The 57671-nt window shown below is 36.6% G+C and carries 48 protein-coding genes (1 of these 48 running past the window's edge); 12 read left to right on the forward strand and 36 right to left on the reverse strand.

Translation table 11 applies throughout. The annotated features are described in order from the left end of the window. Positions 1–146: 146 nt before the first annotated feature. From DNJ75_RS08725 to DNJ75_RS08875, 31 genes are all read right to left on the reverse strand, one after another. Entirely contained in the window at positions 147–893 is a 747-nt protein-coding gene (locus DNJ75_RS08725; protein ID WP_117003070.1) for a hypothetical protein, read from the reverse strand. A gap of 241 nt (positions 894–1134) precedes the next feature. Further along, complete coding sequence (locus tag DNJ75_RS08730; RefSeq protein WP_117003071.1) at positions 1135–1368, reverse strand: hypothetical protein; 234 nt, start codon at positions 1366–1368, stop codon at positions 1135–1137. A gap of 130 nt (positions 1369–1498) precedes the next feature. After that, positions 1499–2434 (reverse strand): hypothetical protein, encoded by a 936-nt coding sequence (locus tag DNJ75_RS08735; RefSeq protein ID WP_150468953.1) that lies wholly within the window; start codon positions 2432–2434, stop codon positions 1499–1501. An 88-nt stretch (positions 2435–2522) separates the two neighbouring features. Further along, a complete protein-coding gene (locus tag DNJ75_RS08740; protein ID WP_117003073.1) occupies positions 2523–5540 on the reverse strand; it encodes a DotA/TraY family protein in 3018 nt (1005 codons plus the stop codon). Continuing rightward, positions 5540–5980: a hypothetical protein gene (locus tag DNJ75_RS08745; RefSeq protein WP_117003074.1), complete on the reverse strand. Its 441-nt coding sequence runs from the start codon at positions 5978–5980 to the stop codon at positions 5540–5542. The genes DNJ75_RS08740 and DNJ75_RS08745 overlap by 1 nt, the downstream gene beginning before the upstream one ends. A gap of 79 nt (positions 5981–6059) precedes the next feature. Further along, on the reverse strand, positions 6060–6686 hold the full coding sequence (locus DNJ75_RS08750; RefSeq protein WP_157968277.1) for a DotI/IcmL/TraM family protein: 627 nt from the start codon (positions 6684–6686) through the stop codon (positions 6060–6062). After that, a complete protein-coding gene (locus DNJ75_RS08755) occupies positions 6676–7146 on the reverse strand; it encodes a type IVB secretion system protein IcmW (RefSeq protein ID WP_117003076.1) in 471 nt (156 codons plus the stop codon). Before DNJ75_RS08755 ends, DNJ75_RS08750 begins: the two co-directional genes overlap by 11 nt. Then, on the reverse strand, positions 7136–10060 hold the full coding sequence (locus DNJ75_RS08760) for a hypothetical protein (protein ID WP_117003077.1): 2925 nt from the start codon (positions 10058–10060) through the stop codon (positions 7136–7138). Before DNJ75_RS08760 ends, DNJ75_RS08755 begins: the two co-directional genes overlap by 11 nt. A 44-nt stretch (positions 10061–10104) precedes the next feature. Continuing rightward, positions 10105–10893, reverse strand: coding sequence for a hypothetical protein (locus DNJ75_RS08765; RefSeq protein WP_117003078.1), 789 nt, complete (start codon positions 10891–10893; stop codon positions 10105–10107). A 77-nt stretch (positions 10894–10970) separates the two neighbouring features. Beyond that, a complete protein-coding gene (locus tag DNJ75_RS08770; protein WP_117003079.1) occupies positions 10971–12116 on the reverse strand; it encodes a TrbI/VirB10 family protein in 1146 nt (381 codons plus the stop codon). A gap of 3 nt (positions 12117–12119) precedes the next feature. Beyond that, entirely contained in the window at positions 12120–12908 is a 789-nt protein-coding gene (locus DNJ75_RS08775) for a DotH/IcmK family type IV secretion protein (protein WP_188618911.1), read from the reverse strand. 304 nt (positions 12909–13212) lie between these two features. Further along, positions 13213–14076, reverse strand: a complete 864-nt coding sequence (locus tag DNJ75_RS08780; protein ID WP_170137210.1) for a hypothetical protein — start codon at positions 14074–14076, stop codon at positions 13213–13215. 290 nt (positions 14077–14366) lie between these two features. After that, complete coding sequence (locus DNJ75_RS08785) at positions 14367–16691, reverse strand: hypothetical protein (RefSeq protein WP_117003081.1); 2325 nt, start codon at positions 16689–16691, stop codon at positions 14367–14369. 106 nt (positions 16692–16797) lie between these two features. Beyond that, positions 16798–17928, reverse strand: a complete 1131-nt coding sequence (locus DNJ75_RS08790; RefSeq protein ID WP_117003082.1) for a type II secretion system F family protein — start codon at positions 17926–17928, stop codon at positions 16798–16800. Continuing rightward, positions 17912–19552 carry a GspE/PulE family protein gene (locus DNJ75_RS08795; RefSeq protein WP_117003083.1) on the reverse strand — a complete coding sequence of 547 codons (1641 nt, stop codon included), beginning with the start codon at positions 19550–19552 and terminating at the stop codon, positions 17912–17914. The genes DNJ75_RS08790 and DNJ75_RS08795 overlap by 17 nt, the downstream gene beginning before the upstream one ends. A 20-nt stretch (positions 19553–19572) precedes the next feature. Continuing rightward, positions 19573–20085, reverse strand: a complete 513-nt coding sequence (locus DNJ75_RS08800; protein ID WP_117003084.1) for a hypothetical protein — start codon at positions 20083–20085, stop codon at positions 19573–19575. Further along, positions 20075–21511, reverse strand: a complete 1437-nt coding sequence (locus DNJ75_RS08805) for a hypothetical protein (protein WP_117003085.1) — start codon at positions 21509–21511, stop codon at positions 20075–20077. Before DNJ75_RS08805 ends, DNJ75_RS08800 begins: the two co-directional genes overlap by 11 nt. 17 nt (positions 21512–21528) lie before the next feature. Beyond that, entirely contained in the window at positions 21529–23127 is a 1599-nt protein-coding gene (locus DNJ75_RS08810; RefSeq protein WP_117003086.1) for a hypothetical protein, read from the reverse strand. A gap of 13 nt (positions 23128–23140) precedes the next feature. Further along, a complete protein-coding gene (locus DNJ75_RS08815; protein WP_117003087.1) occupies positions 23141–23821 on the reverse strand; it encodes a TcpQ domain-containing protein in 681 nt (226 codons plus the stop codon). A gap of 20 nt (positions 23822–23841) precedes the next feature. After that, positions 23842–24669, reverse strand: coding sequence for a pilus assembly FimT family protein (locus DNJ75_RS08820; RefSeq protein ID WP_117003088.1), 828 nt, complete (start codon positions 24667–24669; stop codon positions 23842–23844). A 196-nt stretch (positions 24670–24865) separates the two neighbouring features. Further along, positions 24866–25405, reverse strand: coding sequence for a pilin (locus tag DNJ75_RS08825; protein WP_117003089.1), 540 nt, complete (start codon positions 25403–25405; stop codon positions 24866–24868). A gap of 789 nt (positions 25406–26194) precedes the next feature. Beyond that, complete coding sequence (locus DNJ75_RS08830) at positions 26195–27400, reverse strand: hypothetical protein (RefSeq protein WP_117003090.1); 1206 nt, start codon at positions 27398–27400, stop codon at positions 26195–26197. A 309-nt stretch (positions 27401–27709) separates the two neighbouring features. Then, complete coding sequence (locus tag DNJ75_RS08835; RefSeq protein WP_117003091.1) at positions 27710–28408, reverse strand: response regulator transcription factor; 699 nt, start codon at positions 28406–28408, stop codon at positions 27710–27712. Positions 28409–28580: 172 nt separating this feature from the next. After that, positions 28581–29594: a hypothetical protein gene (locus tag DNJ75_RS08840; protein WP_117003092.1), complete on the reverse strand. Its 1014-nt coding sequence runs from the start codon at positions 29592–29594 to the stop codon at positions 28581–28583. 17 nt (positions 29595–29611) lie between these two features. Continuing rightward, complete coding sequence (locus DNJ75_RS08845) at positions 29612–30847, reverse strand: hypothetical protein (RefSeq protein ID WP_117003093.1); 1236 nt, start codon at positions 30845–30847, stop codon at positions 29612–29614. A gap of 270 nt (positions 30848–31117) precedes the next feature. Further along, positions 31118–32185: a hypothetical protein gene (locus DNJ75_RS08850; protein WP_117003094.1), complete on the reverse strand. Its 1068-nt coding sequence runs from the start codon at positions 32183–32185 to the stop codon at positions 31118–31120. A gap of 18 nt (positions 32186–32203) precedes the next feature. After that, positions 32204–35218: a hypothetical protein gene (locus tag DNJ75_RS08855; protein WP_117003095.1), complete on the reverse strand. Its 3015-nt coding sequence runs from the start codon at positions 35216–35218 to the stop codon at positions 32204–32206. Between the two features lie 169 nt (positions 35219–35387). Next, positions 35388–37004: a hypothetical protein gene (locus DNJ75_RS08860; RefSeq protein WP_117003096.1), complete on the reverse strand. Its 1617-nt coding sequence runs from the start codon at positions 37002–37004 to the stop codon at positions 35388–35390. A gap of 101 nt (positions 37005–37105) precedes the next feature. Then, positions 37106–37597: a hypothetical protein gene (locus DNJ75_RS08865; protein ID WP_117003097.1), complete on the reverse strand. Its 492-nt coding sequence runs from the start codon at positions 37595–37597 to the stop codon at positions 37106–37108. A 38-nt stretch (positions 37598–37635) separates the two neighbouring features. Continuing rightward, positions 37636–39036, reverse strand: coding sequence for a hypothetical protein (locus DNJ75_RS08870; protein WP_117003098.1), 1401 nt, complete (start codon positions 39034–39036; stop codon positions 37636–37638). Positions 39037–39306: 270 nt separating this feature from the next. Next, positions 39307–41250, reverse strand: a complete 1944-nt coding sequence (locus tag DNJ75_RS08875; protein WP_117003099.1) for a hypothetical protein — start codon at positions 41248–41250, stop codon at positions 39307–39309. A 212-nt stretch (positions 41251–41462) separates the two neighbouring features. On the opposite strand from DNJ75_RS08875, the gene DNJ75_RS08880 reads away from it, so the two are divergent. The 8 genes from DNJ75_RS08880 to DNJ75_RS08915 all read left to right on the forward strand — a co-directional run bounded on the left by DNJ75_RS08880 (position 41463) and on the right by DNJ75_RS08915 (position 50045). Further along, positions 41463–41657, forward strand: coding sequence for a PD-(D/E)XK nuclease domain-containing protein (locus DNJ75_RS08880; protein ID WP_263479622.1), 195 nt, complete (start codon positions 41463–41465; stop codon positions 41655–41657). A gap of 112 nt (positions 41658–41769) precedes the next feature. After that, complete coding sequence (locus DNJ75_RS08885) at positions 41770–42972, forward strand: hypothetical protein (RefSeq protein WP_117003101.1); 1203 nt, start codon at positions 41770–41772, stop codon at positions 42970–42972. 185 nt (positions 42973–43157) lie between these two features. After that, positions 43158–44252, forward strand: coding sequence for a hypothetical protein (locus DNJ75_RS08890; protein WP_117003102.1), 1095 nt, complete (start codon positions 43158–43160; stop codon positions 44250–44252). A 669-nt stretch (positions 44253–44921) separates the two neighbouring features. After that, positions 44922–45674, forward strand: a complete 753-nt coding sequence (locus DNJ75_RS15355) for a sensor histidine kinase (RefSeq protein ID WP_157968279.1) — start codon at positions 44922–44924, stop codon at positions 45672–45674. 315 nt (positions 45675–45989) lie between these two features. After that, a complete protein-coding gene (locus DNJ75_RS15830; protein ID WP_117003104.1) occupies positions 45990–46256 on the forward strand; it encodes a helix-turn-helix transcriptional regulator in 267 nt (88 codons plus the stop codon). Positions 46257–46388: 132 nt separating this feature from the next. Next, positions 46389–47609, forward strand: a complete 1221-nt coding sequence (locus tag DNJ75_RS08905; RefSeq protein ID WP_117003105.1) for an MFS transporter — start codon at positions 46389–46391, stop codon at positions 47607–47609. An 87-nt stretch (positions 47610–47696) separates the two neighbouring features. After that, positions 47697–49094 (forward strand): MFS transporter, encoded by a 1398-nt coding sequence (locus tag DNJ75_RS08910; protein ID WP_117003106.1) that lies wholly within the window; start codon positions 47697–47699, stop codon positions 49092–49094. Positions 49095–49289: 195 nt separating this feature from the next. Next, positions 49290–50045 (forward strand): class I SAM-dependent methyltransferase, encoded by a 756-nt coding sequence (locus tag DNJ75_RS08915; protein WP_117003107.1) that lies wholly within the window; start codon positions 49290–49292, stop codon positions 50043–50045. Here DNJ75_RS08915 and DNJ75_RS08920 read toward each other — a convergent pair whose 3' ends face one another. Genes DNJ75_RS08920 through ssb form a run of 3 tightly spaced genes read right to left on the reverse strand, consistent with a single transcriptional unit; the run spans position 50046 to position 51932 of the window. Continuing rightward, positions 50046–50774, reverse strand: a complete 729-nt coding sequence (locus DNJ75_RS08920) for an ester cyclase (protein ID WP_117003108.1) — start codon at positions 50772–50774, stop codon at positions 50046–50048. A 16-nt stretch (positions 50775–50790) separates the two neighbouring features. Then, entirely contained in the window at positions 50791–51393 is a 603-nt protein-coding gene (locus DNJ75_RS08925; protein WP_117003109.1) for a M15 family metallopeptidase, read from the reverse strand. A 17-nt stretch (positions 51394–51410) separates the two neighbouring features. Beyond that, entirely contained in the window at positions 51411–51932 is a 522-nt protein-coding gene (gene ssb / locus DNJ75_RS08930) for a single-stranded DNA-binding protein (RefSeq protein WP_117003110.1), read from the reverse strand. A 267-nt stretch (positions 51933–52199) separates the two neighbouring features. Here ssb and DNJ75_RS08935 point away from each other — a divergent pair, with 267 nt between their 5' ends. Genes DNJ75_RS08935 through rimI form a run of 4 tightly spaced genes read left to right on the forward strand, consistent with a single transcriptional unit; the run spans position 52200 to position 55930 of the window. Continuing rightward, positions 52200–52712 (forward strand): RipA family octameric membrane protein, encoded by a 513-nt coding sequence (locus DNJ75_RS08935; protein WP_117003111.1) that lies wholly within the window; start codon positions 52200–52202, stop codon positions 52710–52712. A 3-nt stretch (positions 52713–52715) separates the two neighbouring features. Further along, positions 52716–53975 (forward strand): aminotransferase class I/II-fold pyridoxal phosphate-dependent enzyme, encoded by a 1260-nt coding sequence (locus DNJ75_RS08940; RefSeq protein ID WP_117003112.1) that lies wholly within the window; start codon positions 52716–52718, stop codon positions 53973–53975. Between the two features lie 37 nt (positions 53976–54012). Continuing rightward, the gene (locus tag DNJ75_RS08945; protein WP_117003113.1) at positions 54013–55494 is read left to right on the forward strand and encodes a RimK family protein; all 1482 of its coding nucleotides are present in this window, start codon (positions 54013–54015) and stop codon (positions 55492–55494) included. After that, positions 55484–55930, forward strand: coding sequence for a ribosomal protein S18-alanine N-acetyltransferase (rimI, locus tag DNJ75_RS08950; RefSeq protein WP_170137211.1), 447 nt, complete (start codon positions 55484–55486; stop codon positions 55928–55930). Before DNJ75_RS08945 ends, rimI begins: the two co-directional genes overlap by 11 nt. Here rimI and DNJ75_RS08955 read toward each other — a convergent pair. Together DNJ75_RS08955 and glpK are read right to left on the reverse strand one after the other, a co-directional pair. Then, positions 55917–56828, reverse strand: a complete 912-nt coding sequence (locus tag DNJ75_RS08955) for a Dyp-type peroxidase (RefSeq protein WP_117003114.1) — start codon at positions 56826–56828, stop codon at positions 55917–55919. The two genes, rimI and DNJ75_RS08955, sit on opposite strands and share 14 nt — an antisense overlap. Beyond that, a protein-coding gene (gene glpK, locus DNJ75_RS08960; RefSeq protein ID WP_188618912.1) for a glycerol kinase GlpK crosses the window boundary here: on the reverse strand, positions 56828–57671 show its 3' portion. Its footprint extends 653 nt past the window's final position; the window shows 844 of its 1497 coding nt (coding positions 654–1497); its start codon lies beyond the right edge, outside the window — the gene reads right to left on this strand; it ends in the stop codon at positions 56828–56830. The genes DNJ75_RS08955 and glpK overlap by 1 nt, the downstream gene beginning before the upstream one ends.

Below are 57671 nucleotides of genomic sequence, written 5' to 3' on the forward strand. Positions count from 1 at the left end.
CTCTATTTGATCATTTGAAAAATAGTTTAATGTTGTGGCATACAAGGCATCGCTCACCTGTAAATGCATGCACACATTTGATGGCATGCCTTGCTGCATGGGTTATCGATCCTATCTCTATTGTGGGGCAGAAAAGATTGAGTGTTTTATGAACCGTAATTCCGAACTGAGGTCAACTTAGCATCTTCATTAAACAAAAAAGAATTATGTTGAGATTGATGCTCATTGTTTGGTGATAACATGCATGATAATTCATGAATATACGAAAGACATTTGTCATTTAATTTAGTACGCTGACTTTTACATGGATTTAAACAAATATTCTCTTTTAGCCATTGACAGTTCAGCATCTCACGCACAACTGCAATTGTATTTTGCAAACCATGCTCAGTCAGATCAAAGGATAACTGACAAGGAGTATGCCGATCTAGTGAATCAACAAAATCTTTTATCTGCTGCATCGTCATCGGTGCATCTTTAGGAATATCCATCATTGATGCTATTACTTGATTATCACTGTCGCTAAAAATTTCAGCATGTTTGGCATCAAGGCGCTCTTGCTTTAGCTGCTCCTGAAATTCTCCTCGCTTATCTTCATAAGCGATTCTTAACTCTTGATAAAAAGTTTTGATCTCTTCAAGATTTTGATCTAATGCTTCTTGCATTTCTTCACTAATAGCCTCTTTATGACGATGCGCTAATGCAACTGCCTTAAAATAACGATACAACCGAGTCAATAGCTGATCTAATTGCTGCTGTAAGTGCTTAATTTTATCGTGCTCTTGATGTAATTGGTTTAAGAAGGCAAGCAAAGGCTTTTTAAACTCGAATTCCTGCTGCTGATATAATAGCTCTTGATATATATTCTTAATTTTTGACTGTAATAATGACATAAAACACCCCTCTCAATTAGGTATAGGTTCATAGCAATTTCAATTTATTGAAGTAGTTACTGATACCTCTTGATCTTTACTTCCCATGTAGTAATCACAAAATGTTTTTAGTTTACTTTCATTGTCTTTATGATGAATATCAAAAATATCGGTCAATTTCTGACGCGCTTGCTCTGATAACACAAAATGACTATGAGGGCATATAATGAAATAGTTTGAAGTGTATCGAAACGTTAGGCAGTTATTGCTTTTTAAGTGTATTATCGGCGCCACCATTCGAAGCGCTATTAAATATATCACCATTGTACTTTCTTTCAGCCATTTGCTGTGGAGTCTGATCGTACCAGTTCCTTGATGCACTGCCAAACCTATCATGCTCACGTGTGGCAGCAGCTTCAAAAATCTCACTTACCTTTTTCCGCGTCGCTTCGTCTGATTCGATATGCACGCTGTATCTGTCGTTATTACCACTCATGTTTCCCCCTAGAGTGCTTGTGGTTTGTTATATCACGATTATAGGCACATAATACCAAAGAGGCTACATAGTTACTGCATATTCATCAATTTGATGACATTTGCATTCAGAATACAGCAATATTCGCATATTAATATATTGATTCAAATACAGAGCTCAAATGATCATCTTTTTTATTAATCCACGGGCAGGTGCTCCCTATTCCTCCATTGCAAAGAAAAATAATTTTATCATCACGCTTTAGGTATGATACACCTTGCCCACAATTAATAACACCATCATTAAGTGAGCAGCTTGTACCTGTGTTTTTAAAGGTCACTGTAATGATTGATTTACTCAGAGACTGTCCTTCGTTAGTGCAATCTAGATATAATTTAGTAACATCATTTTTATAAACTTTCTTTGCACATGCCGAAAGCATGACCTCACCCAACCCAATAGAGTATATCTGCTTACCGCCTTCGCCTGTAACATCATCGTATTGTGAGCACACATCATCTTGCAATGTACTTTGGTTGGACCGATTCGTTTTTGCAATGAACTGCATACCTCCTTTATTAACACAAATACCATAGCCACTTCCACCATAAGATGTATCAGTCAAAGCAAAGTAAGATTCTCTTGTTGATATATAACCTGAGTAATACAAATGCCTATTATTACCATCTGAACACTGCACTGGAATGTCAATACCTTTGTCACTTGATCGTGATGCATAAATTGAGCTGATAAGTGGTGAACTCATATAATTTCCCCAAGCAAATGGATAATATGGTTTACATGTAACTGTCTTGTCATTTTTGTTAATAAAACTTGCTACTAAATAAAGGTAAGGGTAATCGGAATAATTGCCTTTACCAACTTTTAAAACCATATAACGTGTCTTGCCATCAATATTATCGTCTGCCCAAATAATACTGCCTGACTTATCTTGCGCTGAAATGCGAATATTTTGATAGTTAGGTGAGTCATAGCCTTCTATTTTTTGATCTTTAAGGTCTGACCAAATATAAGTTTCATTAATTAAGTCTATTTCAGTACGTGCAACTGCATTTTGGACACTCATTACACTAAGCAAAGCAGTAAATGCAAAAAAGTACTTGAACCTGATATATCTTATGATTCTTGCCCATATCCAGCCTTTTACAATCACTTTAGCCATTGCCTTCATTCTTTTTTTCCTCTGATTCTTTTTTGCCACCATTCCTTCTATAACTACCAACACTACCAAAACTACCAACAAAAGTATCAGCAGCATGAGTCACCCCACCTGCACTTTGACCAATATTTTGGACACCTTGTGCGTGTTCAGTGTGACTTTGATTGGCTTTTTCAACAGTTTGTGTCCCTGATTGCGCCATTCCTTGAGCGCTTTGGATGCTCGATGATTTCATCTCCTGCATATCTTGCTCACCAGCGAGCTCATTGTGTGTACCACCCACCCAATGCAGAATCTTATCTGGTAGAATATAAATCAGTGAAAAGCATTTATAAAAGGCTAAACCAATAAATCCGGCATACATAAACACCAACAAAATATTTAATGATCCAGTGACATAGCTATTACTGGATGTGCCATACACACTGGCAATTTGTGTTGCCACAGCATGGAAGCCTTTTGCTGAGATCGTAATAACCAAATATGTCAAAATCACTCCAATAATGAGCCCACAGATCATCAATACCGGTCTTAGTACGAGATTAAGCATAATTTGAATGGCTGGCTCCGCCTTACCATACACCTCATGTCCTTCTGGATAAACCAGCCCAAGCGCGACAACGGGTGCTGCGACCAATGCCTCAATAATCAGCAGTAACCACGCGATCTTTCCCGCCCAGAATAAGATAAAAGGCGCCATCGGAATAATCAACGCAAATAAAACCGCATTAGTAAATAGTGTGACCAATACAAAAAACACTAAGGGCAACCATATAAGATCCATCGATAGGCTGAACATATTCTGAACCATTAATATTTGGCTTGTCATATCTCCAATTGAAGATAATACACCAGGCAATCCCGGCACCCAGTAGCTAGCGGCAGCAGCTACCAACGCAGCGCCTTTAGATGTAGATTGAGTAATTATAACATTCTCAATCATATCATCCGTTTTTTGCTTCACTCTCGTCACAATACTCTGCAAGGTATTAATTACCATTGCAATTAGGGACTGCCCGACACCTTGAATTTGTCTTAGCGCTGAAAACGGATTGGTAGAAGCAACATCACCATTAACAGTTTCACCGATATTATAGATTTGATTAAAAACACCGGCACTATTTGAATTGAGACTCATTTTTTCAAAAACCTCATCAAGAAATGATTCCGCTGGCGTTGCTAAGTCTGAAACCAAGGCACCTTGATGAAAAAAGCTGACATGATTTAACTGAAAAACACGAATCAGTTTTAGAAGGTCAACAATATCATCTAATTGTGTTTTGCCAATATTGGTTTGATCAATTTGTAATGCTGCGTTAATAACAAAAAAATACTTGCCAATATCAAGCGAAATAGAGGCTGGAATAAGATTATTAACCAAACTCTGACAATTTGCAGTGGCCGTCATATTTCCTGAATTGTCTGAAAACAGCACCCCTTGCAGCAGACTGCATGCATCATCCCCCTTCTTTCCCTTATAAATATAATTTTTCTGTAGAATAGATACCATCTTCTGTTTGATTTCGGACATGTCTACATTTGCAAATTTATCACTTTTATCATCAGCAGATACTGGATTTAGAGGTACTTTTAATGCTTTATATTTATCACCATTGTTATTACTATCAGGCGATACCGTATAACTTATCAAGTTATCATCTATATCTTTTATCAAATCATCTATAGCAAAATTATCTTCAAGATATTTCAACGTAATTTGTGTCCGATGCAACTGAACTTTATCTTGCTGCCCCTGATAAAACAATTGATCAAACAATGCGAAATCATTATGAAACTGAGTAAGAACTTTGGTAAACCCTTCATCTAAACGAAAATACTCTTGATCGGCATTCCACCAATCAACTTCATCTTTTCCTTTATCAGAACCAGATTCTGACTTTATTTTATTTTGGAAACCCTGCATCGTTAAAGAAGCTAAACCCTCTATTGTACGGCATTTAAACAAGCCTTTATCATCCGTACAGTTTATAACCTTATTTAAATTCAAACTTGTATCTGCATAGTGCTGACATTGTGTCTTTAATGCCCACTGCTCCTGAATGCACTTTTTGTATTTCCCATTGCTATCCTTTTCATCACCCTTACTTTGCTTAAAGGTATCACAAGCCGATGTATCAATAATCGCACTACAATAACCCCCGAACAAACCTTTAACCTTAGAGTTATCTACTTTATCTTGATTAAGTTTAAAGCGATATTGATCAATTAAGCTATCGACGTAATATTGCGAGTAATACATAATGGACTGAGTCTTATCATCTTTTGTAACTTCTTTTGTGGATATTTCAGAGAATTGCTGCATACCTTGCTTGAGTTTGTTTAAATTTCCAATCTTCAGTGATTTGTTCTCATCCCAGAGAAATGATGCACCTTCTATCTTATTTGTGTCAATATTTTTCTCAATCTGTGAGGCACCCTGTACAAATGACATGTGATCAGGCTTTCGGCTCATTTCTACTTGATATTCACCCGTCTGCGTTGGAGGTGCGGAGTTATTTAACATATTCATCGACATCTCTGCCAAAAGATACAGTGCAATATCACTTTTAATGCCATCTGAAATCTCAAAACTGGCAATGGGCGGCACTTTGTTCTGATCTAATTGGCTATAGGTCTTTTGCCAGACCCCATTGGCAAACTGGATACTCACGGACACCATCAAGAAGATCAGGTATTGCGCCATACAAAACCCTGACTTTAAAGGAATAGCAAATGTCGAGCCAAGAATAACACGCAAAGGAATCCAGTATGAACTCCAATTTTTACCTAAAAAAGTTCCATCTTTCGCCGTATTAATCGTACCGATCACTAGAATAAAGGCATAAATGGCAATGACTGCCATTAAAATGCCAACGTTAAAGTAGTAAATCAAAGTTCGAAAAGCAGCATCCGAGACTTGACCAGAAAATACAGCTGATGCGGATGTGTTATTCGGATCAAAAGCAAAGAGCTGATTTAAAACCTGCCATGCACTCCAATTTTCTGACAGCATTATTTCCCTCCTTTAAATAAATCAACAAACCATTCATGAAAGGTACAACCAAGCTTTTTTCGATATAATTGATAGCGCCAAAAATGATACTTGAACGCATTTGCAAGCATGAGCATCATTAATGATAGAGCAATGAATCCAACCAATATATAACCTTTGATGAACAAATAAAGCGCATAAAAATAGATAACAACGGCAAGCAATAAACACAGGCGCAATAAAAAGGTGAATTTTTTTATAATATGGCTTATGCGAGTCTCATCAATACCAGATTTTGCCAAATCTGTATAAGACATGTCATGCTCAGACTTTTTTAGCTTTAAAATACTTTTAAATACATTGCCGATAAAACGATGCTGCTTATGAAAAGCATCTGCTAAAAATATACGCTTCGTTCGGCGAAATCTGACTTTAGTTTTCTTCTCTTTTGTTTTTTTCATATCAAAAATACTCAAGGTTTGCTTGTGATAGATAGGTGGATATATACACCGTCCGCACAATGATTTATGCGCGATATACTTATTTGCTATTTAGCTGAATAATCTGCGCGATCCCAAAATAGTGGCCTTTTGCCAAATCCTGTATCCTGCTATTCTTCTGAATGGTTAATTTTAAGATGATGTGGTTGTTTGACACCTCATTACCTTGAGAGAAGGTAACTAATACCGGTACTTGAACTTGCCAACTGCTTACGCCAGCAATATGCCCTGCAGCGGTAATAATTGGAACCCCATCTAAAGCTGCTTTTGCCACCATTTTATGATCCACTACCTGATCAACTGTCTCTTTAAATGCTTCATTAAAGGCATACCACCCTTGTTGGGTAAACAATGGTTTTAATGTTAGAATTTGCTCTTTATAATTTAAAAAATCAAACTTATACAACTTAGTGGTATTTAAACTGACCCAATTAACTAACATGTCATCAGTAACCACTACTTTTTTAGGTAGATCAAGTGATTTAACTATCCCTTGGTCATTAACTGCCAAAAAGTAATATTCATTTTCCTTGTGGCTATACCATAAGCAAGTAAATAAAATCACGTTCAATAGAATACTAATAAGTAAGACTTTAATGATTAGCCTAAAATTACTTTTATAAAACTCTGCCCTTTTGGCAATCACTTTGAGTACATTAGTTTGCATAATCTTCATCCAGCACTTTATTTAATACACTTTCTACCTTTAATAAACGAGCCTCACTACAAACTCTGACTAAAATAAGATTTTTCTCGAATGACATGCAACGCTTATACAACAGCTCGTAAGCTAGGTTATTGCTGAGCCTTTGATAAATCATCTGAAATAAGGCCCCATTTTTCTTATTAATATTCTGCATCATGTACATCATAAGGGCTGTCGAGAGCTTGTCACACAAGCGAATGATGGCATCAGCATACTCTTCACTAGGATCTTTTTGCTGACAAGCCTCAAGATAAACTTCATATAATCCATCATAGATCTCATTTGATAGTTCAGGCTCGCTTACCTTATTTTCCTTAATATCATAAACCGTTAGCATATCCACCAACTCAGGCTTACCAAATCCATGCCAATAATTGATAATTTCTGCTTTAAAATGATGCATATCACTTCTATTGTCCATGTTTGACACTCCTGTAATATTGCTCAATAAAATTTTCTATTAATTCATTAGCGATCTCTTTGACTGATCTATCCACCTGTAAATTCGATTGAGTTTCAAGGTAAGCTTTAGCACTCCCAGTTGGAAAATGCTGAGCTAACAGCAATAAACTCGGCATCACACCGATATGCTCAGAGAGCTTTTCTTTCAAATAACAATCCTCTGCTGTTGTCGTAAATAACCACAACTCATAAGCACTTAAACATAAATTCAGTAACTGGGTATTGATGCCATTAACCGTGTGGAACTGACCAATAAAATTCATCCCCTCACTTGTTGGTCCATGTACCGCATATTTTAATGCAGAAGCCTCTGTCTGATTTAAACCAAAATGTGAGCGGGTTGTTTCTAGTGTACTTTGATTTCCTCCACTTAAGATAAAAATTGACGTTGCAAACTCAAGCATCGTATGACTAAAATCACTCAATGATTGTGAAGCTAATGCAATTTGTACATTATGTTTTCTGCCCTCACGCATATCGGTTAGCACTTGCCTTAAAATTGGCGCACAGCCTCGCGTGCGGTGAAACTCATCAAAAACAATACGTTTGGGGATATTATATAGTTCTTGCAATTTTTCTTTGTGATACCCCTGATAGCTTGCTGATAACTGCTCTAAATCTTGGACTTTCACAAAAAAGTAGCCCGCCGTTAAATGACGCACTAACATATAAGCAATAACTGAAATACGTGCATCATTTGCAGAAACTGCCGACATGACGGATGCCAAATCAAACGCCACAACCCTTGCATCAACATCTATCCGCGTCACAAGATTCAAAGACGGTAGGTTTTTTATTACCGTGGTGATATTGCGACAAAAATATTGAATATAATCTTCACTACTTGCTAGATTTAATCCTTTATATAGATCAATAACACTTGTCTGATTCACTGCATTAATTAAATCTGATAGCAACGGCATGGCATAACGTTGCGTTTTTTGCGCCAAACGAATCTCATTTTTTTGAAAGAGTATATCAGTGATCTGCCACCATGATTTGCCTTGACTATCAACCTGTAATTCCTGCAACTTACGATCAATCTCTTGATTAATGCCTACCTGATAGCGTTTGGGCTGTTGATGATCACTGGTGAGTTTATACACTTCATCAATAACTAAACTTAGCATAGCCTCCATGCCATCTGGCAAATTCTCTTGTATATTTTCCAACAACAATACTGTCAAAAAATTCACTAAAAATGCTTTATGTGCATGTCCTGGATAACGTGCGCCAAGATGTGTATCAAAAGGATTAATCGCATCCATATGACTAAAAGTAAATTGATAATGCTCAGCAATCGCACTTCCTCCAACAGCTTTTAATAAATCAATCACTCCTTTTGAAGAAGGTCCAATATCCAGAATCGAAATATATGGCAACCCCTCCAAGCCATTACATAAGCACGCAGAAAGGTTAAGTGAATTTAATAATACTGATTTACCCGAACCAGATCGCGCATAAATTAACTCAATCCAACTCACTTGCTTAGAGGAACCACTTTGATATGGCCATAATTTACCATCAGGTGTACGAAATAAAGTTGCACCATGATCCCATGAAAGAGCCGGTCTAAAAAATGGCATCAGCTTTACTGCATCATTTAATGGCGCACCCACAGCACAAGGAAAACCCCGACGATTTAAAGCCAAGAAACTTGATTGAACCACGTCAAATGGATCGCCAAAATTTTCCGTTGTTTGCGCGCCCCCCCAATTCTGAATTGCTTTATGTAAAGCGGCCTTACGTTTCTGAAAAGTCATTAAGTCAGACTTATTTGCCCATGTAATTAAGTTTACGGAAAGCCTAATAACGGGCATGTCCGTATTGTTCTGAATATGCTTTAATAAATCGTGTGCACGACAAATCAACTTATTTTCATGAGAACTAAATGTCAGGAACTGAGCCAAAAGCGACTTGATTTGGCTTATTTTAATTCCATTAGGCGCCAATGAGAAAGAAATCTGCCAAGGTAGCTGATACTCTTTCAACGTTTGGAATAATGCATAAAATGCCTGGATATGCTTAGGAAATAAACTAATAGTGATCGGCGCATAGCGGTAATTTCCAACAATACACTCTGACATATTGACATTGGCACTTTCTTCTACAAACAACTGATAACTTAAGCTTGGCCATAACCAACTGGTCCAATCACTATCTTCACAACCTAGCTGTAGTTTGTCTCCAGGCAGATGTGCTTGCCAGTCATTACTTGTTATATCTGGTGAAATCTGCTGCTTAACTGCTTTTAATAACGGCTCAACCTTCATTAATTGAACACTCAATCCCATTGCAAAAAAAGACTCCATCAAAACAGTCACCAATGCAGTATGCTGTAACCTCACCTCATTAATAACTTGTAAGAAATGTTGTGCCTTTGATGAGATTTTTATATTGTGACTCTTAAGCTGCTCTAGTTTGTTTCGATATGCCTGTTTTTGTGCAGGTGCGGTCAATAGATCAGATGAACTCCAAATACACAAGTAGCACTTCTCAAAGACACAAGCTTGTTCCAGCGTTTTTCTTTTGGCATCAAAATAATCCTCAAGCTTTAAATTTAATCGTTTGGCACTTTTTTGTGATGGCAACAATAACTCTTCTATCTCTTGTGCCGTACTTTGTGCATCATAGCGAAAAAAGCATTTGATTTTTACACCTTGCTTTTTAAGTAACGGAGTTAAAGTGGCGGTAATTTCATCACATAAATGATGATACTCATCATTACCTACCATGTGTTTGACACCATTAATTTCAAGTACCGAGACCAAACTACCATCTTTGGTAATCAGAGTATGCTCATCATCAGCACTTTCAAGCTCACAATAGTTATAGATACTTTTGTTACTGATACTATTTAACCAGGAAAACATTCCCTCGACAGTGTTATACAAGAAGTTCATTATTTATCTCTAACTTACTCAAATACAAAACCAGACGCTGTGTAGACTTTATAAGTCTGACTATCAATTTTTAACACTTTGCCGTAGCCTTCCAGCTGTGAGCCCTCTTTGACAGTGAATGATCGACCTTTCTTATCTTCTAACCAAGCAATACCGTCAATAATGGCTGTTAAATGAAGTTTCTCATTCATATTGATTTCTTTGGCATTCATATATTGCAGTTGTCGCTGTAGCTCACTCACGAGAGAGATTAACGTTTTGCTTTGATCATTCTGTTGCATACTGTTAATAACAGAGGTTATTTTTTGCATATCTTTAAGCAATTGATCCTGCTGAGATTCTAACTTCTTAATGTGCTGTGCGATTTCAATACTTGTCTTTTCAGAGCGTTTACTGATACTGCTTTGCAACTCATTAAGTGTATCTAACTGTGCTTTTACTTCCTGTAATTGCTTTACATCAACCTGAGCATTTTCCGTGTGAATTGTTCTAGACTCTGTTTTAACAAATGATGGCATGTTAGTAGCTTGTGTTTTAACTTGAGACTTTATAGCACTAGAAGGTTTATCCTCACTGCCAAATAAAGTCCCTAGCACATAATAGGCACCAAATACAAATACTAATCCTGCTACAGCATAGACAAGATAAATTTTTTCAAATTTAAATGATTTTAACTTTCCGTTTAATCCTGAGGTCACCCCGTTATCTACAGCGATATCCTCAGCTGATTGCTGAGACTCCTCTGCCACGCTTTCAGCTTGCTTTTTCTTATCGTCATCTTCAAAAAAATCATAATTACTCATGTACTTTTATCCTTTGCTTTACTCATTATTTTTTATATGTACAAACCAAACTTTTTAAAACCGCTATATTGTTGTCATTAACTTTTTAAGGGATTAACATCTTGCATAATTAACACACCGATCGCACTACCTTGATCCAAGGTAACAGTTGGCGGTTTATCAAATTGTTTTGACATCGAACTACTTAGCGCCGTACCAATCTGACCAAGACCTGAATAAGCGGCATTTCTAGCACTCATTTCAACTTCACTACCCTGACAAACTTCTCGACCAGTGATCTGATCTCTATAACACCAGCGATTATTATTCTGCTGTGCATTACTAAAATAAGTCCCAAACCCTTGCAAAAATGATGCCGCAAACAAACTGCCATAGCGCAATACATAATGATGATCTACATCACTTGCCAAAGCAGTTTGGGCGGTATGTTGATCAATAGCATACGCATTGATTGCGATACTTTTCGCATAATTTTCAATCGACAAAGTATTGAATTTGACCACCAATTTATCTTCTTCTCTAACAAAACTCCCCAGAAGCTTGGCATGTTTATAGGGTCCCACAACGATATGCGCTAATACTGGTGTATTTGGCTGATCACTATTAACACTCGTATCAATTACGGCAATCAAGATATCACCTGCTTTAAACATGGCCATCAGATCATTACTAACTGAAGACATGCCTCCAGAAAAACCACTATTGCTAAGCTCGCTTTGCTCCTCTTTCATTGATGGTGATTTATTCCAGGTTTTTAAAATAACTTCAAAATTCTTTTGTGCCACTTTAGGATCAATTAGAAATTGACTTCCTTGATTATCGGCACTTTTAATCTGCGTCTGCGACTTTTGAGCCTCTGTTTTTTTCTGCTGATGCTTATAATCATAAAATGCAACAGGATCCATCTGCTGTTGGCTATTATCAATGTCTTTATCTTTTTTTTCCTGAGTTGTAGATGAAAAAACATCCTCAATATAGCTACCACTACTCTGCTCAGCTTGTTGAATCTGTTGCTGCCTTTCTTTAGCAATAAGTTCTTGGCGTTTATTGTCTACTATTGGATTTTTTTGATTAGCTTCAATTTTGTTATCACTTACTTCTGAACGCAAATATGTCTGGCTATTTTTAGAGCACATGGATAACATCATAATTGAAATCACGGTAATTATTAGAAAAATAATCAATACACGTAATCGCGGATGATTTTTAAAAAATTTCAACATTGCCTACTCATCCTTTAAATTAACTTTATGTAACCCTGAATCATTCGATATCATCACTACAGGTGTTGGATTAATCTCATAAACATGAGTAGTACCCATCGTTTTATCCTCAATATGATTAATATAGCCTGGAGAAATCAGTGTGCCCGCTGTCAAAATAAGATATCGATCGTTGTAGCGCCAAAATTTACCCACGCCTTGCTCGCCCGTGCTAGACAGTTTTTTGGCGCCATTTGGGACAACTCCTGATAGTAAAGACAATAAATACGATGATTGCTGCACACCCCCAAGCTGCGAGTCGTCTTCAGGTTTAGTGACACGAACATAAAGCTCGTAATCCCACTCCTTTTGTGTTGATTGCAACATTAAAGTAATTGGTGTTGCACGCCCTTGTAGCATCACTGCCATATTTGTATTGGCATAAGGTTTTTTTGATTGAAGCATGATAATCCCACCTTTTTTATCCCAATTAACGGTAAAATTTTCTGCATCTCCGATCACATAACTTGTTACAGGCCAAACACCCCCCTTTGAATCGGTGAAAATCAATGAACTCACTACACCAATACCTAATCTCACATTAGGTGGAGCGGTTGAGAACCCGGGCTTCGTGTTAGCAATAACAATGCGCGAAACACCATTAACATTACTCATGGCTGGCATAACAGCCGCAGCCTTCTGTCTCGAGCTAATCTCAGTTTTTGACTGCTCAATATCAGTTGCTGTTAATGGGAACATGCTGTTGACAATATTGTTGACCATCATCTGCTCGTTGGCGCATACCATATTCATCCATAACAAACTACTTAAGGCGATTACATATCGTAAAGTAGCTCTTGGAGATAGGCACTTACCACTCAATAGATTTTTAAAGGGCTGCTTTGTAGCTAGACAGCACAAAATGATTTGCTCACGGCACAAATAAATGATTGATTTCACAATATATTTAAACTAAGTACACCTTCCATGGCAACAAATAGTAAAGCTCAATCGATCAATATTCTTCAGTTTGGAAAAATTCTCATCAATTTGATGGGATTGATGATTGTAAGTGCGTAAATTTGTAATCTCCCTCAAGCCTCTCTAATGTAAGTTTTTATAAGTCACTCTTTTGTTTATTGGCAGTTTTATCATCTAACATATCAAATTCACCTTTAACACAAACTAGTTTTGAGGGCATCAAATCAATCTCTTGACAAGCACTTATATTCTCATTTTGCTGATAGCATTTCACATAATCATCCGATATTGCCTCTGGATAAATACGTGTGCCTAAGGTGCACTCTTTGTTAAGCTGTTTAGCAATTTCAATCTTTTCACCAAAGTTATTACCAACTAGACCTAAATCACCGCCATCAGTTTTAAAAGCTTTATAAGCATCTATTTCATTGAGCATACTATTCTTTGATCCATCTTCGCTAAATGATGGTTCATAACATAAATAACCACTTTCGCAAACGAAAGAAAACTTGGTATATGGTCCATATATTGAACCGTATTTGTAATAATTTCTGAGATAAATTCCAATCTGACCTGTTACTGAAGTTAATGACTGCAAAGCAACTTTAGTATTATTTCTAGCATTAATAGCATCTTTAATTGTAGACTGTGAAAGCTCTAGACCATTGTCATGTTTTTTAGCAAATCTCACTTTAAACTCTTGCTCATATATTGACGTAATCATTTGATTATAAACCTGCCTTACTAAATTATTATCAGGACTAAACAAAAGGTTAACTTGATTTGGCATAGATAAATATTTAAATCTAATAAAACTTACCAATGACTTAAAGTAGCTAGGTAACCCTTCATAAACTTGTAAAGACAAGTTAAAACATCTTTCATCTTGTTGTTGAGCTAAAGAGCTTGAGCAGTCATATATCGCCATAAATTGAATATTTTCCATGGCAGCTTTATCACCATTTAGGGCACTTTTGAGCAATCCACTAATATCTGACACATTATGATCTTCTTCAAAAATGTCATTCAGCAAAGTCGGTTGTAAAGCTGTTGAGTTAGTCATATTTCTAATATCACTATATGCGCCATTATATAACACAGCACAAATAGAGATTATTTTGATGCATTTAAGCATTTTGCTCATTGTATATATCTCCCATAATTTCATAATTTTAAGACAAGCTTTGTGAGTCATGCCAATCGACAACACCTCACAAGCTTTATCCTACACTGATTATTCTCAATAAAGTCTTTAGCTTCGATATAACGGACAAGCAGTCCTAGTGGTTTTTATACACGCCGACTATCCGGTTTTGCCTCAAAGCGCATCCTGATATCTTCGTAGACCAGCGTTTGTTTAACAGGAGCTTGATACCCTTGATTTTTTGATTTTCTTTTCTGTTTACCCTTTGTCATTTTCTTTTTTAGTTGTTGCTCAAAATAGATATTTGCGGAAGCAACGAGATCTCCAACTGCACTATCTGTTTCGGCAGCTATAATCGGTACAGTCAGATCTAACCTGATATGACTATTATTTGGGGCATCTTCATCTAAAATCACATTGACAACTACTTTTTTATTGATGGAATCTAAACCAACCTCAATGCCCCTTGTAAGAGCACTTTCGACAAAAGGATTCGTCAACGGTGCTACAGCACCTTGATGTGACTCCAAAATAAGGCGCCTTTCACTATTAGACAGGTTTCTATCTTGAGCATTTCCTATACTTTGCAATAAAGTTTCACTTATATTATGATGATCAATCGCATTATCTACATAAGGATCCCTCCTCATTTGGTAGCTTAATAACTCAAGAGACGAGACATCAGTAAAGGCATTATTTCGTGCAATATGATTCAGAAAACTTTGTTCAATTGCACTGTAATTGTTATTTTGAGTCAGGTGATCTAGCTGGGTAAAGTAATTACGCAGCCAAACAGACCTACTTTGGCGCATCATACGTCGACTTGGATTTGGCATTATATAATCCTCAACCATCATACGTAATCCAGAAAGTGTAACGCTTTCTCTGATTGATCTAAATAAAGTATCTTCTGAATTATTTACTAAACCTAAATCATGCACAACACGCGAAAAACCCATATTTATTAATCTATGCATAAGATAGGTTACATAGAACCCACAATCATTACGTGCTTGTATTCCTCTAGAGTATTCAAGTACAGTGACAGGCTGATTGATCTGTTGCTGTAGCCTTGTGATAACACCTCTGACTAAAGATGAGTGTTGAGTATTTACAGCTGCTGAGTCAAATACTAAGACTTGATAGCTACGATCCTCAGCCCTATGGATCGCAATAAGATAAAAATGACCATTTTGAAGGATTGGAAACAAGCGTGTCTGATTTTCAAGCATATTAAAATTAGTAACAATCTGATCGATAGCAGTTGCTATTGTTATCATCCCATGCCCATCGTTAGAACGACCAATTGTAATAATATTAGCCATATTAAAGTCATTATTCACAGGTTGCGGCATTGCTGACACATTTTGATGCCTCACATCCGCACTAGCAATTGCTTGGCCAACTATTAAAGTCAAAACTGCTGACATATTATCGGATGTCATCGTTCTGCCTAAAGCATATTCTTGATCAATATGTTGTGATAGCTGTCTATTAAGTAAATGGGCTAAGGATTGATTGTTAATCTGAAGATCCCAAGATCGTTCAAGATCTCCTAGCAAAGTCCGTGTATCAACTTCACTCTCTAAATCACACGCTATGCCATTAGCAATATTTGCACACTGCCTTAACTGCTGGGTAAATCCACTATCATTATCAGTCTCAGCATTTCTATTTATAGTATAGCTAATAGCAGGAATAGCAGTCACTGCAGCCACACCTCCTCCCAAGATTGATAGATTAGCAGAATTAAGTAGTGATGGATTAAATTCTGAGTAGTTATTATTGTTTAACTGACCAAAAGAAGGTTTGCCATCATGGAACCCTTTATTATCGAAACCACTATCAGTTTGCCCTCTGCTTTGCGTTGAAGGATTTTGTAGGGTGTTAGAAGGGAATAAATGATCTGAAGACATTGACTCTGAATGATTATAAAAAGCTTTGCCCGCCTTGGTGTTTTTTAATATCTCACAATCTGACTGATATTGAGCGTTTTGTTTATCAACACAATACACCATTAAATTGGAGAACTGATTTTTTCCAACGTCTTTAACAACCCACCTCAAAGCAGCATCGGAATTAAGCCAACTAATAGCTGCATTATTAAAAACCCACGTCTTTTCTGCATTTTTTTTCAGCCAATCAAACCATTGAGCCTGTTTCAACCATTCATTACCAGCATAAGTCTCTATCCAATCCTGACCTGCTTGAGATAAGATAAATTTACCAAACTCTGAATGCTGATACCAATTGTATCGATCTCCTTTATCCATTTTAATAACACGGCTATATAGCAAATTCTGTAAATATTGGTTGTTTTTAATCTTACTTAAACCCTCTGGGGTATTTAATGCGCTATCATCTAAGTACAATTGCTGCATCTTATCTCCCACTGCTTGAGTCTCTACGGCCACTGCATTTCCTAAAGGCATTACGCCTAACGCAAACAATACTATACATATTTTTTTCATAATATCTCCAATAATGAAATTAGTAACAAAGACAGCGCTCAAGAGTTATACACCATCCATTTATAAACAATTCCCCTATAATAAACACCCCATCCTTAAGAACTTTTTAACGCATACTGTCTGATAATGTCGCCACTGAAAAATAAAAGAAGCCAATGTAACTCATCGATAAAGCTAAAATGACAAATCCCAGCATTTTCATCTTCGCTACAATCGCATTGATTTCTGTTTCTAAAACACGGTCACTTAATGCGAGCAACCCTTCTTCAATCGCACCCGCATCGGTATAAATATCTAAAAGTAGCGATGTATTGTTATTAAAAAGGTTCACACTTGCTAACGCACGTCCAGCTGAAACGCCATCCTCTGACATCATTTTTCTCATCCTACTAATATATGGTTTTAGATAATCTGAACAATTTGTTTCCATCAACATAAACGCCATATTAAAACTTTTGCCTGAACTAAGCAGTGATGCCAAAGAAATCAAAACACTTGTTGCCTGAATCCTTTTATACTCGGCAAATCCCCATAGTTTATCAAAGAAGCGATAGCGCACATGAAAAGTCCAGCGCTTAATAAGTATTGGGATCATTATAGCTAATACAATCGCAATCAATACAATATGCCAAGCATGACTCGTGATATAGCTATTTAATGCAATAAAATCCGCAATATTGCCAGAGATATTATCAGCAGGTAATGACGCTAATAGCATTGGGATCACCTTGAGCGAACAACCAATAATGACTGCAATTAAAATCAATGTTGCAATGATTGGCATGATCATCCCAATTGCAATTTTCTTAGTTAATAACGCAAACTTCCTAGTCAATTGACTGGCATAATCAAGTGCATTAATTGGATTATCAAAATTCGCCTTAATCATCATATGTTCATTTGGCGGAATATAGTGTTTAATCACTTCATCAAAGGTCATACCTTCATACTCAATTCTCCTAATCCAATCACTTAAAATCATCGATAAAATACTATTATTAATTGATCGATAATATGTGTACTTCTCTTTAAGAGCCACCAGTGTGCCGTAAATACTCAAACTACTATTACTCATCACCAGAATAATATTTTGATATAACGAAGCTCGCACGCGATTAGAAAAAAACAAACGCAAAACAAAAATCAAGACAATAGGATATTTTTTAATATTCCGATTATCTATTTGGCTTTTATCTTGACTAAATCTCATCTTGAAACGATCAAATATTGACTTCATTGCTCACCTCGATTTGATCTAGACGCCCCATTTTGTACTCATACATCGCCGGACACAGTAAACCTGATAACACCTTTGACAAAGCATGAATAGCCATACTTTGCCCACCGGTTTGATACCATATTTCTTTTGCTTCACTTATTCTCCCTAAACGCATTTTTTCCAATAATGCTTCCGTGGGTATAAGCACCTCAGCAACGACTTCACGACCAATAACGGCTTTATGATCACAGTGATCGCACCCATCACGATTGGCAAAACGCACATGTTGCAGTGCCTTGCAATCATGACCAGAGTCACGATTAACTTGTTCTAATCTATGTAATACCGCACAATCTGGATAAATCGATCGATATTGATCATAGCTCCAAGAGCACTCAGGACAAACTATGGGTACAAGGGTTTGATGAACGATCATAGACAAAAACTTGGGTGATAATAGTACTTCTTTGTCAATACCAATACCCATTAAACGCTCAACACACAAAAATGCATTTTGAGCATGCAATGTTGTCAAGACCTTATGCCCAGATTGCACTGCCTGCTGCAATAATACGGCAGATGAACGATCACGAATTTCTCCCGCCATAATAACATCTGGATCTAGGCGCATTGCTGCTTTAAACGTATGGTTAAACTTCTCTAATGTCATTTGACTGGTATCATCTGCTGTTTCATGCACGGGGATTTGACAAGCCCCATCAATAATATATTCAGGCGGCGATTCAATGGTCAGTATTTTTTTCTGACGGTGACAACGATCCACCATCAACTTCAAAACCACAGATAATGATGTACTCTTTCCCGAACCAGTTTCACCTGAGAAAATAATCACGCCTTCTGGTGAAACTAGTGCCTTATCGATCAGCTCAACTTGCTCAGATGCATAGCCTAATGAGTGTATTGTCTGGCTCTGTTTTTTCCCCATAGACAACACTCGCATTACGACATTATAACCGTAGGGGTATAGTGGTGTACTTTGAAAACGCAAGCGATAAACCATACCTTCGATATGCTGATCAATAACCGCTTGTTGCGCTTTATTGTATAGATCTAACTGTTTATCAACTGTACCATAATGCCCTTTGGTATTATAAATCGCTCGCAAGATCTTAAGCATCACTTCGGCATCATACGCTTTATGCAGATATACCAATCCATTAATACGATGCTTTAACTCAACGCGTGTCGCCGTTGCTTCAATATGAATATCAGATGCTTTATGATCTACTGCTTCTTTTACGATAGTGTAAAATTCACTTAAAATACCAGTGTCAATTTCGTCTCTCAAAGACAACGTAATGAGCTCATCTAATAATGAAGCAACAACAGGCTGAACCATAATGGTCAGACCCTCTTTTAGATAGCTCTTTCCTTGCTTTTTAATATGTTCATATCGCGCCTTGGGAACCTCATTAGAAATAAATACAACGCCAATTTCTTGCTGTCCATTTTTAAGCGCCTTAGCAAAAACATATTGCTCTTTTTTAACGGATGCTTGAATCACATCTTGAATCACAAAATCTAGTTCATGTACTGAAGCAGCAGGACGATCATTACTATTTTCTAATGACTGGTAAATACCACCATAAATATCATCAATCGTTTGATAGTTATTGCTCATAACCCTGTACACCCAAAAATTTAGCTAATATCAACGCTGAAGGTTCTAGCATCATTAGCAAGATCAGCAAAAGTCACGCTATCAACATGAATAGACTCAACTTTGTAACGCTCACCAACTAACTGACCAACACTCAGCTCATATTTTTTTGCCTGAAACCATATAACAGCTTCCCATATATCCCCAACGTGTGAGATCTCACTGACACTTAACTCACTATGACCATATCTGGCTGAAGTAGTGTTTAACACTCCCTTAGATTTACTGGCAGCAGCTAGTTGACGCTGCAATTTATGATTTGTTATCTTTTGCTGCATGACCTGATTCTCAAGCGCCTGCTGCTGAATTTGCGTATGTAAATAATCCTGTGCTTGAAGGCTCTGATAATAGTGATGACTAGAATCAATCGCATAGGCTTGTTCTGAGTTTTTTGCCTGCGCATAAGCATTTACTGTGATTGCGCTCAATGCAAATAAAAGAGCTGAAAATCTCAAAAAGTGCGGATAAGTAGCACATGATTGTTTATGCTTCATAGATTTCTCCTTTAACAATCCAAGAAACAGGTTTGTCTTGATTATTCTGTATTTCAATATTGACTAAAACAAAGGTATTTAATGCTTTTGCGATTGCTGTTAATGATATTAACTCACGCATGCTATGCCCTATCACAGTGATCCCATGTTTAGCAACACCATAAGCGGATTGAGGGGGAATTAATTTGAAGTCTATCCCTCTTAATTTCAACTCTTCTACAAATTGATTAAAGCGATAGCTTTCAGCTGCTCTATCTTTCAAACGTACGATTGACTGGTCAGTGGACGCATGCGCGTTATGAATCAACTTAAAAAGCACATTCGTCATATTATCAGCCGCCTCAGTCACCGAAATTGCTTGTAATGACTGAATATTATTAAATGCTGCCTTTGTTAGCGCTACCTTATGTTTTTTATTATTTAACACATAAATTACACTTACATCATCCAATGCCCCTGTCTGATAACTAACTTTTTGGATATGCCATTGCAATGCCGAGGTAGGTAAATTCCCGATAGCATTGACAAATTTAATAATCAAAGGATAAGCATTCTTATGCTGAATGTCTGATTCGACTTTCTGAATATAGGCTTTTTCCTGCTGTAGTTTTATTTCATTAGTATCTTTATTGTTAGCGCTTTTTGATGATGTATTATTTGAAAAATACATATATCCTCCTGTAGCTAATACTAGCGACAGCACACCGTAGCTAATGAGTTTACGCCTTGATTTTAAAACACTCGCCTTGCGAGAAACAGGCTCACTATCTACTTTTTTGACACGTTTAGGCAATGCCTTAATCACAAACTGGCGTGAATCTTTGTCTTTAATATTTATCAATAATTGCGCGAGTGCATTTCTTTTGATTAGTTTCCTATCAATAGCAAAATCTAAAGCAATCTTATCAATCAACAAATTATCAACCTGCGTGTCACACTGTATAATTTGCCTAAACACATCCGCTGAGAAAATTCTCTCTAAATAGCGTAAGCATTGATACAAAGAAGCCTCATCAACAATCATATCGCCAGATAATTCAATCTCTCTATTTGATGCCTTTATATCACCACTTTGAGAGATTAACTCTTGATTAACAGGTAGTTTGACCGTAGGTAAGATCACACCATTTTTTACCGCACACAACCAGTACTTATCGATAGAATGACCTTCCTTATCAAACAAACGAAAGATATAAATAGCATCTTTTGCTAATAATTCACTTAGTACGCCCGCAAGTGAAATGGCGCCGACCACCTCCATTGAGGTTACATTTGACGGCATAGCTGCAGCAATATTTCGCTTCACATCCATCACAAAGCTTTGACAGTCAATATGATAAAGCGCATCAAATAATTTATGTTGACTATCCGCAATAAACCAAGTTAACCCAATGGCATAACGTTTATTGTCTATAGCAATAATCATATGTTTCTCCACAGTCGTTAACGTATTAGATAAGGTGTGACAACAATCACCGTAATCGTTGAGTTATTTAATGCAGCTTGCGAACCGCCTAGCATCCAAGTGCTTTGTGGACCAACACTATCGGTTTGTGCATTGTCTTTTTTATCTTCAAAACCGGCTAGAATAACCGTCTGACCCGACTTTAATGGCACTGACTGCATAAAACTTTTGTTACGAATAGATGGCAGTTTAATGATTTGTGGTTCTGTACTGCCCTCGACAGGTATTTTTGATTCATCCATACGCACCAAATTGGTTAAATTAACACTTAAATCAACCAAAATTTCATTACCTTTAACGACAATTGGCAGAACCTTAATTTCATAGCCCTCATTATACTCCCCTGGCGTTGCTGATTGCTTGACACTATTCCCATTACCACTGGGTGTTACTACCACATCAACCTGTTTAATATAGGCTGTTGTTGTTGATACCTGAATCGGCACAGGACGACCGCTGACGGTATACATTGTCGTACCAGTGACATGTGTTGTTTTACCCATCGTCTGCAATGCTTTAATAATTAAGTTTGAAGTATTCCACGGACCTGATGAAATAGTACTTGTTAAAGTGCCATATCCGCCCGTTAAAGCTGCCCCCGTCTTCCAATCAATTTTCCCCTTAGTTCCCTGATACAGTGCATGCCAGTCAAAGCCATAACCTGAGGTGTTTTTCTGATCGACATCATAGACATCCAGTCTAATAACAACTTTCTTTCTCGCCGTGCGATTGATCTCTTCCAGATATTGAGAGACTTGACGCATCAACAACGGGGTAGTCTTGACTGTAATCAAGTTAAGTGTTGAGTTTTCATCAACACTGCCCAATTGACCAATAATCGATTTTATGGTTTTAATGACAGCTGCCCAAGGGTTATCGTACTCTGCTTCATTTTCAGTCTTTAGTGAAGCAGATTGATTAACACCGGTGCTTGAGTTACTACCAACCTTGGTTGTTGTCTTAATCTTATCTGTTAAAATATCAACATGGAATGTCTTTGTTTCCATTCGAAAAAATTCAAGTGTATTTCTACTTTGATCATACTTCCAGAAAATACCCAGCTTAAATGCAAAATAATCCAAAAATCCGGCAATATCACCCACATAGTCACAATGTATCATCACATCTTGAATATCTGCGACTTCATAAGCAGCTTTGTCTTTCCTCCCTACATCATCTTCAGACATAGCAGCATGCTCACGCTCAAGAATATAGGCAATCGCGCCTTCCGTAACAATAACTTTAGCTTGCGTAATTTTCTGTATCTTTGTGATTAAGCTTTCGAATGTGACGCCTGTTGCGGCAGTAGTATATTGAAAGGGACGTTGGAATATTTGAGGCAAAGCATTTTGCGCTTGAATATCAATAAGATCACCTTGAACATATGGCTCATCACTTACCGTAACAAACTGCTCCGATGCGGGTTTTTTCAAACTTGAGATCATTTCATTTGCTTTTGCAATATGATCATCTGTATTTTTATCCACAGTTTTATAAATCGCAGTGCTGCATGCTGTTAGCGACAGCAATAAACCGCTTAATAACAATCCACATAGTGTTTTTGTATTATTTTTCATAAGGCAACCTTAATTAATTTTGCATGACAACCATATTGGAAGAATACGACTTTGCTTTAATCACCAACACATGATTAGCTTTTAGCTCTGCCTGTAATGGGTGATCAGCTTCTTCAAATGCCTTTAACAAATTATTCAATGCGCCATCTTTTGCAAAAAGTTGCCCTTCAAACACAGCGGATGCAGCCAGCTTATAGTCAACAGGTGCTTCCCATATCAGCTTAATCTCTTGATAAGAAAGCCAGCGCTCAATCGTCTCTTTTAAGGTTTGTCCCTTTAAGACATAAAAAACTTCTCGAGGATGCTTTGCCAACAAATCAGCCTCTTGTTGCGTTTGCGCAATCGCAACGATTTTACCCTCAAGATTAATGCCAGCCATATAATGCGAAGGCTCTTGACTAAAAATCTTGTATATCTCACTGACTGAAAGATCTGCCACTAGATTATCCGCAACAATCAACGTAAAACCGTTATACTCATCATCAGAGACAATCTTAGCCATCCCTTGTGATTTCTTTATATCGATCTCAGCACAATGTTCAGATAAAGCGCAATTTGGACTAACTACTTTTAAAAAATCCCTTGAAACTAGCTCTTGTGCCAACACATGTTGACAGGACAGCATAAATATCACTAAAGCCGTTAAGGAACTAACTAAAAACGTTAGCTTATGCCAAATTCTATTGCTGTTCACTTTCTGTTACCTTTCCTTTTTCATACTTTTCTTTCAATATGGATATAAATAAACTGCCGATTAAAATCTGTTGAATCAAAAGCATTCGTGGAATCAATATCAACATCACATGCAAATTGAGTAGGTGTTACCAATGAGTTTTTTTGCTCGCCCATACACACCGCAAATTTTAACCTTGGTGTGTCAATCAAATTTTTCTTTATATTTGCCAACATTCTTAACGCCAGACCACTTTCGGCTTTGCCTCCAAGCTCAGGATATGGCACACGTAACACTACAGATTTAGGTGTTTCATTACTCTTCTCACCAATAGGTTGCAGCATAATATTTATAGGTTTTAGATTTAAAAATCCAGCATATGTGATCTTTTGATTTGTACATTGGCAAAATAAATTGCCATTATTACTCGACCAATTAACTGGTTTATTTGCATCAACACAAGATGTGAATGACTGGCTTTGTGAAACAGGTGGACGACTAATACCACAAACAGCAGATAAATTAGGATCTTTATAAAACATATCTAAAGTTACCCATCCACCATTTTTTTTGCTTTCACCGTCCCATTTTGTCCAAATTTCAGTTATATCTTGTTTCAATGCATTGTTTTTATTAAACATTTCGGTTGGTTCATAAATGGCATCACCAATGCTACTGGCAACACTAATTATCTGAGTTGCTGCCGTCTCGGCTCGATCAAGCTGTTGTTTTTTAACCAAATGCATATATTCATTGATTGCAATAACCCCCAAAATCACCAACGATGCCATGAGTGAAATTAAAATATAGCCTTGTTGATTTTTCCTAACACCAGCCTTTTGGTTGAAGTTATATTTTATATAGTTCATATACAGCACTTAGATTAAAGGTTTATGCAATCCATAAGTTACATATGCAATAGTTATAGGTAGCGGCTTGTCCAAACAATTCCATCACAATATTCGTTGCTTTTTTAAATCACGCTAAAATAATTACTTAATTTTATTTTAGCGCAATCAGATTACTATCATGAGGTAACCTTTTCACCTCTGACAGTCAATCGCATCACTTTCTAAATGTAAATGAAAGTTCGTAATCCGAATTAGACGCTAACTCATCACAATGTTGTTTAACAGCAGTTTGATTCATTGTGTTACCAACAAGTGCAGTCCCACCAATTGATATACTTACGGCATCGGCCATTAAAGCTGCATTAGACAAGTTCTCACATGCTAATTTTGAAGCAGACGCAAACTGAATCGTATAATCTTTTCCGCTTGGAGAGGTGAGCGTAGTAAGCTCTGTACCAAACGGTGTGTATAGCTTTGTTCCCTCTATATACTTACTTGGCAAACGGTTGCTACCAATTAAACTTGCTTCGTTAATTATGGCATGTGAATTTGCTTGCGTAATATCATTGACTGCCGACTGAATAGAACCTATAAGACTTACCGTTTCAGAGATTTTTCCTCGCTGAGATGCTTTCGCAAACTGTGAAATCACAATCGCTGTTAACACCCCAATAATAACGAGCACGACCATCAACTCAATCAATGAGAAACCTTTCTGCATGCTTGTTTGATTTGTTTTGTTTATTTTTTTCATCTTTATTTTCTCCTTTTTGTTGTTAAACTCTTAATTAGTTTTAATACTATCTATATTTTGTTTGCTAAATTACTTGAAAGTTAGTTCGTTTTATCGTCATTATTGATTTTGATTTGTTCATGACTAATCAGAGATAACAGCATCCTTATCGCAAATCCAAAACACGTATCTAAACCAAAATTTATTATGCCATTTGTCTGTAAGCTCAAGGTACACAGCTCATGTTTGAAACTCAATATCCAGAGCCACTATCGGACATATTGACAGAGTTATGCCAATATCAATCAGCACCTAAATTTAAACCCCATATTTCCCCTTAAACTACAAAAAACGTAACAATGACCAGCTCTTTAATTACCGCATCAAATAACTACTTGAGAAACCAACCAACCCGATAACCATTTACGCATAACCCCTTATTTAAGTCACGCCACAAGATGTTATACTATGTCACCAAATGCAACATAGACCCCATCATGCTGTCAATAAAACACTTGAGAGGTGCTAGCTGATGCAACTTATTCTTGATTCATTACTATCAAGGTAGATTGCTGAGTTTTGTTATTGTTTTAATCGATGTTTTTATTCAAATATCTCAAGGGCAAGTTTGGGGATAAAATCAATGCTATTTGTGCAGGCATTGGAATCTCAAAAATGTACTGAGATTGCTGCTTAAAAAACATTACAGTTAATGATTACAGCTAACAGGCATGAGCGTCAGCCTAGGAGTTCCCCCTGCCTTGAAACCCTCAAAATAGTATATATTTCAACCTGAATAAAAAATACCCATTAAATATAGCTTAGTAGCTCAATTATTGAAGCTGTTTCTGTAACTTCACCTTGGCTCAACCACTTCTTACCATTTTCAGCTAATAGCCACGTTTGACCTGCCTTTGTTTGCAACCACTCTACTCCAGCACTAGAACCTAAAAATTGGTTAAGTTGTGAATTTTGTACACGCCCATTAGTTGCATCTAATTTATCAATGAATTCTACAAATTTTATATCCTTTTCTATATTATTATTTTGGTTGTATATAGATAAAACATCATCAAAATATTCCTTATTTAATTTTAAATAAGGGATCAAAAAATCAGAGTTTTTATTTAAAGGCTGTATTAGCACATAACTAACATCTCCTCTCTTGCCTTTAATTTTCCCTAATACACCATACTTTCTCTCATTTGACAAATTATCAACCTGATAAGTTGAGCTGATAAGTTGCTGGTTATTACCGTTTGTCTGAAAGTAACTTTTAGAATCTACTAGAAAACTAATTAACTGAATTGGGATAAAACGATTGAACTCTTTAGTTAATTTATTTACATTTTCAACTGAGTTATGCTGATCTCCTCCTAAATTTTTCAATACAGATTTCGCATCTTGAATGTCTACCTCAGAAAAATGATGACCAACCTTAGCATTATCTAATATTGTATATAGAGAAACCCATAACGACTGATATTCATCTAAATTTCTGTCTAAATAAATGGAAAAATCAACTATTCGCCAATAATTAGCATAACCATCAACCATGGTTTTAATTAGATAAGTATACCTTTTGTCAGATAGTGCATTGAAAGCTGTCTCTTTACTTTCACCGTTTCCTGTTATACTTATTTTTATTTTTCTATCTGTATTACTTTGGACATTATTCTTATTTGTTATGTTGAGATAATTTCCCTCTTTTGTTACCTCAATATTACTGTCTGCAGGCTGAACTTCCCACCCCCAGATCTCGCTCTCTATCACACCTAACTGGAGGTTACTTTTCTTAACATCGACTCTCACCTGATGTGTAACACCAACAGGAATATTTTTAGCCTCTTGACTAATATCCATCAAATTATGCGTGACTAATTCATGACTACCCTGTGAATCATTGCCATTCCCACACCCAGACAAAAGCAAGGTAGGCATGACAATTGATGTAGCAATCAAAGCACTGGCAAAATAGCTACGACACAATGGCTTTTTAATAGATTTAACAGACATTTACGTTGTTCTCCTTTTGTTTTATATTTAAACATAAAATTAACTTTGTAGAATATCAGAGCAGAACACTCTTATTTAAGCTAGGCTTCAGACCTCCAGACCCCGCACCTTAACCTCATGAGCAACAGAGTTAATAATGCGTTACTAGTTAGGAGAACAGCACCGACTAAACAATATATTCTCAACATTTCAGAGTAGCCTATGCAACTTTGTGACTTTAAATCCACTTGAACTTACTCCCATCAAACTTTGCGGATTAATTACAACACTCAAAAATCTAAAATGCACTTGATATAATGTACCCATTTGTTAACAACGAGGCACATTCAACATATACCCCCCGCGGTTGACAGTTTTGATCAACGGTTCGTTTGTTTTTTGAGTATGTAATTTTTTCCTTAATTTACTCATCAAAACATCAATGGTTCTATCCATGCCATCATAAGGGCGATCATATACCCACCAATAAAGCTCATCTCTTGAAACAACTTGATTTTGACGCTGTGCTAACAAATCAAGCGCGAATGACTCTGACTGCGTTAACTTGTACTGAGTTCCCTTATGGTCAACCAAAATTTTCCTATCCGCATTAAACCGATAATCGCCAATAATAATATCTTCAGACTGGTTACACTGCTCGTCAGCTTTTAGCACCCGCAAGGTTGACTCGATTTTTCGTGAGAGTATTTTGATATTCCTATCTCCACACATGTAATCGACAGCACCAGCACAATAAAAGGACATTTCTAATTCAGTATCCTCAACACCTCCTACGACAATAACAGGAAGTTTGTTGTATTGCTTACAGAGTCTATCGCATATAGCAATATTTGTTTGATGTCCATCAAATGCTGACATAACTAAAAGAGAAATTTTTTGTGTCTTAATCTGTTTTTGTAATTGTAAAGCGTGCTGACATATCAGAAAACGGTAATTTGGTAAATACAAAATCAATTGCTGCATCTGCGTTTTATGTATACCAAATAGTAAGATATTATTTTTAAGCACGCCCAGAGCCCCTACTTTTACCAATAGAAAATTTCTCGCATGGCATCCTAAAATAAGCAAGCCAACTAGTTGGGTAATAAAAAGGCTAATGATGCATTTTTATGATTATTTACGTGAAATATATTGTTTTTTGTCACGGAATGACACGTAGGAGAGTGTTATTTTTGGAAAATCACTTCAAATGATATGAATTTTCTTGACTCTCTTTTAAAAAATTACTATCCCCATCAAACAATTTAAAGCCGTCACTGGATTCAATTTTTTTATCCGCATACTTGATTTTTTTATACAATTCAGTTGGAGATTTAACTGTGTCCACATATTTCTCAGAAACGCCATATTTATTGTTGTATAGCACACCATACATTGGTGAACGCAGTTTATCGGCGATAACTTTACTGGCATCGGGCTTTGCTAAGTCTTCCTTTAAACCATTTATAACCATTATATCGTCATATTTACCTATAACTTTAGCATTATAAGCGTGCATTAAACTCCAAGGGACATTATAGCTTTTGCCATTGTACTCTATCGAATAAGTGTATGTGCCTAACTTACTATTAACACTTTCTGGTGAGTCAGTATGTGAGTGAATAAATTGCAGCAAATTTTTTAACCTTTCCTCAACATTATTGGCTGCTAACCCATTCTTGAGGATAGCATGATTTTTCTCCTTCAATTTATTTAATAAATCCGAATTAATAGGTACATCAGCTATAAAACCTGTAATTTCAGAGGCTATGAAATTAGAGTATTTGACATTAGGAGCATTATTACTTTTGCTTTTCAAGGACTGAGATAATAGCAAATTTGATACTTTTTCCTGCGTAAAATCCCCCTTTCTTTCTCGCATTAACTCCAGCAGTTCATTTTTAGAAAGGTTAGCTTCACCTGCATTTAGCCGCCAACAAGATATTTGATCCCTTTCGCAATTTTCAGTTATTACACGCTGAACTCTATCTGACATATTCGGTGAAACCACAACAAGCCCTACTCCTTTGAACATCTGTCTGGAGATAGTGCCATATCTTTCTACGCCAACAGTTGTCCATATTCTCATATCATCTATTTTCAGAAAATCTATGCCATTAATACTCAATCTACTTTGATAATTGAAACCTAATTTTTCTACTAACTGCCTGTCATCTTCATTAGATGAATTATGGACTAAAAGTACTTTTAGCATTTTATTTTCCCTCTTAATTATTTTTTACTTAATAAAATAAATTCACATTCTTTAGGCGTATTGAACAACATAGGCATGCCTTGATCAGCATTGTTATTGGTTAAATCAACACTTTCTATGGTCTTGTTAAAAATATCATTGTCATCATCGAAGTACTCACTTTTTGTAGTATGAATAGATAAAACATCACCTTGATCATTACTATATTGACTTTTCATCGTATTTACAGACCCTGGATTATAGTTACTCTCTGCCTCACTATGATTGAAAAGTGATGAGCTGTCTTCAACTTTGAGCAGCCGTTCCTTATCATGCACCACACCGTCACGAATCAATATATCTTGAGCGCCCATTTGTTTCGACATAGCTTGCTGGTGAATCTCATGAAGTTGTTTAGATGCTATTTTAATATCTTTTTGGTATTGATCTCTTGTTATTACTGTCTGCATGTATTCGTCATAACCCAAATTATCGATAAGGTTAGGGTTTGATTGAATGATAGGTTCCAATCCATGCTTTTGGCGCAATACATTTTGTAAAATCATTACAAACGTACGACAATTACAATCCCGATAAGGATGGATAAGCTCTAACGTTTTACATAAATCAAAAATCGCCTTTTCTTTTTGTTTGCCATCGACAGTGGAAACGGTTTGATTAAATCGCTGAATCGCTTCTTCCATCATCTTGTTAAGATCATCTTCATCCAACTCTCTTAAAAATCGATAAGAGTTGTTATTAATAATCATATCCATATGCTCGTTATGAACATAATTTTTAGTTTGATTCTTCATGATCTTTACGTTATCAGACATCTGACGTACAAATGCAATCCCCTCATCACTGAATTTCATCGCGCCAAAATACCCATCAGTGAGTTTTTTTTGAGTAATCACACCTTCTTCTACACCATAACATTCGCGCTCGTAATCAGGCATCTTTTTTAATTGTTCATAATTGGTCGACTCAACATTTTCATAGGTCTTTTGCTGAATTTGATCAATAAGCTTAAAACTTAGTTTCTCAGCGCTATCAATAATACGCTCCCTTGCAAACTGATAAGCATCACGCATCGCATGAAAGTATCCAGACTCTTTTGTTTCAAATGCATTTATCGTTTTATCTCGATCCACATACCGACCATGGTCGATAAACATAGGATCTAGCATCTGATCCACTTTGAATGTTTGATGCTGACTATTTTCAGAGGCGTGATCGCTCATTGATTGACTGCTATCGTTAGTGCCTGGCATATTTTCCTACCTTTATGTTATGTTTTATGTTTTATGTTTTATGTTTTATGTTTTATGTTTTATGTTTTATGTTTTATGTTTTATGTTTTATGTTTTATGTTTTTTCTCAGCTTCCAACTAACCATGAGCTTGATGAATGAATTTTTGATTAATTTTTAGATCGCTATGCTTAAACAGGCATGCTTAAAGTTACATATTGTTACTTAGTTTTTCAATAGATAGCCTCTTTATTGGACAAATTGATTACCTGATGAATTAGCCCCAAAAAAATCACTTTGAAAAAGTCTTTTCTTTAACACAGTCCTGTTGCTTTACCCAGAAAACATTTTCATATTTATTATCTGCAACTTGCTTTAAGTCATGAATAAAACGATCGTTATTTGCTGCATGCGTTTTTTTAGTTTGGTCAAATTTAACCAATGCAGGTGTTGATGACTCATAAATCACGCTCTCTGACCAATTATTTAAATTTTCGATCCCTTTTTCACTATCACTCATTAACAACATAGGCTTGTAATAGTGAATATCATATGTTTTGCCCAATGCCGTTAACGCAACAACATCAGCTACTTTGCCACCTCCTGTAAACCAATTTTGCTGATATCTTTGATCACACTCACGAATTAATTCATCCTTTGAAACCGTTGTAGCAAATACCCATTTATCATTATCCTTGCACCATTTGCCCGGTAGGTAACCCACTTTATGCGGATACAATTTTGCAATCAAAGGTACGTTAAATTTGGTCTCAAAACACATTTTCCCTTGTGCATCTTTACAACTGACAAATGTGTAATCTAAATTGCGTGAGTTAAAAAAATCAATATCAAAAGTATCTAAGGAGGTTTTACCAAACATTAATGGATGGCTTCCCGTCACCAGATAAACCCATTCGCGAAGGTTGTATAAATTTAAAGACCAATCTAGCAATCTATTTACGTAAGGGTATGAGCCATCGATTCTCAGTGATAAGTTGCAAAACAGAGCTAAACGCCTCAAACTCTCAGCATCACTAATTTCAGTTTTGTCTGTTTTATCGATATTTTTAATCGCAAAAAAATCCCCCACTATTTTATATAGTTGATTTGCGGCTAATGGTGCGACAAAACTTCCCAGTAAGGATGTAAGGATACCTTTTATAGTTTCATGCGTTTGATCACTTGGTAAATAACCGCTAGAGGCACTCTCCATTACTTTTGAAAGAACTGAAGCCATCCCATAAAGCACAAGAGGTTTTATGGTACTACTTACCAGCGGTAAATTTAGCTTATTCGCATAATCCATGATTTTTTTAACCAACTCAACAGAATTCACTTTATTTTCAGAATCGATTGGCATAAGTAGTCTCCCTCTTAGTTACTTACGATTTTCCAAATTATGGTCTTTATCAGATAGACTTTGATTAAACATGGATACTAACTCCCAACTTTCTCCTATTTCAGAATTACACTCTTCATACACATCATCCTCAGAGAAAGCATCATGATCCTTCGCCTCATAGAATATCTCAACACTCCCCTCGATGGTAACTTGCTTTCTTTCAGCTTGATTATTTTTTGAAAAAGATGCCAAATCATCAATATATGCCTTGAAGTGCTCCAGAAGACTCCTAATTCCATCAAGTAATGAGTCACTAAATTTACTTTTTAAATCTTGAAGATCTTTGCTATTCTGCTCGGTTGCTTCAGAAAGCTTAAAGATATCATCAAACTTAACTTGTTCAATGGGTTTATTTTTTAGTGCTTTAAGGTTTTCAAGCACAGCAGTTGCCACCTTTATTTTATTCGCATCATTCATAAAGCGCGTTATAGTACCGTACTGAGATTTTTCATAAGCTTGCACCTTGGTTATCATCTCATCAATCAGCTGATAATACCGCGGATTGTCATAATGCATATTCTGCAAGGAAAGCTTATGATCTATGTCCTGCTTATAGGTGTTTAATTTCTCAACTACCTTATTTAAATCCACTTGATTGTGGCTAGGGTTTTCCTTTATATATTGCTTAATATTATCGATGGTATTTGTAATCTCCTGCTGTGCTTCATATAAGTAAACACCATACGCACCAGTGCCAATAAGGATTTGATTGTCTTTGATTTTTTCAATAAATCGTGCCGTTGATTCTATCGCTTTATTCAGTTTATCCATATACGCCTTCGATGCTTCAGGCATAAAATTAACCTGCTTATTATGCAACGCAAAAAGTAGATGATCATTATTCATAAACTCTCCTGCCTCTGCCGTGATCAGTGCATAAGGAGAGTAGACTCGTTTAGTATAAGCCATTGCATTGCGCATTGATTCACTCATACTTTCGAGCGTTGGATTATTTCCAATTAATAAGGAATCAGTAAATGCTTGACTTAACAAATCTGAATAATCCACAAATAGCTTCTCTTTAAGAAAGAGATGTATTTTTGCCTTTGTTGCACCATCCACTGATTGATTATTTGGATCAATAGTCTTGGCAAGTTGTTTAAGCAACAGCGTATTATACACACTAAATTCATTACTGTATGTAAGCGCTTGTTCAAGGTGATTTTCTGCGTTTAAATGAATGTCTGGTTTTTTTAATAACGAAAATAGGAAATTTCTCGACTGCGTTAAGTAGTTATCGATATTTTTTTCATCAATCTCTGGCAATTTTTCGTCTGCAGGCAGCGCCAAAAGATGACGTAAAGTGGTATCTCCTTTTAAAATAAATGCCTGCTTATCTGCAGTCACATCACCAAAAGCTTTATTAATATTTTTAGCCGCATCTGTTAAAGCTCCGCTTATTTTCAGCTCACGTATTTGCATCAAATCATGTGCAATGCCGCCAAGCTCATTGACGTAGAAATCAGTCAAATGTTGAGGCAATACTTTATCTTTCGGCAAAGTAGCAACAATTTCTAATATCTGATCTTTGACTTTTGCTTTTACCCCAAATTTTTCGATAAAACTGCTGTTGTCACGATTGTTTAAATATGTCTTAGTTGCTTCGATGCAGGTTTTAAATTTTTGATTATTAATATCTGCCGCTAATAATTTTGTATAATCTGTCGCTTGACGATCAGCAGTCTGAGTAATCGGTTTAATCGCCTTTGCACCCAGATCAGTTTCAATACGTTTGCTATGGCGATAACGTTTAGCATATTCCTGAAGCCAGGATTGCATCGAGCCAACCAAAATAGAAGCATATCCAGACCCATAACCATAATTCAAGCCATGACCAAAACCATCACATTGATTAGTGACATAATTTTGTAATTGACTGATGCTACTATTTGACGTGGGTGTGACTTGTTTGGTTTGCATTTCAAGTTTGACTGCTTCGTCATTAATTGCTTGTGTAATTTTCTTAAGTGCTTGACGCTCTTCTTTACCATGACTATACATGAATGACTCAATATTTGACGGTAGATAGTAAGCAAATATTCCCATTAAAGCCCCTGAAACAAGTGCGACACCTGCTGGTGCAACAGCTACTGCCAAAGCACCTGTTGCAAGCCCTAGCGCACTTGCCGCCAAATAGGGATATTGTGCATAAACAGTTGGTTCATCCATCTGTTTAACAAGAAAGTTACTTACTTGAGTCAAAAAATTCACCTGTAACTTTTGCGTGAAGCTATCCGGATCAACGTCATCAAAATAGCGTTTAATGCCTCTTGTAATACCATAACTATTTTTATCGTTTTGAATCTTTTCATCATGAATCTCATAAATATCTTTAAATGTATTAACAAATAGTTTATCAAGTTCAGTCAAAAAGTAGGTTTCAACAGCAATTTTATATTCATCCGTACTTGATGAGTCCTTAAACTCGGCACGCATATCAATAGGCATATTGTATTGCTTCCCAAACAGTAAAGACTCACGATAATGAAAAAGTCTAATAAATTTTTCCGTTAAGTCGTTACTCAGCGCAAAGAAACCTGATTCTTTGAATTGTTGTTGAAATGCCTCTGAGTCTCTTGCTGGCCTTGTTTTTTCAGGCAGAATATTATAAAACGCATTCGCAACAACACCCCCTAGTATCACACTGATGGTATTAATTGCAAGATTTTTACCTGGTGTAAAATCAGGAATAGGAAGCACATCATGAAGTGCAGATCGAGCAACAAGGCCACTTACCACGCCTGCTGCTCCCGATAAAACCCCGGCTTTAATCTGATTTGACATCGACACGCCCTCAAGCAAGGGATCTATTGATGCTGAAAACTTTGATGAAGACTGTTCAAACTGCATCATTAATAACTTAATCTTTTCATCAGTTACGTTTTTCTTGCTAAACTCTCTCGTTATATTTGTCTTCATTACTTGCTCAAGGTAATTTTTATGATTCTGGGTAATATTTTTCATGGATTGAGCTGCTGATTGATTGGGCATATACTTCTCCTAATTTATATATTTAATGATAAAACGAATTCAGGGCTTCGATTAATACTCAGCCAGCGCTTGCGCAGTAAAAGTGTGCGATAATATTGCTATAGCTAACTTAAGTGATTTATTATTGCCTAAGGTAGATTATAAAAGCTATCTTTAGGGTAGATATCAGTCATTTTGTTGGATGTGACTCTATTTGCTGTCCTATTGCCAACTGATCTTGAAACTGGGCATTAAACTGAGTTTCAGACGTTTGTGTGAGCGTATTTTTTGCTTGATTAAAAAGTGTTGCACTTTTTGGCGCCAGCAAATTCTTAACGTTTGGAGACACGAATGAGATAAGAACTAAAAACCAATTAACAAGTGTTCGTAAAATCTCCATAACTTCGGAAGAATGCTTATCTAAAATGTTTAAACCACCATCTTTCTCAATTGCCTCAAACTGTTCCACCACTTGTTTGTACTTTGAGCCTTTTAGCTCATTGCTTCCCTCAGTTATCAAGATATTACCAATACCTTGAATTAATTGATGTAAAATATCATACTTTTCAGTTCTCAAATCGGCATTATGCACCATTCTTTTTGAAGCATTCTTACCCAGCATATGCGCATAAATCTTCATCAAACTGGTAAAAACTGCTTTTATATCATCACTCGTATCATCTTTTTTATGTTCATAATTGCTCTTTAGTATCGCCCACAAATTGGTCTCTACAGAATGGCTTTTTGTCAACAAAGGCTTTTGCTCACCGTCACACGCTTGCCTATTGCAATTATTAAGTTCATATACTGGATTCTCAATGGTGTTGTACTTTTTATACGTTTTTACATTTTCTCCTGCTTCTGTTGCAACTAAGGGGCTTGTCAACCGATCGCTAAGAGCTGTCTCAAATTGCGATTCTCGGCGCTGTTGGTCGGCAAAATCAATACCACTATATTTGGATAACTTCTGGCACATAGCTTGATGATTATTCAATTCAAAAAAAGTATAGCACTCGTCAAAACCTTCGTTAAAACAGCGCTTAATTTTGCCTATATCACCCTCTGAAAACTTTTCTCTTACCTCTTCCAGAGAGGCTTTAAAACCCGGGATCCGCAAATAATACTCAATATAATTTTTATACCACTTTTTGTATAAGTTTGCCTCATACTCATGCGGCTTAATCAAGCTCTTATTTTTTGTAAAGTCGCGGAAAGCAGCACCAAAGTCCAATTTCCCAAAGCTCAATTTTCCATCATCCCCACTTATACCAAAAACATTACCTGAGTGAACACTATAGTCACCTAGCAAAAGAGAAATGAATATTACCATTGATAATCCACTATTTGCAGATTTAAAACTAGTAATCAGTTGGTATAAATATTTATTGTCAAATTTCTCTAATTTATTATTTCTAAGTTTAGACTCCTCCCATGGGAAGAAAAGCTTAAAAAGCTCTGTAACTTTGGCTTTTTTCGATGCCAAAGCTTTTGTCTTTTTATCTCCGTCAATAATTATAACAGGCTCTGCCGTGACAAATAGATGCTGATATTCCTGCGGAATTATGTTTTTTTCCTTGAGTTTAGCAATAATTCGTGCCGCTAACGCTTCAAAAAAAAACTCCGTTTTATCTATTGGCACTTTAATAAAATATTCATCACCCGCCTCAAGTGATTGATCTTTTTTACTCAATCTATAAAAACCATTATAAGGATTACCATCCCTTGAATTTTTGCCATCTATTTTTTGTGCTGGGTCTACTTTATTCGCTGTAACCCTTTCAGTCACATGTGCAAATGCTATTTCCATAACACACTCCCCCAATGTAATGAATTGTTACAAAACAAACTAAATATTTGCTTTAAAAGCCTTTTACTTTATTTTTCTCCAATCCCTATCTTAAGTGAAAACTATACAGACTTTCCTGCTACAGCTCTTTGTTCAAACATCTCTTTATTTTGCTTAAAAAGCATATGATTTCCATTATCCGCCTTATCACTCTTTGTTTCTGCCAACGCATTTTCAAAAGCTGTATTAAACGCTTCATTTTTATAGCGATTTTCAGCCAAAAAAACCTTAAGATTACCTGAGCCACTTTCAACCAAATAATTATCCCTTAGTTGCTGCATTGTTGTTGAAAACTCCCTTGGATTAGACTCTAAAGTATCTATCAGTTGTTTAAACCCCTCAAACGTTTTTTTCTGTGACGCCATTGGCGATAGTCCAAACCACGCGACAAATGCATCATCCTTTTGCACACCTTTAGCAGCTAATGTTTGCACAAAACCAGATTCTTTCGTTAATAAGTATTGTTCAACTCCTGATAGGCGTGCATTAAAATCAAGTCCCGCTTTTTTCAATTGCTTGGCTTGGTTATATATTGCTTCTACATTGACGGTCACTTCTAACCCTCCTTACTTTTGGTTACTATTTTTTAAATTTATTTACTGAACTCTTTTAAACCAATTTGATTTTCAGGATTAAATAAACTGAATTCATTATTATTTTTTTCTACAGACCAAGTATCCTTTTTCTCGTCCACTGTCAGTATTACTTCATCATTAAACTGCTGAGAATTCTTAAGGCACTCTAGATATTCCTTGCTTACACCATATGTATTGTTATATAGCCTACCGTACATTGGTGCTTTTAATTTTTGAGCAATAATATCCGCTGAATTCTCCTGTTCCAGATCTGCTTTTAACCCTGATATAACCTTAGCACTATCATAACTACCAAATGTTCTTGAATCATAGGCCTGCATTAAACTCCATGGTACGTTGTATTTGTTACCCTCATATGTTAATTGATAGGTATAACGCGAATTATTGATATAACCCTTATCAATATTCTTATCAACAAACGCTAGAAGCGATTCTAATTTTGTCGCAACCTCTTGTTCATGAGAGTATGCCTCTAGCTCTTCTAGCGTGGGGTAATCAACACTTCCAGATTGTAGAATACTGCTCGATATATTCTCATTGGGATTATTTAATCCTTTTTCTTTATGCAACTTCGCTGACTCACTCTTAGCTTGCCGCATATCTTGTTCAAACTTAAGATCATTATCCAAGGTCTGCAAGGTATATTGTGAGTTTGAATTATCATCTAATCGTGTTAATACTTCAGGATGAGTAAAACCTGTAGCATCAAGCAATGCATCATTCATGAGATTAACAAATGCTTGTTTGATTAATTGCTCTGGGTCAGTTGATTGATCAAATAGTTCATAATCAATTTTAGTGGGCACAATATTACTGTAATGCCCACTGTCATGCCCTCCTTTATGAGCCATAAAATGTGGAACTTTACCTGATAATATTAACTCTCTAAATTGCTCATAAACCTGACCTGGACGAGACTCTAAATCATTGCCAGACACCAGCATCAAATGTTGTTTTTTATCTTCAGGAATGGTTTTAAGCAGTTCAACATACTTTTGAAGATCTTTTTGTTGTTTTAAATGGTTCAAAAATTCATTAACTTCCTGCTTTACTTTGTCCTGCAACTGAGTCTCAATAATATCTTGTGATAAACTGTCAACTCCAAACGTTTCTTTCAACTCAGACTTGAATAACGCTATTGAATTATCATCATTAAAATCCAAGGAAAAATAGGTGCCAATATTCTCAATATCTCTTGAATAAGCATCTTTTAGTTCGGTATACAGCATCTGCAAATAATCTACCGACATCGTGTCGACACCGTTAAAAACAGCCTGCCAACCAGCTTCAACAGCTTGTTGTTCCTTTAAATCTGGATTACCCAGTCGACCAATGGCAATTAACAAACAATCATTTTTATTATTGCCACCATTGTCTTTTAATTGATAGTTAATCATATGTTTGCCTTTTTAATGTGTTAAAGATTAAGTGTTTAAAACCTATTGCATAGACTCTCTCCACTAGTGCAGGGAATAAAAAGCGTCCGAAAGAAGCAATACTATTTGCTTCTTTCGCTTTAGGCACTAAAAGCCTTTGGAGCAAATCTAAAGAGTGGAATGAACACAAAGAGCACTTTATTTATATAGTACTTATACTTCATGAAGCAGTGCTGATCCTAATTGATCGCTATTCTTCATTGCAGAAAGATTATAAAGTTGTTCTACGAATTAGACTACTTTTGCGCTGTTAACCATTTTGCTGTTTGACTGATTTTTTTCAGCATTATAAAAGCTTTTGTGTGGGTCTTCCTTTTTCTCTACCGGTTTTTCTATGCTTCCATAATTAAGGGCATTAGAAAGTTTATTACCATCAGATAGCGCCTGCTTTAAAGTTGCATTTAAGCTATAAGTGTTATAGCCTCTAGTACCATTATATTCTGTATTACTGCCTGCCATATAAGTAGACAGCTTTTCAATAATACTCATTGGATTTGCAATATCGTTTTTAAGCTGAGTAACGGTGTCGCTAACCTTATCGTTACCACCGCACTTTTCATAGGCTTTCAAAATACATCTTGGCAACCTAACCAATGTACCCTCTATAGTCTCTTCTTTACGATATGTATACACGCTACCATCTTTTGGGTTTGTATTCTCTGTTATAAATTTCAGCAAATTATCAACTTTTTTATTTTTCATATCCTTGCTCTTTTGCACCATTTCCTTAAGTTTAGCTGATGAATCTGATTTTTCGCGTTGCTGTAAATTTTCATTTGGATCTGATTTTTTAACATTGGTACTTATAGTATCCTTGTTCTGGATGGTTAAGTTTTCTTGATTTATAATGTTATCTGAATTTGACTCACTCTTATTTTCATTATTTTTGCTATCACCGCATACTCCATCTTTATATCTTTCTAAATGAGTAGTTAATGTAGTTGATGTTGTATTAGTTCTTGTTTTAATTTGGTCTGCATGATCAACTGACTTTGCATCCAAGTTGACATTATCATTATTTTTTATAGAACTGCGGTTTTCTATTTCTCGTCGTTCATCAAAATACTTCTCAAGATCACTGCTAAAATTCATTTTGTGCGCGTCTATAGTTTCTTGGGTTCTATTTTTAGCAACTCCAGGCTTATAATTAGCTTTAAACTTATTCTCTCTCGCTAAGCCATTTCTTGCTTTTTCATCATCAAACTCTTTGGCTTTATAAGCACCTTCTATCGCACTGGAAATATTTTTTAAAGTTGCATCTACCTCTTTTTGCACCGTACCATCAATTGCCAAAGCAGTCGAATTTTCTTTTCCTTGATTAGAGATTGTTCTAATTAAAGATTTATATTCCTGATTATTCTCTATAAATTTTTCAACTGTCGCCGCTGACACATTAACTCCAACTGCTCTAGAGTTATCAAAGTCAGCCATCAAATCTTTTAGCTGTTGCACAGTGGGCTCATCTGTAATTTCACGAGACTTTAGCTCCAGCTCCAACGCTGCTTGCCTTTTCTGTAAATCAGAAGTAGACATAGATGATAGGAAGTAGTAGCCCCGTTTGAAGAAATTGCAAACAGACTTCCACGCTTTATCAAGGCCATCCTCAATAGTATTTATAGTACGATCCCACCAAGAAGGGGAGTTAAACTTTAATGAAGCTTCAAGATTAGCAACCTCCACTTTAACTTTTGCTTGAAGTGTCTCCATATCATTTGTTTGCAAAAAACCCTTTATCACATTTGCATTAAAATTTCGTAGCGCTTGCTTATTGTCAGCCGAGTTTTCCTTAGCAGAAGAAATAATCATTCGGAGTTTATTCATAGACTCTGCTAAATCTTTTGAGCTATTGTCCGACTCTAAACGAGTAAAAACTTTAAGCTTCTCATAATAATCATTTGATAAAATAAAGTCGCCATCTCCATCACGACTTACATTAGGGTTTTTATCGTATGGCTTTCCCTTTATATCTAGAACAATTATACTTCTGTCCTTTGATAACTCGATTAATGCCTGCTCAATATCTTCAGGATAAAAACCATTTTTGTGCGTCGCTTTATTACCGAAGTAACTCTTATCATTCTCAGAAACTTTACTGCCTGTATTGCGAAAAGCAGAACTTTTCTGAATAGTTAAATAATGAGATGAATCCTTAGAGTTAATAATTTTAAATGACATACCTTTCTCCTAAAATTAATTTTTAATCTTTATGTTTTAATTGTTTCGCCAAAGCATCGTATTGATGCCTGACACAAAAGTTACATTGTTATATTTTAAGTGACAATATTTGACGCAGTTATCGGACAGATTGATTAGTAGGGGCAATTCATGAATTGCCCCTACCTCTTTGATCATCATACACCATACAAAATAATGGCATCGATCATGGCATTGTGATGGAATTTAAACATGCCAAAGAGGACAACAGTCAAAACATCAGCGAATTAGCCAATAAATCGTTAGATCAAGTGCGTCAAAAAAACTATATTACCGAATTGAAAGCACAACCACACATGAGACGCATTCTGGCACTTGAGTTGGCCTTTAACCATAAGCAGGTTGTGATTAAGCACCATTGGCAGTGATACAGATAAAAACATAATCACCTTGTCCATATCCAGCATCTGTAATTGCTTTATGTATATTACCAAGATATTTTTTAAATAATATTTATTTTCTTTTAAAAGGATGATGCCAATGCCAATCTTTAGTGATCAATTGGAAAAATATCGTCGTAAGCCTACGCTTGATTTCTGGCCTTTTTCATATAAAGGTTCGGTCAATTTGCATTGGGAGCGCGCTTTATTGGAAATGGAAAATCTGCATACGCTATCTCCTGAACTTAAGGCATTTTTGCGCGCAAAACTTAGCAACAACACACAGACTGATCTCAAAACACTCACAAAATTGGAAGCGTTATTCAAGCAAGCTTCGTTGAGCACAACCAGAAAAATTGTCCATACTTATAGTTTTTATGTCGATTGGCTTAGTTTGTTTCGTAACGTATATGAAATTCTAGCATTAAGCATTAAACCATTAGCTTTGCAACTGCCTTTTATCGGTTTAGCCTGGCAATTATTTGATACGGTGATGCTTGGTGTAATGGCAATAAATTCCGATCAAAAAAAGGACAAATGGGCGAGAAATCATTACCTATATAATACTGCTCAACTTACCCTTTGCACTGGAATTGCATTAAGTGCATTAATCGTCTCTGCCTGTAGCTTATTAAGCATCATCAGCACGCTAGCGAGCTCTATAGGTGGTGCAAGCGCTTTGGTTATTTCCTGGCTTCTTAGTGAACGAGCAGCCAAACTATGTGATGCGCGTATTCACTATCTAATGTGTGAGTCATTGTCAACTAAAGCATTATCTGCGTTAGTGGATCAAGAAACCATATCTCAACTTCAAGCATCCTATCAAAAATGGTGTCAAGAAATCCAAAATGCTAATAATAGTGAAGAAAGTTACAAAGCCTTAATCAAATCTCTGCAACAACTTGAAAAGAGCCTTAAGGTCAACGATAACACTACCGAAAAGATCCATGAAGCAGTGCTGGCATTAACCTTATGTACAAATCAAATCAAAAAACGTGAATTTCTTTATCGCTTAGAAAAACCACTTAAATTTTATGCCCTAACCACCGTTACCTTGGCAATCCTTACTGTTGTTTTATTAGCTATAGGCGCTAATATCGCAACCTTTGGATTTGCTGCTGCCTTGTTCTGCTCTGCAATGGTTATCTTTAGCAGTATTTATAACTTATATCAAAAAAACAAACTTTTAAACACAGATAATAACGAAGACACACATTGCAAAACCATCGGTAATAACTATTCACATACATTATTTACGCCCCCTTTAAATGATGCTAATCCCAACAGCTCACCTTCAATATAAAGCATCTAAACTTTGAAATTTAAGACAACCTGTCTATTTTACTTTGACTCATGCAGTATTTTTCTTATTTTTCGTCAACAATAATGCTGCAGAGCACAAAATAATTCATTTTATACCGCTCGTGAATCATTCTGGTGGGTATATGTCTCTGCAAAACTCATCCATTTAAAAACAAAGGAGATATAATGGACTTTAAAAAATTACCAGCTGCCTTGACGACAATATCATTAGTGATAGCAGGGGCAAATCTATCGTTTGCCAACCCTACTGATCAAAATGATGACAAAATTAATAAAGATATTATTAGTCAATCGCTACAAAACTTCTCAACAGATAGCCTATCTGGTACCTCTGAGAGTATCAAACAGTTAAAGGCATTTTATAATGCTGCTAAAAATCACTCTTATATTAAAACGATGACAACAGGAATTTCATTTGCTGATCTATTAATCAAGGAATACCCAGCTTATAAAAGTGACGCCAATGTTTCCTTAGCGAGCAAACAGACCAAAATTGCTGCCACTGAAATATATAATGCATTGCAAAACGTTAGTAACATTCCTGTCATGGATCAGCACCTACTAAACTATAAGGGTGCTTTTGATAAGGCATGGGAAGCACGTATTGATTTCTGGCAAAATAAAGATAGCAGTGAGAAAGCACAAGACTTTAATCACTTTATCAACTATATGACAATCTATGGTTTATCAAATATTCAGAAACAAGGCATGGATCGAGCTAAAGACACTTACGTCTCAATTAATGCAATGGCTTATCAATTACAAATTGATGCCCAAGACGCCTACGCAAAAACCAAACAAGAAACCATTGACAATCTTTACAATATAACGCCTGAAATACTTAAGTCAAACATCCAATTATTGCGCCAAAATGCAACAATTTCAGGTGTCACCCAAGCAATTATTGATGTTAATAATGCTTTAGAATCAGCACTACATGTCAATACACCAATTAAAGTTTTTGGTGTCACAATTTTTACTTTAAAACTGCCACAAAGTGTTATTGACTATGCACATAAATCAGAAAAGCAAGCAGGACTTACCGATAGCTATCAAGCGTTAATGTTTATGATGAAGACTGACATATCAACAATATCTGATTATAATGCGATGGTTAAAGCAAGTGATGATAACGTGTTTGCAAAAATGATGGTTTCATTTGCTCAAACCCTTGCTAAGCATTTTGCCATACAACCTGAACAGGCTTATTGGGCAATTTTAAATCAAACAGCAATACAACTAAATAAGCACATTGCCTAAAATAAAACTTGCTAGCTTATTATAATTGAATAGAATGAGATTAGCTTGCAGCATGATAATCATGGATGATTATTACACAATAACGATTAAATGACTGAATTAAAGCTTATGATGAATTTTTATGACAATATTAAACAGTATCTTAGGTTTTGGTTTTTCCCAATTTTATTCATTATTTTTGTTATTTTAAACTTATGTTTTATCGTACTTTCATACCAGCATTATCGCGATCATCAATATCATAAGACAATTTACTCACTAACAAACACAACATTTCAAGCCTATTTGCACAAGAATGAAACCTTGCAAAGCCTCCAACAACCACTTGCATATAGCACGCCCAAATATATTACCTATCTGTTTACCAAAGAACCTGTTTTTTCGCCAATTATCGAGCTGGATATGCCTACACAACATAGAAAAAATAGTCATCTGTTGTATACTGACATAAGAAAACAAATCAAAAGTGAGCTTGGCACTCTGCCATTTTTTTCCTCAAAACAAGTTTCTATTTGTTATGCAGATCTTAAGCAATGTGCAAATTTCACTATCGAGTTACCCAATCGTTATTATCTATATTTTCTGCTCTTATTCTTCGCCATATTTATGATTCTCGTGACACCTTTGCATTTCCTATATAAGCAAAAGTTAGTTCAACCCTTTTTGCAAATGCAAAAAGTCGCTGACAAACTCAATATTAGCAATGCTGCATCTGCCATAAAACCATTTAACCTAAAAAATCTAGTACAGTTAATGGAACATACCTGTCAAAAACTTAACGCACTTATGGATGAGAAAATATATACTATTAAAGCGATTGCACATGATCTAAAAACGCCATTAACAAAAGCCAAACTCTATATGTATAACCAAATCCCCGAAGAACATCATGGAGAGCTTACTAAGTATTATAACGATATGGAATATCTGCTTGGTCAAATTAGTACTTACACAAAAAAATATTATCTAAATGAGAAGCAGCAAAAAATTGATTTAGTTGACTTTAGCGAGTCTGTATGTCACGAATACCAATTAAATGGGTTCAACGTGTCTTTCTCAACAAACTTAAAGTACGCTATTATCAAAACACAGCATAAGGCACTCAAACGTGCCATGCAAAACTTAATTGACAATGCACTAAAATATGCAGGCAATGTCATGGTAGAGGTTCAACAAGAGAATAATCAATTGCACTTACTGTTTATCGACAAAGGGCCAGGCGTTCCTAAAAAGCACCTTACCAAACTTTGCGACCCATTCTACCGTGTAGATTGCGCTAGAGGTCATGACCTTTCAGGCTCAGGTTTAGGCTTAGCCATCGTCAAAGAGATTGTTATACACAATAAAGCAACACTTTTCATCGATAACAATCCTCATTCTTCAGGCTTGATTGTTAAGATTATTTTTAGGGAATTAAAATAACCTCATCTAATGAAGTAAAAAATTATTTTTTAAAAAAAAGCTTGATATATTCAAAATAACTCTTTATGATCACCAGTGTTTCCAATAGGAAAACTCAACTCTTTGAGCTGTCGTCCTTGCTGAGGTCAAAGTCCATTTTCTAGGGAAGGTGGAGGGTTTTCAGCTACGCACATGTCTGGGGCGGACTTATGTGGTCAACAACTCAATGCAGATGATATCAGGATATATTATATGTTACAATATTTTTGTTGAATAATATTTTTATTTTTTATAGCATCTTTCCAAACGCATAGTCACTTGAGCACCCACAAAGCAATGGAACCGTATATAGGTCGGAACGATGATGAAATTCGCAAACTATTTATCATTGGGAAAAACATTAAGTGCCTCATGTACGAGAAAGATGTGAACACCGTGGAAATATCTCGCGCCTTATGCATGTCAACTGGCACCATAAGCAAAATCTGTAATGGCAAATGTAACCCTAGCATTCTAATATTAGGTCCAATCGCAAACTATCTTGGGGTTAAAGTCGATGACTTGTTATTCGATCCACGGAATCAGAAAGGATTGTTTGAATGAACAGCAGACCGGAAAAAATGATAATTTTAATTGCAGTTTATCTGCCAACACTCTAAAGTGGCTCGCTAACTATATAAACAAGTATGCACTTCGCTGCTTGACTAAGTACTATCTGAATATTTGGAGTTATCAATGAAACCGGTTAACAACCGCCTATTAGTCGCCATATTGATGTTGACGATTGTTATTGATGTCATGGGTGTGGGACTTGTTTTCCCAGTTATTCCTGAAATCATGATGTCAAAACAAAGCCCATTTTTCGGGGTTAATACAGCTGATTCGCTACGCAATTTTTATTATGGTCTATCGATGGCAGTATGGCCTTTGGGGATTTTTATTGGTAGTGCGATTATCGGCAGACTCTCTGATAAATATGGGCGTAAGCTGATGATCATCGTCTCACTTGCTGGCACGATTATTGCCTATCTATTATCCGTGAGCGCTTTAGCATTAGGCTCATTAAGCATTTTCATGTTAAGCCGTTTTATTTGCGGATTTTTTGGTGGCAGCTTTAGTATTGCGCAAGCAGTTATCTTGGATATTTCTAACGAGCATAATCGTGTTAAAAACCTAAGTTTAATCACGCTTTCCGCCTCTATTGGTTTTGTCTTTGGACCACTTATAACGACAGCTGTTGGCTTATTATCGCAAACCGAGTATCAAGCCATTACACTGCCATTTTGGTTTGGCGCTATATTTTCTATGGTTAATCTACTTAGTGTTTGTTTATTCCTACCTGAAACCTACACCAATCGCATCAAAAAGCAAAAACTTAAACTGATAACTCTTGTTTTTAGCTTTAAAGTAATGTTTAGCGACAAGCGTGTCAAGATACTGGCGCTAGCCTTTTTGATGTTACAAATCGGTTGGGGCTACTACGCCCAAGGTTTACCATTGGTGCTAGCTCAAGCATTCCAATTTGAACCGGCAAGCATCGGCTTTGTTTTTGTGATCATGAGTTTGGGTTTTGCCTTTTCAACACTTTACTTTCAAAACGTTGTGCTTAAACGCCTTAACAATCATCTTGCGATGCTATTAAGTGGCATTATTATCGCGCTATTAATTGCGCTTTGTACCTTTTTCTTAAGCCAAAGCTCAATGATTATCAGCGCATTTATTGGCGCGCTATTAGAAATCATCTTTTATACTGCCTTATTATCAGTCATTTCCAGCAAAGTTGAGAGTCATGAACAGGGCGCCATCATGGGAGGCACTACTTCTGTATTTGGTATTGCTTGGGCAATTAACGCCTTTACCCTTGGCTTATTTACAGCATTCTACTTATTACTTCCTCTGTATCTAGCGGCAGTGAGTATTTTAATCGCAGGATTGGTCGTTAAACTAGACAAGTAACATAAGTTATATTTATTTACTAACGATTTGCTTTGAATTTAACGTACTATACCCCTTCCTAAAAGGGAGAAAATAAGGAGATTTTATATGTTAATTAAAAATAAGCCCGTCACACTAACGTTTTTCATCACCCTGTTTCAAACGATGAGCACAGGTGTTATGTTTAGTTTAACCGTGTTGTATTTAACGCTTTCACTCAAGGTTAGTGAAAGCGAAGCATATATGCTAAATACAGCACTTTTTTCGCTTTTTTATTGCTTGCCACTGATAGCAGGTATTGTTGCTGACAAGCTTTTAGATGCAAAGCGCACGCTGATTATTGGGCAGCTTTTTAGTATTTTTGGTTTTTTTGCCTTAGCACAGTTTGGCGAACCTTTACTTGTAACGAGTTTAAGCTGCATTGCCATTGGTGGCGCATTTTACTTGCCTAGCATTTGGAAATTATTGCATAGCTGCTTTCCAGAGCATAACACGAAACGCTCATACTACTTTACTGTTGCCTATATAAGCCTTGCCACAGGCGGTATGATTGCAACATTTAGCTCAGGCTTCATTGCCAACTATTTTAGTTACCAAACTGCCTTTTATATTGGTGCAATCTACAATGTAATTTCACTCGTGTTGTTTATATCGTTCCAACACATTTACCCTGCTTCAAGACAGATTATTTCACTAAGCAAATACACATATAGCTTGGTTGTTTTTGTGCTTACCTTTGTTATAGTGCACTACCTCATGCAAAGACCACATGCCACGGTCACCATTATTTATATTGCTGGATTGTTACTTATTGCATACTTCTTGTATCTTGCAAGCCAAGCGCAAAACATACAGCAAAGAAAGGGAATTTTAAAGTTTTTGGTATTTTGTTTTATCAATGTCGCTTATTGGAGTATTGCTACTTTGTCACAGACAAATATCACACTCTTCGCACAGTACAATCTTAATAGGCAAATATTTGGGTTTACCTATCCGGCAGGTTCTGTGATTACTTTTTGGTATATCAGCATGTTTATTTGCGCAATTGGCGTGAGTTATTTTTGGTATCGCAAGCTCAAACACAATGCATTTGATCAAAAATTTCTTATTGGGCTTATTGTGACTGCAATTGCGGGTGCTGCAATCCCAGTTTCAATATATTTTTCAGGACTCCATAATCAGGTCACTTTTTTCTGGATTATTATATTTTTCTTCTTCTTAGGTCTTGGAGAAATCCTAATACACCCTAATGGTAGCGCCTCTGTAGGGGAGTATATTCAAGAAAAAAATCGAGGATTTGCACTTGGTTCTTGGGAATTTGCAAGTGGACTTGGCGTTGCCATCTCAGGGCAACTATCTGTATTAACGGTCACCGATAGCAAAGAAACAAATTTATTATTAAGCAATCAAGCCTATAGCCATGTGTTTTTGTATATTGCTATTATTTGCCTTGCCTTTGGCATCATTACATTCCTCATTAATCGCTTTTTGAGAACATCACATTAATACCTTAATTTTGTAGTATTCATTTATAAAACTAGAACGCTTAAAATATCTCCCACAGCATGGGTAATCTTTAAACATGCTAGCTATATTGCGGTGGGGGCCGATTGTACAGCGCTTTTAAAGCCAAGGGGTAATACGCTTTAAAAGCCGCTCGTACATTTTTATAATCTAATAAACCACACAAAGAGTAAGACAATGGCAACCATACACACAGCAGAAGAGTACGCTAATATTTATAAAATCTTACAAAAACATGATAATTCCAAGCAAATCATAGACCATATCACCAAAGAAATTTTATCTACTATCAACTGCAATCGCTTTTTAGATATCGGAGCAGGTGAGGGCAAAATTACCAAAAAGATTTCGCCACACTTTAATAACACTCTGGCGATTGAGCCTAATCCTACTTATGCAAGCCTATTAAAGTCAATTAATGACTTAAGCGTGATCAATCAAACTTTTCAAGAAGTCAAATTATCTGAGCAGTATAACTTTATATTATGCTCTCATGTACTTTATCACGTCGATGAAAAGGACTGGGAGGATTTTGCATTAAAGGCGCATACAGCACTCGCACCAGGCGGGGTATTAATGTTTGTCGTGCCATCGAATAAGGGTGAACACTATGAAAAATGCATAAGTTACAACCCACAATATAAGTGCTATAAGCTTCTCAAGGCAATTGCTAATAAGCATAAGATTAACTATAAGCTCGAAATAACTGATGCTTTTTACAATACAACAACCTTGGATGAAATGTATCAAATTTGTCGTTTTTCAATCCTAGAGGACAGCTTCACCTATGAGATGTATCAAGGTCTTCTACAAAAAGGGATTGAGCCATTCAATGTAGATGTTATGGATTATGCTAAGCGTAAATATGTCGGTGATAATCATTACTCACTAATTATTCACCCCGCCTTTATTAGCTTTCATAAACCCTTGTAATTATCGTAATAAACGCGCATAACGGCGCATATTCTGAAACAATCCATGGCTTTTAAACCATGCTTCAATATTCCCTGAAAAATGGCTACGATAAAGCTCCTGAATATTACGAATATGTGTGCGTACTGTGCCAACTGAGCACTGCAATATTCTGGCACTAACAACCGTACTATAGCCTTCAAAATACAAAGCCAGACATTTAATCTGCTGCTTTGTTAGATAAAGCCCTTGCGCGTTAATTAAAACATACAGCTTTGCCAACATCGCATAGCAACGGCTATTTGATTCGTTTAATGCCTCTAATGTTTTCGCCGCTGTTTTATCATCAGTGATCTGCGCAAAAACACCTGCCATATCAGGTGATAACGAATATTCTTTGATTTTATCCTCTTGCCAACGCAACATAATTGAAGCATTAAAAACAAACTTCTTACCTGTGGTTTCTATACCGCAAAACTCACCAATATGCTCACAGTTTTCAGAAAACTGTAATACAGTCGTGTCGGCACAATGCGCTTGCTGCAAGAAATCCAATGATCTCACATCAATCGATTGAAAATAAAAAGAAAGATCCATGGCAATTTCATCACGCCCAAAAGCAATACCATAGTCAGTCAAAGCCAAGCAATCAGGGGTTAGAAACTCACCCAATGCATTATTATCGCGCCCAATCAACAGAGCATCTAGGAATTCTTTTGTTTCATTAACCTTGTTATTACTCTTCGACATCCCTGTTCTCTTTTAATTACACAATATCAAAATCAAACATTTGATTAGCAAATGGCTCGTCAATCAATCTAAAATGCCACCATTCCGTTGCTATTGGCTCAAATCCAGCATTTAGCATCTCTTGACGCAATAACGTTCGGTTAGTAATCGCTTCTTTTGAGACTTCTCTATTATCGGGGTGTGACAAAGGATCCATATAATCAAAGATCGTACCCATATCAAGCGTTTGACCTTGTTGATCAATCAACGTTAAGTCAACGGTGCTACCACTACAATGATTTGATGTTTTATTAAAATAGCCCTGTCCAAATAAGTCTGCTTTGCTTAAGTTAGGATAATACTGACGCTGCATATGATTATCGTGAGTATCTTGAGCCCATTGCCAAAAATCATCAACGGCTTTAGTGGGGCGATAAGCATCCCAAATCAATAGACTTAAATTATGTTTAGCAACACGTTGAACCACCTGCTGCAATGCAGCGTAACAGACCTTTGCCATCAAGCATTTATTCGCATAATAGCCTGCTATGCGTCTACCTACGATATTATCATCATAGCTATATTTAATATCCCAACGCATTGGATCCGATTGGGCTAACTCAATAAACTCACTATGCATAGGACAGCTACCGAATATTAGAAAGGAATATCGTCATCATCAAAGTCATTAAGCTGACTTAAATCTGGCTGCGCTTGAGGCTTGGCTTGCTGTGGCGCCTGATTATATGCACCAGCTGCAGCTTGCGGTTGCGCGGATGGTTGGTTAAATTGCGGTTGCGAATAGCCTTGCTGAGGATTGCCATTATTTTGCCCATCATTGCGCCCGCCCATTAACTGCATTTCAGTAGCAACAATCTCGGTTGTATAGCGCTCTTGACCATTTTGATCTTGCCATTTATTAGTGCGAATACGCCCTTCAATATATAGCAACGATCCTTTTTGCGTATATTGCGCAACCGTCTCAGCTTGCTTACCAAATACAACGACACGATGCCATTCTGTATTTTCAACAAACTGTCCAGTTTGACGATCTTTATAGCCATCATTGGTTGCTAATCGCAAGTTCGCCACCGACATACCACTTGGCATATAGCGCACCTCAGGATCTGCACCCAATCGCCCAAGCAAAATCACCTTATTTACTGTACCCTTAGCCATAAATCACCTTTTTATTCTAAATTATTCTAATTTTTCAGTCTGAAATTCACCGACCTATAGTATCACAATGATCGCAGCGTTAACACGCTTAGCATGTAAGATTATTGACAAACTTAATCAACGCATAGACCTTGATGTCATAAGCTCTTTTAAGAAGCTGACATATCATTTTTTATTACACAATACGCCATTTTGCCATAGTCCATTGCTTGCAAATCTGCTAATCTGAGTGACGTAAAATCGATAACAAATTGGAGTTAATCATTCATGAGTCGTTATGATAACATCAACATGGATAATTTATGGAATGAAGAACAAGATCATTTCAGTAATGAACAATATTATTCGCTGTTGATAGAACAATATAAAATCTACGTTGAGATGGCAGATCGTGCAAGCTTTCGTCGTGTGTCAATCAATCTATTTTTCCTTATTGCCAATATCGCCATCGTTGGCATTATGGCGCTTGGCATTAGTCGATCAAGCACTGAGTTATCACTTGGCTTATTGGTGTTGCCTTTATTAGGCTTATTAGCCATTTGCTATTGCTGGTGGCGTGTTGTACGTTTTTATCGCCATACGGTTAATATCAAAGAACAAGTCATTGGCGCGCTTGAGAAACGGCTACCTTCTAGCCCCATTTTTTCCGCTGAACGCGTTACTGCATTACAAAAAGGCTCTTTCACGCCACTTAAGCGTATCGAAACTTATATGCCGTTTGTATTCTTCTTACTATATATCGGCATCTATATCTATCTTTTGATCGCTTGGGGGAAATAACTAATGACCACCACTTTAATCAACGATGAACTAGCACAACTAAAGTCACGTTACCAATCTTTTGTTAATCAAGGTTTAAAGCTTGATATGACACGTGGCAAGCCATGTGTTGAGCAGCTTAATCTATCCGATGAGTTACTCAACAACTTAAATCATCAAGATGTCGTTGTTGCACCTGATTATCGCAATTACAGCCCACCTGATTTACTTACAGGACTTCCCGCAGTCAAGACACTTTTTGCCGATGTGCTTTGTATTACGCGCGATCAAATCATTGTTGGCGGCAATTCATCGCTTAATTTGATGTATGACACAATTATCAAAGCGCTCATTCATAAACTGCCAAATCAGACAAAAAGCTGGTCTGAACAAGGGAAAATCAAATTCTTATGCCCAACACCAGGCTATGATCGCCACTTCGCCATTTGTGAGTCTTTTGGTATTGAAATGATCAACATCCCTTTAACTGGCAATGGTCCAGATATGGATCAAGTGGAAAAACTCGTTGGTAATGACAGCAGCATCAAAGGCATGTGGTGTGTGCCTAAGTACAGCAACCCAACAGGTGAAAGCTACAGTAACGATACGATCAAACGTCTTGCTGCGATGAAAACAGCTGCAAATGACTTTAGAATCTTCTGGGATAACGCCTACGCCGTGCATCACCTAGACATGGAAGATCAAGTGGAAATTCTTGATATTCTTAGCGAGTGTACCAAAGCTGGTAATGCTGATCGTGTGTTTATGTTTGCCTCCACCTCAAAAATTACTTATGCCGGTGCTGGCATTGCCATCATTGCCGCTAATAAAGGCAACCATGACTGGCTAGTATCGCAACTAAAAGCACAAACCATTGGTCATGATAAAGTTAATCAGCTACGCCATTTAAAACTTCTTCCAAATAAAGATGTTTTTATGCAACACATGGCAAAACATGCAGCTATTTTAAAACCTAAGTTTGATATTGTGAACGAAGTCCTGAGTGCTGAGCTTGGCACGGATGGTCAATTTGCACAGTGGCACGAGCCTAAAGGTGGCTATTTCATTAGTTTTGATAGCCAACCTGGACTTGCTAAGAAAATTGTTAAAATGGCACAAGATGCAGGTGTTAAACTAACTAATGCAGGTGCCACTTATCCTTATGGCAAGGATCCACAAGATTGCAATATTCGTATTGCCCCTTCTCTACCAACAGTCTCTGAGCTTAAAATCGCGACCGAAGTGTTAGCCGTTGTTACCAAAATTGCGACATTAGAACATTAACATTACTTTACTCAACCATCTTTGCTAAGGAAGCACTATGAAGGGTCTTAGAATACTCGTTGATCACCTTGATCTCTGGGCACCTTATTTTCCAACTGACAATCTACAAACCACTCAAGATTACTTAACAACAAAGCATCATCACAGTGCCTATTTGATTAATTTATCAGACGATACAAGTTACCTTGGTCAAGGTTATTATGCATCCCTACTTGCTGAGGCTAATGGCGATAAAGTCATACCAAGCGTTAGCACATTAAACAATCTTCAGCATCTTGGTGATTTATCATTTAGTCTTCTCAATATCCGACTGAATTCACAAGCTATTGATGTTTTAGAAGAGCTTAATCAAGACAACACAGTACATATCAAACTTTACTTTGGCACATCTGCTTACCCAGGGTTTGGTAAACTTGCGCGTAAAATTTTTGATATTTACAATGCTCCTCTCCTACAGATCGGTTTTATTAAAACTGCCAATATTTGGCAAATTCATAGTCTTACAACCATTTCCCTGCAAAGCTTAAATGATGCAGAGGAAACTTTTTTTGCAAATGCGCTGAGTGATTTTAGCACCAAAGTCTGGCGTAAGCCGCGCTCACAAAAGCAATATCGCTATGAAATGGCAATACTCGTTGATCCAGACGAAGCACTGCCACCAAGTAATAATCAAGCGATTAAAAAATTTATTAAAGCAGGACGCGCACTAGGTGTTGATGTAGATCTCATTACCAAAGAAGATTATGCGCGCCTACCTGAATACGATGGCTTATTTATTCGCACTAACACCCAAATCAACCACTATAGTTATGCATTTGCTAAAAAGGCAGAGGAAAACAATCTTGTTGTCATGGATAGTACCCAAACAATTATGCGCTGTACTAACAAAGTATACTTGCACAATTTGATGGAAAAAAACCATATTACCATGCCTGAATCTTATTTTGTTTTCCGCCGCAATACCCCTCCAAACTGTGATGAATTAATTGAAAAATTAGGCTTGCCTATTGTGTTAAAAGTACCTGATGGTTCATTTTCAAAGGGTGTTAAAAAAGCCAAGACCAAAGAGGATCTCATTAGCGAACTAAATAATCTTTTATCTCAATCCTCGATTATTATTGCGCAAAAATATCATTACACAGATTACGACTGGCGTATTGGTGTTTTGAATAATAAACCACTGTATGCATGCAAATACTACATGGCACCAAACCATTGGCAGATTGTAAATCACGGCAAAAAGAATGTGACTGCAGGACCTGCTGAAGCATTTGGCATTCATCAAGTACCCAAAGATGTCATTAAAATAGCACTTAAGGCGTGCCGCTTGATTGGTCACGATCTTTATGGTGTTGATATCAAGATGATTGATGATAAACCTGCCATTATTGAAATTAATGACAACCCATCCATTGATCATCCATGGGAGGATGCTTATTTAAGTGATGAGCTTTATAGCAGAATCATGCTTGAATTTGTTAATCGTATGGAACATAAGCGAGTTCACTATGACGATTAACATTCGTCTGGCGCAAACCAAAGATGTCCCTGCACTTATTGAGATTGAAAATGCTCTTTTTAATGGCGACAAACTAAGCAAAGCTCAATTTTATTACCATATTCGTTCATTAAAGAATGAACTTTTTGTTGCTTATGAGCATCACGAAATCACTGGATATATATTACTATTTATACACCGGCATAGCGCACGCATCTACTCACTTGCTGTTTCGCCAAATCATCAAGGCAAAGGCATAGCCTGCGAGCTCATGATGCATACAATACATCACTTGGGCGCCAACATTAGAAATGTTTTTCTTGAAGTTAACACCAATAATTTAAAAGCTATTCATCTGTATCAGAAGCTAGGTTTTGGCGTTAGTAAAACCATACATAATTATTATGACAATGGTGATAGTGCTTATAGAATGAAGAAAGCGCTTACTCAAACTTAGGCAGAACCAACTTACCTTTAACAAAGGGTGGGCACCATAAAAACTGAGTTGATACTATTTTTGAGAACTTGAATAAGCCATCGACAATACCATCTTCTTCACCTGTCATACGTAAGAACTGCGCTTCAAAAGGATAAAAGCTTGTAGCAAAACACGAGAACATTAATCCGCCTTCAAGCCTATCATTAATCCATGGCATCGATCGGCGCCACATAAATGCTTCAGGTTCAAAGCTCTCTTGTGCCGTGCGTTTAACATGGGCAAACGGCTTGTTATCTTCAAACTCACGGTTATCATCCAAGCTTCGCCCAATAATCTCTTCCTTAGCTTGCTGACTTGCTTTATCAAGCCACGCAAAGTCATGCTGCCATTTTTGAATAGTCCAAAAACTAGAACCATCCAAATATTTATCATCACTCACAATAATCGCGGTATTAAATTGCTCATCACCTTTAGGGTTCTCGGTACCATCTTCAAAACCAGATAAATCATGATCAACCATTTTGCCGTCTTCTACATAGGTTAAATAAGTGCAAGCACGTGAGATATCTGTGCATTTAAAAGCATCACTTGCAATAGCAATCATTTGACGCGCCTTATGCATTAACATACCTTGATCATTATCTCTTAACCAAAGCACTAAGTCGCAATGTGTTTTAGGCGCAAGCTTTTGCTGCTTTATTGTTGGTGTATATGCTTTGAAATCACTTTTTAGCTCCGCTTTGTGCATAAGCGCTTCACCCAAGCCAATCACAGTAGATTGACCATCAATCAGCTGACGTAAGGTTTGCATCACTTCATTTAATTTGCTTTTATTTTCCAATACAAAAAATAAATAAATTGCCGATGACGGTAAGTTTTCTAAAATACCTTGCTGATATTTTGGGATCTTGGTCATTACTCTTCACTCCATCCTTTTGCTCTTGTCACGGCTTTATGCCAATAGTTAGTATATTGTGTGCGTAGTTCGTTATTCAGTGAGCTTGTAAACTCTTTTTCAACAGACCATAACGATTTTAACTCATTAACATCCGACCAATAACCAACAGCAAGACCTGCTAAATAAGCAGCGCCTAATGCAGTTGTTTCAAGAACTTGTGGGCGAATAACCTTGGCGTTAAGCATATCCGCTTGAAATTGCATTAGGAAATTATTTGCCACAGCGCCTCCATCAACACGCATTTCAGTTAATGGAATATCGGTATCTGATATTTGTGAATTAACAATATCCACTACCTGATAAGCTATGCTCTCTAATGCAGCACGCGCAATATGCGCTTTAGAGCTGCCACGCGTTAAACCAAATATCGAACCACGTGCTGATTGATCCCAATGCGGCGCACCCAATCCTGCCATTGCAGGTACTAAATAAACACCACCATTATCAGCAACGGACAATGCAAGCCTTTCACTATCAGCGGCATTTTGCAAAATACCTAACTCATCTCTTAGCCACTGAATAACCGCACCACCCATAAAGACACTTCCCTCTAGTGCATAGGTTGTTTTGCCATTAAGCTGCCAAGCAATTGTTGTTAATAAGTTATTATTTGAAACTGCTGGGATATCTCCTGTATTCATCATCATAAAGCACCCCGTACCATAGGTAGTCTTTAACATCCCTGGTTCCGTACACATTTGACCAAATAGTGCTGCTTGTTGGTCTCCTGCCACACCCGCTATTGGAATTTTTGTTGCAAAAAGGGTCGTTGCTGTTTGTGAATACACCTCACTTGAGGAT

Source organism: Cysteiniphilum litorale (genome assembly GCF_003428165.1).
In the GTDB taxonomy this organism is placed as follows: Bacteria; Pseudomonadota; Gammaproteobacteria; order Francisellales; family Francisellaceae; genus Caedibacter; species Caedibacter litoralis.

Bases quoted from the DNA above. Each gene is read 5' to 3' on its own strand.
- DNJ75_RS08725 (WP_117003070.1), bottom strand. From the start codon at position 893: ATGTCATTATTACAGTCAAAAATTAAGAATATATATCAAGAGCTATTA.
- DNJ75_RS08730 (WP_117003071.1), bottom strand. From the start codon at position 1,368: ATGAGTGGTAATAACGACAGATACAGCGTGCATATCGAATCAGACGAA.
- DNJ75_RS08735 (WP_150468953.1), bottom strand. From the start codon at position 2,434: ATGAGTGTCCAAAATGCAGTTGCACGTACTGAAATAGACTTAATTAAT.
- DNJ75_RS08740 (WP_117003073.1), bottom strand. From the start codon at position 5,540: ATGCTGTCAGAAAATTGGAGTGCATGGCAGGTTTTAAATCAGCTCTTT.
- DNJ75_RS08745 (WP_117003074.1), bottom strand. From the start codon at position 5,980: ATGAAAAAAACAAAAGAGAAGAAAACTAAAGTCAGATTTCGCCGAACG.
- DNJ75_RS08750 (WP_157968277.1), bottom strand. From the start codon at position 6,686: ATGCAAACTAATGTACTCAAAGTGATTGCCAAAAGGGCAGAGTTTTAT.
- DNJ75_RS08755 (WP_117003076.1), bottom strand. From the start codon at position 7,146: ATGGACAATAGAAGTGATATGCATCATTTTAAAGCAGAAATTATCAAT.
- DNJ75_RS08760 (WP_117003077.1), bottom strand. From the start codon at position 10,060: ATGTTTTCCTGGTTAAATAGTATCAGTAACAAAAGTATCTATAACTAT.
- DNJ75_RS08765 (WP_117003078.1), bottom strand. From the start codon at position 10,893: ATGAGTAATTATGATTTTTTTGAAGATGACGATAAGAAAAAGCAAGCT.
- DNJ75_RS08770 (WP_117003079.1), bottom strand. From the start codon at position 12,116: ATGTTGAAATTTTTTAAAAATCATCCGCGATTACGTGTATTGATTATT.
- DNJ75_RS08775 (WP_188618911.1), bottom strand. From the start codon at position 12,908: ATGAATATGGTATGCGCCAACGAGCAGATGATGGTCAACAATATTGTC.
- DNJ75_RS08785 (WP_117003081.1), bottom strand. From the start codon at position 16,691: ATGAAAAAAATATGTATAGTATTGTTTGCGTTAGGCGTAATGCCTTTA.
- DNJ75_RS08790 (WP_117003082.1), bottom strand. From the start codon at position 17,928: ATGAAGTCAATATTTGATCGTTTCAAGATGAGATTTAGTCAAGATAAA.
- DNJ75_RS08795 (WP_117003083.1), bottom strand. From the start codon at position 19,552: ATGAGCAATAACTATCAAACGATTGATGATATTTATGGTGGTATTTAC.
- DNJ75_RS08800 (WP_117003084.1), bottom strand. From the start codon at position 20,085: ATGAAGCATAAACAATCATGTGCTACTTATCCGCACTTTTTGAGATTT.
- DNJ75_RS08805 (WP_117003085.1), bottom strand. From the start codon at position 21,511: ATGATTATTGCTATAGACAATAAACGTTATGCCATTGGGTTAACTTGG.
- DNJ75_RS08810 (WP_117003086.1), bottom strand. From the start codon at position 23,127: ATGAAAAATAATACAAAAACACTATGTGGATTGTTATTAAGCGGTTTA.
- DNJ75_RS08820 (WP_117003088.1), bottom strand. From the start codon at position 24,669: ATGAACTATATAAAATATAACTTCAACCAAAAGGCTGGTGTTAGGAAA.
- DNJ75_RS08825 (WP_117003089.1), bottom strand. From the start codon at position 25,405: ATGAAAAAAATAAACAAAACAAATCAAACAAGCATGCAGAAAGGTTTC.
- DNJ75_RS08830 (WP_117003090.1), bottom strand. From the start codon at position 27,400: ATGTCTGTTAAATCTATTAAAAAGCCATTGTGTCGTAGCTATTTTGCC.
- DNJ75_RS08840 (WP_117003092.1), bottom strand. From the start codon at position 29,594: ATGCTAAAAGTACTTTTAGTCCATAATTCATCTAATGAAGATGACAGG.
- DNJ75_RS08845 (WP_117003093.1), bottom strand. From the start codon at position 30,847: ATGCCAGGCACTAACGATAGCAGTCAATCAATGAGCGATCACGCCTCT.
- DNJ75_RS08850 (WP_117003094.1), bottom strand. From the start codon at position 32,185: ATGCCAATCGATTCTGAAAATAAAGTGAATTCTGTTGAGTTGGTTAAA.
- DNJ75_RS08855 (WP_117003095.1), bottom strand. From the start codon at position 35,218: ATGCCCAATCAATCAGCAGCTCAATCCATGAAAAATATTACCCAGAAT.
- DNJ75_RS08860 (WP_117003096.1), bottom strand. From the start codon at position 37,004: ATGGAAATAGCATTTGCACATGTGACTGAAAGGGTTACAGCGAATAAA.
- DNJ75_RS08870 (WP_117003098.1), bottom strand. From the start codon at position 39,036: ATGATTAACTATCAATTAAAAGACAATGGTGGCAATAATAAAAATGAT.
- DNJ75_RS08875 (WP_117003099.1), bottom strand. From the start codon at position 41,250: ATGTCATTTAAAATTATTAACTCTAAGGATTCATCTCATTATTTAACT.
- DNJ75_RS08885 (WP_117003101.1), top strand. From the start codon at position 41,770: ATGCCAATCTTTAGTGATCAATTGGAAAAATATCGTCGTAAGCCTACG.
- DNJ75_RS08890 (WP_117003102.1), top strand. From the start codon at position 43,158: ATGGACTTTAAAAAATTACCAGCTGCCTTGACGACAATATCATTAGTG.
- DNJ75_RS15355 (WP_157968279.1), top strand. From the start codon at position 44,922: ATGCAAAAAGTCGCTGACAAACTCAATATTAGCAATGCTGCATCTGCC.
- DNJ75_RS15830 (WP_117003104.1), top strand. From the start codon at position 45,990: ATGGAACCGTATATAGGTCGGAACGATGATGAAATTCGCAAACTATTT.
- DNJ75_RS08905 (WP_117003105.1), top strand. From the start codon at position 46,389: ATGAAACCGGTTAACAACCGCCTATTAGTCGCCATATTGATGTTGACG.
- DNJ75_RS08910 (WP_117003106.1), top strand. From the start codon at position 47,697: ATGTTAATTAAAAATAAGCCCGTCACACTAACGTTTTTCATCACCCTG.
- DNJ75_RS08915 (WP_117003107.1), top strand. From the start codon at position 49,290: ATGGCAACCATACACACAGCAGAAGAGTACGCTAATATTTATAAAATC.
- DNJ75_RS08920 (WP_117003108.1), bottom strand. From the start codon at position 50,774: ATGTCGAAGAGTAATAACAAGGTTAATGAAACAAAAGAATTCCTAGAT.
- DNJ75_RS08925 (WP_117003109.1), bottom strand. From the start codon at position 51,393: ATGCATAGTGAGTTTATTGAGTTAGCCCAATCGGATCCAATGCGTTGG.
- ssb (WP_117003110.1), bottom strand. From the start codon at position 51,932: ATGGCTAAGGGTACAGTAAATAAGGTGATTTTGCTTGGGCGATTGGGT.
- DNJ75_RS08935 (WP_117003111.1), top strand. From the start codon at position 52,200: ATGAGTCGTTATGATAACATCAACATGGATAATTTATGGAATGAAGAA.
- DNJ75_RS08940 (WP_117003112.1), top strand. From the start codon at position 52,716: ATGACCACCACTTTAATCAACGATGAACTAGCACAACTAAAGTCACGT.
- DNJ75_RS08945 (WP_117003113.1), top strand. From the start codon at position 54,013: ATGAAGGGTCTTAGAATACTCGTTGATCACCTTGATCTCTGGGCACCT.
- rimI (WP_170137211.1), top strand. From the start codon at position 55,484: ATGACGATTAACATTCGTCTGGCGCAAACCAAAGATGTCCCTGCACTT.
- DNJ75_RS08955 (WP_117003114.1), bottom strand. From the start codon at position 56,828: ATGACCAAGATCCCAAAATATCAGCAAGGTATTTTAGAAAACTTACCG.